The sequence below is a fragment of the Niveispirillum fermenti genome (genome assembly GCF_052474395.1).
In genome coordinates this window covers 1385344-1441810 of sequence record NZ_CP156681.1, presented here as the reverse complement: position 1 = coordinate 1441810, position 56467 = coordinate 1385344, and the positions used below count along the sequence as shown (strand labels likewise).

Sequence of the window (56467 nt, the reverse complement as noted above, 5' to 3'; positions counted from 1 at the left end):
TCATCGACGCGGCGCTGAGCCCGATCACCGCCCCGAGGCCGATGATGACCGGCACGGCAATGGAAAAGGCAATCTTGCGGCTGATGGACCAGTTGCCGAAAAGCGTGCCACGCCCCCCGGCCGCCCCCTTGGCGGGAGCCCCGGCCCCGGCCGGTCGCATAGTCCGATTGATGTTGCTCATCTGGCTGAACCTCTCCTGTCCTTAACTCCGCAAGCATAACCAGATACTTCGTCCGGGCTACCGCATGGGCGAAAACCAATTCATTCCCATTGTGCATTGCGGAACCCGGCGAAAGACCTCTCAAAACTTACCGCTTCCAGGCAAACGTCCGTTTGTATTGCATTTTATTAAAACGCCCACCCGGCCCGTCCGGTGGGGATTGCCCCTTGCCCAGCCGGCATACTTTCGCATAGGTATAACCGAGCTTGTAACGAAATTGTAGGCGTATCTACGACCGAAGTCGCAAGCGATCAGAAGCTGATCCGACCGAACGGGGGCGTCAACCCTTTCAACTGGGGAATGCCCGCGGATGGTTAAGGGAATGTTTATAGAATAGTGAGAAGTAAGCCCGGGGAGGGGCGCCGGCGGATTGTCATCGTCCGCTGCAAAAGCCAAAAACGAAGTCGGAAACTTGCTTGCAATCAGGCGGCAACGAAAAGATAGGGGCTTAGATGATGAACAAACTCATGGTGCCTGTGTCGGCTGTGGCGCTCCTGGTCCTGGCGGGAGCCGCGCAGGCGGAATGCGTGCTGAACGACCCGCCGGTGCTGCCGGACGGCGCCACGGCGCAGGAAGCGGAGATGGTCGCGGCACAGCAGGCCGTGAAGGCCTATGTCGCGGAAACGCAGGAATTCCTTTCCTGCCTGGAATTCGAAGGCCGTGGCCGGTCGGGTGGCGACTGGACACGCCGCTACAACGACGCTTCCAGCCGGATGGAGCGCCTCGCCGCTGAATTCAACAAGCAACTGCGCGCCTTCAAATCGAAGTGATCGGGACATCAGGGCCGGACGTCGACCGACGTCCCGCCTCGCCTCAAGGTGGCGGAGATGCGGCGGCCTCCCCCTCCAGGGGTGCCAGGGGTTCCACCGTGACCTTCGGAACGGCAGGCGGCTTGACGATGGGGGGCATGTCGATCTTGCCGTTCAGGTCCCTTGCCCGGCGGACGCTGAGCCCGTTCACCGACCGGAACTCCGCCGGCGGGGTGATGAGGGCCTTTGACACCAGGTTGGGCAGGGCCAATTCGTCCCAGTCCGCCGCAGCCGGCCCCAGCCGCAGGATCACCAGTTCCCGCCCCCTGGACACATAAAGCCGGGCCCCGTCCTCCCCCGACCAGAAGATCGTGTCACCATCGGTGAAGGGTTTCCTGGCACCGTTGCCATTCTTCGCCTCGAACGGCCAGGCCATCCGGGTGCGCAGCCCGTCATGGCGCGAATGGGGGATGGGCCGTTGCATCTGGTCCAGCCAGGGGGCCGGCACCAGGGCCGTATTCCCCGCCATCCCGCCTTCCAGCAACAGCAGGCCGGGGCGCAGCCAGTCCCGCGCCGTGGCCCGCACGCAGCATTGCAGATAGGCCGCCCCGTCCCCCGAACCTGCCGCCAGCAGGCCCGGCCGTGCCCCAAGGGGCCGCCACAGCCGCTCCGACAGATAATCGGCCACGGGCACGCCGGCCGCGCGGGCCAGCACGATGCCCAGCACCTGCATTTCCACGCCGTGCGGTTCGAACCGGCTTCCCGGTTCCGCCACCAGGCGGGCCGACAGGGTCCAGGCGATGGCATCGGGGCCCGGCGGCGCCTCCGGCGCGTCCAGGCCGCTGGTGCCTTCCAGCAACTGGCGCAGGGTCACGCGGCCGCGGTCGTCACCGGCCCATTCCGGCAGCCAGGCGGCGATGCCGGTTTCCAGCCCCGGCACCACGCCGTCGCGCTGGGCAAGGCCGGTCAGCAGCGTCATAAGGCCCGGCACCAGGCCCGTACCGTCCAGCATGTCGCCAGCCTGGACGCCGGGGGCATAGATCTCAAGCTGCAGGGCGCCGGCGTGCCAGACCAGCAATGCCTTGCTGTTGCTGGCCGTCGCAAAATCGCGGATGGATTTCAGCCCGTCGGCGGAAAAGGCCTGATCGGGATCCCCCATGGGCAGGACAGTGCCCGAGCCGGAGGGCAGCGGCAGGTCGACCAGGGGCCCGACCGCTTTCTCCGGCAGCAGGATGCCGGCCGGATCATCCGTCCCCGGCCCCGTGTCCCGAGCGCCCAGCCACAGGACGGCGGCCAGGGCCGTGGTGGCGAACAGGGCGGCGGCGATCAGGTAGGGGCGGCGCATGGGGCCTCCGTCGGCTGTGCCCCGTCAGGAGCCGTGGCGATACAGAGGATAGTCCCGCGCCTGCACCACCTCCCAGACCCCGTCGGGCTGCCGGCAGAAGAAGCCGGTGGCGTGCTGGTACATCTCCTCCAGGATGACGACGGAATGGAACTCCCGGCACGGGCGGTTCTGTCCGTCATAACCGTCGCGCAGCACCTTCACGGAACCGCGCTTGCCCGTCAGCGGGTTGGCCCAGCCCACGGGAACATCAACGGGCTTGCCGCCCAATTCACGCAGCGCGCCCTGGAAGCCGGCAAGATCGCTGTCCTCCATCACGATGCTGGTCGGCTTGGGCGGCGGGGCCGGCGCCTCCACCACGGGCGCCGGGGGGGCCGGCGGCGGCTTCGTCTGACATCCGGCCAGTATCAGCATCAGGCAAATCGTTCCCAGGTGCCGCTTCATGTTCCAACCCGCTGTAGGATCCGTCCTCGAGATGGCTCTCTAGTGCCAAACCCCGGGGGACCTAGGCAAGGGCGAACCCGCGCCCCGCTGATCATTTGGCCCGGCAAAATGGCGGAAGCGTGGCGGCGGGCGGGCCGGCACATGGCGTTCCCGGCCAGTGCCGGCTTGGGACGGGATGCCATACCGGCCGGTGACGGCCGGTGACGGGATGCCATACCGGCCGGTGACGGCCGGTGACGGGATGCAATGCGCCCCCGTCATTTGCATTCCGGGCCGGGATCGCCCATAACCGGGACCAGATCGGAACCTTCCAGCGAAGCATCATCCCATGGGATTCAATTGCGGTATCGTCGGCCTGCCCAATGTCGGCAAGTCCACCCTGTTCAACGCGCTGACCAGCACGGCGGCGGCCGAGGCCGCGAACTATCCCTTCTGCACCATCGAGCCGAATGTCGGCCGGGTCGGCGTGCCCGATCCGCGGCTGGACAAGCTGGCGGAGATCGCCAAGTCGCAGAAGATCATCCCCACCCAGCTTGAGTTCGTGGACATTGCCGGCCTGGTGCGTGGAGCGTCCAAGGGCGAGGGGCTGGGCAACCAGTTTCTGGCCAATATCCGCGAGGTCGATGCCATCGTCCATGTGCTGCGCTGCTTCGAGGATGGGGACATCACCCATGTCGAAGGCTCCATCGACCCCGTCCGGGACGCCGAGACGGTGGAGACGGAGCTCATGCTGGCCGACATGGAAAGCCTGGAGAAGCGCCTGCCGCCGCTCCAGAAGAAGGCCAAGGGCGGGGACAAGGAGGCCAAGGCCCTGTCCGACCTGATGGAGCGCGTGCTGGCCGTCCTGCGCGACGGCAAGCCCGCCCGCACCGTCGAGGTGGCCAACGAGGAGCGCGACGCCTTCAAGCAGATGGCGCTGCTGACCGGCAAGCCCGTCCTTTATGTCTGCAACGTGGAGGAAGAGAAGGCCGGCACGGGCAATGCGCTTTCCGAGCGGGTGGCCGCGATGGCCGCCGGCCAGGGCGCGGGCAGCGTCGTCATCTCCGCCGCGATCGAAGCCGAACTGTCCCAGCTTTCGGCCGAAGACAAGCTGGATTACCTCCAGTCCCTGGGTCTGGAGGAGCCGGGACTGAACCGGCTGATCCGCGCCGGCTATTCCCTGCTGGGCCTGCTGACCTTCTTCACGGTCGGCCCGAAGGAGGCACGCGCCTGGACCGTGCGCAAGGGCGCCAAGGCACCGGAAGCCGCCGGCGTCATCCATACCGATTTCGAGCGCGGCTTCATCAAGGCCGAGACCATCGACTACAACAGCTATGTCACGCTGGGGGGCGAGGTCGGGTGCAAGGAAGCCGGCAAGATGCGCATGGAAGGCAAGGAATATCTCGTGCAGGACGGCGACATCTTCCATTTCCGCTTCAACGTCTGATCTCCCTCCTTCCGGCCTTCCCTTGCGCATGGAGGGTTATACGTATCTGCATTGATCAAGACCCTGTGGTCCTGATCAATGCGGCCCTCATGCATCGGGCGCCGCCATCCGGCCACTTGGCTCACGCTGGCTCACGCGCATGGGCGCGCGGGCGCTCAGCGCGCCAACCGGGGCGCCAACCGGGTTGCGATGAGCTCCACTCACCGCAACTGGGTATTACCTCTCCAGAGTCAGCCCGGAAAGGCGGCATTCACATGCGAATGCCGCCTGTCGCCGTTCGGGTTGTGTCAAGAAGGCCGCAATCACCGGAATAATGCGCGCGCGGGCCCTGCTTCCCTAACGTCACCCCCTTTCACTGTCCGTGGGCTTTGGATACCGTTGGTGCGTGCAGAAACGGGCGCACATGAACGCAGCCCGGACTGTGGGAGGAATGATTTGATGACCAACCGTCTTCTCGGCGGCACCGCTGTGGCCGCCATCCTGTCCCTGTCCGCCTTTGCCGGCGCCACGACCGTTGCCCAGGCGCAACTGGCCGATGTCAATTCCATGATCGTCTTCGGCGACAGCCTGAGCGACACGGACAACCTGAAGAACCTGGACCCTGCCAGCCGGCCGGGCGCGCCTTATGTGAACGGCCGGTTCTCCAACGGTCCCGTCTGGGCCGAGACGCTTTCCGCCACGCGGGGCTGGACCCTGGACGGCCGTGCCTATGGCGGTGCGCGGGCCACCCGCAACACCCCCATCGACCTGACGGCGCAGGTGAGCGCCTATCTGGCCGGCGGGCGCACCATTTCCGCCAACAGCATGGTTGGCATCTGGATCGGCGGCAATGACTACATCGCCGTGCTGACCCAGCCGCAATCGAACCCGACCGCCGCCGCGCAGGCCGCCATCGCCGCCACGGCGGGCGCCATCACGACGCAGGCCGGCCGCCTCTACAGCGCCGGCGCGCGTCAGTTCGTGCTGGTCAACCTGCCGCCGCTGGGCTCCATCCCGCTGACCAGCGGCCTGTCGGCCAGCGACAAGGCCGCCGCCAATACGGTGGCCGACCTGCATGCCGAAGCCATCCGCGCCGCCGCCGGGGCCCTGCGCCAGCAGGGGGCCACGGTGACCGTGGTCGATGCCAAGGCCCTGTTCCAGGACATGCTGGCCAACCCGTCCACCTATGGCTTCAACAATATCACCGTTCCCTGCTATGCCCCGCTGGGGCCGGGGGGCTCGCTGGTGCCCACGGGTGCCTGCGCCACGGCGGCGGGGGCCGCGGGCTCCGTCTTCTTCGACGCGCTGCACCCGACCACGGCCGCCCATAATGTGGTGGCACAGTTCGCAGACGGCACCCTGTCCAGTGCGTTCGAGGCACCGGCCGCCCTGGCCACCAGCACGGAAGCCGCCCAGCGCCTGATGGATCTGGCCAATGACGGGCTGTCGGCCCGAATGGCCGGTGCCCGCACGGGTCAGGCCTCCGTCAATGTCGTCGGCGCGCAGGCCGGACAGGATGGCCGGTTCGGCCTTTTCAGCTTCGGCAGCTATCTGACCGGTGACCGCAAGCCCGTGCGCGGCCAGCTCGGCTATGATTATGACGGCTTCAATGCCGGCCTGGGCATCGACTATCAGGTCGACCAGCATGTCATCGCCGGCGTGGCCGTCAGCTATGGCAAGATCAACCTGGATACGGACGGCAATTATTCCAGCCTGGACGCCAAGGCCGTCAACCTGACCACCTATGTCACGGCCGCCATGGACGCGATGTGGGTCGATGCGGCCCTGTCCTACAGCTTCGATGATTACAAGTCCGACCGCATCACGCGGTTCAGCCCCTATCCCACCGCCCACAGCGACTTCAAGGGCAATACCTATGCCGTATCCGGCACGGTCGGCTATACGCCCGTGGCCGGCAGCTTCGCCATGGGTCCCGTTGTCGGCCTGCGCTACGCCAAGACTCGGGTGGAAGGGTTCAGCGAGACCGGCGGCGGCCCGCTGGCCCTGCGCTGGGATGATTTCGATGCCGAGAGCCTGGTGGGCAGCATCGGCGGCCAGATCAGCGGCGTGGGCACCAGCTTCATCCCGCAGGTCCGGCTGGCTTACGAATATGAAATGAAGGGCGACACGCGGGCCATCACGGGCCACTTCGCCAATGGTGAACTGGTCGGCACCGATCCGGGTGCCGGCAAGCGCGGGCATCTGGCCATCGGGGCCGGACTGGTCCATGAGACGGCGGACAATGTCGCGGTCTCGCTGGGCTATGTCGGGCGCTTCGCGGCCGGTGGCGACCGCAGGGACCATGCGCTGTCGGCGCATCTCAAGATCGGCTTCTGAGGGACAGGCGACAGGCTCAGATAGCCAGGGGCCGCGGCGGGCAACCGTCGCGGCCCTTTTTTCATGGCCGGTTCCCGCCCTGCCGTTTCCTTCCCTGCGGTGCTGATCACGGTTCGGGAAGGGTGGGGGCTCGGGGAGGGTGGGCAACGGACAAAGCTCAAAAAAAACCCTGGCGACGGCAGTGCCGGATCGCCAGGGCCAATCCCCCCAACCCGATAACCGTCGGCACCCCACCTGCCGACGATCCGGGACCAGGATCGAGGATCAGTGCGCCGCGTAGGTCCGCTTGGACGCGCGACGCACCTCCGCCTCATATAGTTTCGGGAAAATCTTGTAGAGCAGCGCCGCCACGGCCGGCAGCAGCACGATGGCGCCGATCATGTTGGCCAGGAAGATGAAGGTCAGCAGCACGCCCATATCGGCCTGGAACTTCAGGTCGGAGAAAATCCAGGTCGCCGTGGCCACGGCCAGCGTCAGGCCCGTGAACAGCACCGAACTGCCGGTCTCCTGCAAGGTGCGGTAATAGGCCTCCGCGAAATTCAGCCCGTGCTTCAGATAGCTTTGCAGGCGATTGAAGATATAGAGCCCGTAATCCACGCCGATGCCAACGCCCAGCGCTGCCGCCGGCAGGGTGGAAATCTTCAGCCCGATACCAAGCCATGTCATCATCGCGTTGCACAGGATCGACACGACGATCAGCGGCAGCACCGCAGCCAGCGAGCCGACGACCGACCGGAAAGTGATCAGGCAGAACGTGATGACAGTGACATAGACCAGCAGCAGCATCGGCTTTTCCGCCGACATCACGGCCTGGTTGGTGGCGGCCATCACGCCGACATTGCCGGTGGCCAGGTTGAACGCCACCGTCTCCGACGGGTTGTCCTTCTTGTACTGTTCGACGGCATCAACGATGCGCTGGATGGTGCCGGCCATGTGATCCTTGGTGAAGATCATGACGGGCATGACGGAACAGTTGGAATTCAGCAGCCCGGTGGATGTCTCGATGGGCGTCACGGACCGCACCAGCACCTGGGAATTGCGGGGCAGCACGCGCCAATTCAGGTTGCCCTCGTTCCAGCCCGCATTCACCACCTTCATGGCCGTGGCCATGGACATGGCGGACTGCACCCCCTCCACATTGGAGATGGCCCAGGTGAAATCGTCGATCTGCTTGATGATGTCGTAATCGATGCAACCATCATCCTTGGTTTCCGCGATGACCTGGATGACGTCCACACCGATGGCGAATCGATCGACGATCAGTTGCGCATCCTGATTGTAACGGCTGTCGGGCCAAAGTTCGGGCACGCCCGCCTCGGTATCGCCCACCGTCATATGCCGCTGTTCCCAAGCGGAGAAGCCGAAAATGGCCAGGCCGATCAGCACCATGATCGAAGCGCCCTTGGGCCGCGCGAAGGCGGCGAGCCAGCCCCAGACACGGTCGAACCGGTCCACCTGCCCCGCCACACGCGACTGATACTTCGTCCCCAGCGGCAGATAGGACAGAACCACGGGCAGCACCCACAGATGGGTGATGATGATGATGATCATGCCCACCGACGCCGCGACGGCCAGTTCCTGGATCATGCGGATCTGGATGATCGCGATGGTCAGGAAGGCCAGGGCATCGGTGAACAGGGCCGAGGCGCCGGGCACCAGAAGCCGTTCGAAGCTGGTCCGCGCCGCCGTATAGGCGTCCGCCCCCTTGCCCATTTCCTGCGAGATGGTGCCGACATTCTGCACGCCGTGCGAAATGGCGATGGCGAACACCAGGAAGGGAACCAGGATGGACAGAGGGTCGATGCCATATCCCAATATGACCAGCAGCCCGAACTGCCAGATCACGGTGCAGAGCGAGATGCCCAGCATGGCAAAGGTCAGCATCCAGCTTTTGCCATAGCCGTAAACCAGAACGGCCGTGATGACGAAGGCGATGCCGAAGAACATCACCACGCTCGCGGCGCCATCTGCGATGTCGCCCATGGCCTTGGCAAAGCCGATGATATGGACCTGGATCCGGTCATCCTCGTACTTCTGGCGGATATCCTCCAGTTGCTTGGCGACCGCCATGTAATCCAGCTTCTCGCCTGTGCGCGGGTCGGTTTCCACCAACTGCACACTGACCAGGGCCGCCGTGAAATCCTCCGCCACCAGACGCCCGACCTGTCCCGATTTCAGGACATTCTCACGCACGATGGGCAGCCATTCCGGCGTCGGCTGGAACTCGGCGGGAATGACGTTGCCGCCCGCGAACCCGTCCTCCACGATCTCGATGAAACGGACATTGGGCGTGAAGATGCTGGTCACGCTGGCCCGGTCAACGCCGGGAACGAAAAACACCTCGTCCGTGACCTGTTTCAGCCGGGCCATGAATTCCGGCGTGTAGATATCCCCTTCCTTCACCGACAGGGCCACCAGCACGCGGTTGGCGCCCCCGAATTCCTTCATGTGCTTGGTGAAGGTCTGCATATAGGGATGATCGAGCGGCAGGGTCTTCTCGAACCCGGCATCGACGCGCAGCTTGGCGCCCTGCCAGCCCATGAAGGCGGTCAGGATCGCGAACACGACCAGTACCAGAAGCCGGTACCGGAAGGTCCATTTTTCAAGCCGGAACAGGAAGGACGGGGATTGGGACATATCGCTTCGCCTTGGGCATCAAGGGATCGGGTCGGGCGGGATCAGGGATTGGCCGTGAGCGGGCCCGCTTCCCCAAGCAGGATGACCTGGCCACCGGCGGCCTGAATGACATCCGCCAGACCGACACGGTCGGGGCGCTGGATGCCGGAGAAGGTGCGGCCGCCATCCTTGCTGGTCAGCACAGTGCCCTGGGCGCCCACCAGCACGACCGAACCATCGGCCAGCACGGCGCCACCCATCAGGCCCGCCGTGGTGCCGCTGTCGATGGCGGTCCAGGTCTGGCCGGCATCATCGGTGCGCAGGATGTTGCCCTGCAGGCCGTAAACGAGAAAGCTCTGCGGTCCCAACGCCAGCGCATCGAAGAAGGAACCATCATAGGGTGCCGCCAGCGGGGTCCAGGTGGCGCCGGCATCCGTGCTGACCAGCGTCGTTCCCGCCTCCCCTGCAATCAGCCGGCTTTCGGGGGTCGGCGCGACGATGGCATTGAAATGGAAATCACTGTCGCTGATCATCCGGCTTTCCCAGGTGGCACCGCCATCGGCCGTCTCCAGGTACAGGCCATAGGCACCGACGGCGATCCCGTGCCGGCCATCGGCACTGAACAGCACATCCATCAGCGGCTGCTCCAGCTCGGGCTCGGCATACTGGACCTGCCAGGTCTCGCCAGCATCGGCGGTGTGCAGGATGACGGCATCGTGCCCGACGGCCCAGCCCTGCCGATCGTCGGCAAAGGCAACACCGGTCAGGGCGGCATTGGCCGGCACCGCGACCTGTCGCCATGACGCACCATTGTCATCGGACAGCAGGATGTGCCCGCGCTCGCCCACGGCAACCAGCCGGTCCCCCGCCCTGGCAGCCCCCAGGATCAGCGAATGCACCGCCAGCGGCGCCATGACGGCCGGCCGCAGGGCCGGTATCCTGGCCTCCTGCGCGGCGGCGGGCAGGAGGCCGGCAGCCAGCAGGCAAAGGCCGCCGGCCAGAAGCCGGGTGACAAGGGGGACACACACCATTTCGCTCACCGAACCTTGCTGGACAGGGTTACCCATGGATGCTCACAGAAGCATCGAAAGGATTCCAGACTTAAAAACCGGAAATTGCCGGCGCCCAACGCTTCATGACCGTGACGATGACGGCGCGTTGCAGCAGGCCGTCGGGCGACGGCTAAAATCAAAGAGACGGCAAAGGGCCGACCGGTTTCACGACCGGCCGGCCCCCTATCCGAGCCTTGATCAGCGCACGCCGGCCCGGCGCAGGCTGTCGGGCGAGAAGTCGGCGTCCGTCAGGCTGGCATCGAACTTGTACGGCGGCTCCTGATTGTCCAGGCCGATCAGCGTGTAGCGGCCGGACTGCAGGTCATAGAGCGTGTCCAGCGTCGACCAGAAGACATTCGCGGAATAATACTGGACCGGGTGGGTTTCACCCACGCGCCACATCTCGCCACGGGCATCCAGATGGTCGGCAACCAGGATCTGCCAGCTATCCTCGTCGATATAGAAGCGGCGCTTGGCATAGATGTGGCTGGTGCCCTGCCGCAGGGTCGCTTCCACCACCCAGACGCGGTGCAACTCGTACCGGGCCAGGTCCTGGTTGATATGGCCGGGCTTGATGATGTCGTCATACCGGGTGTCGGCCGAATGCAGCTTGTAGGAATTGTACGGTACGTACATTTCCTGACGGCCGACCAGCTTCCATTCATACCGGTCCGGCGCACCGGAATAGACGTCGAAATTGTCGGTGGTGCGCAAACCGTCCGACGCCGTGCCGGGATTGTCATAGGCAACGTTGGGCGCGCGGCGCACCCGACGCTGGCCGGGATTATAGGTCCAGGCCGACCGCGGCTCCTTCACCTGGTTGATGGTCTCATGCACCAGCAGGATTTCGCCGGCCAGACGGGCCGGGCTGACCACCTCCTGCAGGAAATAGAGCGAAGTGTTGTTCCGGGTGCCGCCGGGCGCCTGGTATAGATACTTCACCTTCTCTTCCAGCATGATCAGCGTGTAGCTGCCATTGACCTGGGGATTGGCCTGGCCCACGCGGCGCACCGTCGCCGCCTCGCCGCGATAACGCAGCAGGTGGTTCCAGACGGCTTCCACGCCTTCCTTCGGCACGGGGAAGGGAACGCCTTCCTTGGCACCTTCCACGCCGTTGCCGCCATCGGCCAGCTTGGCCCGGCTGGCATTGGCGATGGTCTCGTCATAGATGCGCTGGGGCAGGGCTGCCGTGCGGCGCGTCTGATAGACGTTCATCTTGTAGTCGGGATAGCGCTTCAGAAGGGCCTTCAGACCTTCCGGCAGCTTATCCTCATACTGCGCCATGTTGGCACCGGTGATGGTGAACAGCACCTTGTCCTGCGGGAACGGATCGACCTCGATCGTTCCCTGCTTCCAGTTGGCGGGCGGCGTGGTCAGACCGCCGGTCCATTCGGGGATGGAGCCATCGGCGTTGCCGGCCTTGATGGCCCCCATCGGGGTCAGGGTCTTGCCCAGATCGGCGGCGCTCTGCGCCAGGGCGGGAAGGCTGAAGGCCAGGGCGACGACGCCACCCAGCAGTACGGATTTCATGCGGAACATGCGTTTCCTCCTCGATCGCTCAGGTCAGTGGCTTGGCGTCAGAACGAGTATTTGACGCTGGCCGCGACAAAGTCGCGATCGTTGATCAGGTTGAATTTCCCCGCCCCGAAGAAGTTGGAATAGGAAAGGTCGACGGTGATCGTCTCGCGCACCACGGCGCGCAGGCCCACGCTGATGGCCTTGCGATCCTCCACGAAATTGCCCAGCGGCGTCGGCGTCGTGCCGTTCACGTCATGCTGCCAGGAGATGCTGGGGAACAGGTTGATGCCCGGCATGGCGTTCAGATAGTCGAAGCGAACAGCCGCGCGGTAGCCCCACGAGAAGGCATCGGCGAAACCGTCGGTCGCCAGATCGGCCATGCCGCCGCGGCCCACGAAGGCCGGGTTGCCGCCAACGACCGTGCCGGGCCCTTCCAGGCGCAGCTCGCTCTTCTTGGGCATGTCGGAAATCCAGGTGCCCCCCACCTCGGCCACCAGCACCCACTGGTCGGCGCCGAAGGCGCGCTCGAACGCCTTTGTGGCCGTCATCTGGGCCTGGGTCACATCGAACAGTTCCCAGCCCTTGATATGCTGGCCAAAGAACCGGTTGGCCAGATCGGCCGTGATCTGGGCGGCGTTGGTCCCCTGGATACCGCCCATCTTCTGGACGATCTGGTTGGTGTTGAACAGGGCCGCGGCCTGAACCGCCCCGGTATTGGCACCCACGACCCCACCCGCCGTGGCGCCTGCCGTCTCGAACGCGGCGCGCGTGCCACCCGGCGAACCCGGAGAGGCGGCGATGCCGGCGCTGATGGCGCCCGCCACAGCCGGGCTGGCCGCCTGGATCTGTTCGAAGGTCAGACCCGTGAAAGGCGCCAGGGCCGGATTGCTCGCCACGGCGGTGGCCACCGCGGCGTTGAAGGCGGCACTGCCCTGGGCCCGCCCGGTGGCGGCACCGGTCGCCTGCCCCTGGGAGATGGCGCCCAGGATGGACGGCGCGGCCAGCGTGGCCTGCAGCAACTCCACGTCATCGAGCTGCAGCGGCTGGTCCTTGCGGAAGCTGACCTCGCCCTGCAGGGAGATGCCGAACGGGATGGTGGTGTTGAAGCTGGCGCCGAACAGCTTGATATCCTCCGGATATTCGGCACGGTAGCCGGATGCCCGGGTGAAGTTCGACGGATCGGCCTGGAAGGACTGGAAGGAGCCGACCACGGCACTCAGCACGGGCAGGCGCGAATGGTAGTTGATGTGGTAGAAGCCGAACTCGGTATTGTTCAGTTCCTCGGAGAAGATGCGCAGCGCCACGCCATACTGGCCGCTGTCACTGGGTCGGTCATCCTTCAGACGCGGCACGACGGTGCCGAACGGGGTCAGCGACTGCACGCCGCGCCACGGGTTCAACAGCGGATTCGGGTAAAGGTCGACCGGAAACACGTTGCCACCGGCAATCGCACCCTGGTTGGGGCTGTCGGTGAACAGGTAATTGCCGAAGCCGATGAAGATGTTCCGGCCGCCCGGTGAAGCCGCATCATTGGTGGAGAAGAAGGAGCCCGCGGCCTCCGGCTCGGTCTTGTCCCACTTGAACTGATAGAACGCCTCCAGCGAGACATTCTGGTTAAACGAGAAGTTGATATCCGCCAGGGGCACCGGCAGGAAGCCTTCGCGCAGTTCCGACCCCGGCACGCGCAGGGCCGAGACATCGATCGGGTTGACCGTGTTGATGCCGTTCTGGATGAAGGTGCTTTCACCCCAGCTCAGCACCTGGTTGCCCAGACGGATATCGATGCTGCTGCCGCTGTCGCCCACGGCGAAATTGCCATAGACGAAGGCATCCAGCAGGCGGACGTCGCGGCCCACACGCTCAACGGTGTCCGACGACAGATCGAAACGCCCGGTTCGCCCGGCGGCGCTGCTGGACTTCTTGGCGTTGATCACATCGTAGAAATAGGTGCCGCGGACGAAGGCACCGAGATTGCCATAGCTCAGCTTCAGTTCGTGCGTGGCGCGGGCCGCCAGCGAAACCAGGCCCTTGTCATAGTTCAGGTTGCCGTTGTCGCCATTGATCGAATGGGCGCGACCGCCATTGGCCACGCCGATCAGGTCGGGGTCGGCCCCCTGCACGCGGAACAGCGCGCCCATGGTCAGCGTCGTATCGAAGCTGCCGCGCAGATCGCCACGGTTGAAGCTGACCGCCTGGGCGGTGCCAACCATCATTATCGGGGCCAGGATGGCCGCGGCACTGACACCGGACAGAATCCGGCGATCCAAGCGCACCTGCGGCGTCGATTTCCGTGCCATGCGTTTCCTCCTCGCATCCCATTCTTATCATTCCCCGGCGTGGGGCCGGTGGCCGACCCCATCCAAGGGCCGGGGGAATTACGCGCTTTTCTGTCGTAAAGGTGGCTATGTAGGCACGTCAAGGCTTCTATGCGCGATCACCTGGGGCGCGCGTCGTTTGGCGCCCGCTTTGGCAAAAAAGACACAATTTTTGTCCAGTTTCCAATGGTTTGGACAAAATTGGGGCAGGCCGGTGAAACGCTTGTTTCGTAGGCAGCCCTCACGCCATACGGGAAATTTTGCACTTGCGAGAGACGAAAATGCCTCTCAACCCCTTGTGACGCCTACGTCACCCGACCGGCTCCAGCACACCATTGGGTTGTAGAAAACGCGCCTCCAGGTCGCCCGGCGGCAGAGGACGGGAGAAGAAGTAGCCCTGCATCTCGTCGCAATGATGCAGGCGCAGGAATTCGAGCTGCTCCTGCGTCTCAATTCCCTCCGCCACGACCTTCAGGCCCAGTTGCCGGCCCATGGCGATGATCGTGGCGGCGATGGCGCCCGTATCGGCGTTGATCGGCGCCTCGCTGACGAAGGAGCGGTCCACCTTCAGCGTCGTGATGGGCAGCCGGCGCAGATAGGAGAGCGAGGAATAGCCCGTTCCGAAATCATCGATGGCGATTCGGATGCCACGATTGCGGATCTCGTTCAGCGTATCGGCGATATAGGCCAGGTTGGACATCATGGCCGTCTCGGTGATCTCGATCTCCAGCAGCTCGGGCGGCACGCCATATTCCTGGCACAGCGCGAAGACGCGCTCGGCGAACATGGGCGTGGCGATCTGGCGGACGGAGACATTCACGGCCACAGGCACAGGCGCGAATCCGCGCGCCTGCCAGTCATGGATCTGTGCCAGGGCGGCCCGCATGACCCATTCCCCAAGCGGAACGATCAGACCCGTTTCTTCCGCTACCGGAATGAACTTGGTGGGCGGGATCATGCCGATCTCCGGATGCTGCCAGCGGATCAGGGCCTCCACACCCACGGCATGCATGCTGCCCATGGCGATCTTGGGCTGGTAATGCAGGAAGAACTGGCCCTGCTCCAGCGCCTCGCGCAGGGAATGTTCCAGGGAAAGGCGGGCCACCGCCGCCTCGTTCATCTCCGGCGTGAAGAAACGATAGCCGTTGCCCCCGGCCGCCTTGGCATTGTGCATGGCCGTGTCGGCGTCGCGCATCAGGGCATGGAAATCCTGCCCGTCGCCGGGGAACAGCGCGATGCCGATGGAGGTGGTGACGAAAAGCTGCTGCCCATCGATCCCGAAGGGACGCGACAGGCTGACCAGGATGGTTTCCGCCACGCGGGCCGCCATCTGCGGGTCGGGCAGGTCCTCCGCCACGATCAGGAATTCGTCGGCGCCCAGGCGGCCCACCGTGTCGGCCGCCCGCACACAGCTTCCCAGCCGCTGGGCCAGCGCCCGCAGCAGCTTGTCGCCGGCCTGGTGGCCCAGGCTGTCATTGACCAGCTTGAACCGGTCCACGTCCAGCAGCAGCACGGCAACCGCCGTGCCCTTGCGCCCGGCATGGGCCAGTGCATGCTGCAGGCGGTCCTGCACCAGCGTGCGGTTGGGCAGGCCCGTCAGCGGATCATGGGTGCTGACATACATGAGCTGTTCTTCGAACCGCTTGCGGTCCGACACGTCGGTCATGGTGCCCGTGAAGCGTAGCGGCCGCCCGCCCTCATCCCGGATGGCCTGGCCCCTGGCCTCGATCCAGACCCAGGACCCGTCACGGTGGCGCAGACGGTAGAGCGACAGGTAATCACCCACCTCCCCGTTCAGGTAGCGCTCGATCTGGTTCTGCGCCATGTCCTTGTCGTCGGGATGCAGCAGCCCGTCGAACAGCTTGTTGGCATACATCGCGTCGACCGCGTCATAGCCCAGCATCTCGATGAATTCAGGCGACCACCAGTAGGTGCCCTTCGTATAGGAATTGTCGAACACGCCCGAGCGCGTGGCCCGCACGGCCAGCTTCAGCCGCTCCTCGCTCTCGCGCAGGGCCTGCTCGGCGCGCTTGCGCTGGGTGATGTCCTGCACGACGCAGATGGCCGTGCGCCGGTCGCCCGTGCGCATCTGGCTGACACCGAAGGCCATGGCGAACACCTCGCCATTGCGGCGGCGGCCCTGGATCTCGGCCCGGTTGTCGGGACGCTGCTCCTCCTCCGACCGGCGCAGGCAGGCCATCAGGGCCACGGCCACCCGGGTCCAGTCCCGTTCCTCGATCAGCGTCACGAAGGGCTGGCCCGTCGCCTCTCCGTCGGCATAGCCGAACAGCACCTGGGCGGCGGCATTCATTGTCTCGATCCGCAGATCCTCATCCAGCGTGATGATGCCGTCGGCGACATTGTCCATGATGCCGGACAGGCGCGTTTCACGCTCGCGCAGCGCCTGCTCGGCGCGCACACGCTCCACCAGCGACCGGTCGAACTGGATCAGCACCTCGTTGGTGGTCTTGGCCAGCAGACCCAGTTCATCATCCTCGTGCCGCCGCGGCACGGACAGGAGCTTATCGGCGGGACGCTGCGGATTGATTTCGGCAATGGCCGATGACATGCGCAGAAAGGGCTTGGTGAGGGTGGAATAGAACATCACCACCAGGATCAGGGCCAGCGCCACGGTCCAGATGATGCCGGTGGACAACACGACCCCCGACCGGCGGAAGAATTCCTGGGCAATCAGGAACCGGTCGATGGAGACGCGCAGCTCGCCCACATTCTGGTTGTGCCGCTCGATCACCAGCGGGATGGAATAGGTCTTTTCCACGGGCAACAGCATCTCGGCCAGCCATTTGAGCTGTCCTTCGGCCTGCGGGCGTTCGCGGGCGGCAAGCTGGTTGCCGAAATCCTCCAGTATCACGGCGCGGTAGATGGGCTTGTATTCGAACAGGCCCGTCACGACACGGTCGGCCAGCGCCTGATCGAATGAGTAGGCCGACTCCGCCGCCGCCTCGCGCATGATGGACAGGACCTGACGGACAAGCTGGTCGGACTGACGTTCCATGTCCAGCAGGTCGATGGTGATCTGGGCGGTGGACAGGACCATGCCCAGAACCAGTGTGACCAGTGCCGTGTTGCGCGCCTGCTTGAAGGACAGCCGCTTGCGCAAGGGCACGCGCGCCACGGCGGAAGCCGGCTCGCCCCCGCTCTCCGGCGGGATGTCAGCCTCGGCCTGCTCGGGCGATAACGTCGCTTTCATCCACACCTGCGCCCCTTGTCCGCCGCCGCCCTTCGGCATCCCGCCCCGGAAAACGCCCATCAACGCCTTCCGCCCCGGTCGCACCCGCCCAAAGCGACTTATCCGAACGATAGTCTGCCTTTTCGTCGGTGGATATGACAATCCCTTAAAACCGGGTGAAAGTGCGGGCATATGGCTTAAACTGGCCATGCAGACAGGGAGGTTGAGGCACCTTGGCAACAGGCTGGCGGGAAAATTGGCGGGAGCGCGGGGCCGATCTGGCCGACGGGTTCGGCCAGATGGCGGCGCGGCTGGCAGGCAGCACCCTGCGCCTGGGCGTCACGGGTCTGCGCCGGTCCGGCAAGACCGTCTTCCTGACCTCCCTTCTGGACAATCTTTTGCTGCAGGGCCGGCTGCCGTTCCTGGATGCCGTGGCGCAGGGGCGCTTCATCGGCGCCCGGCTGCTGCCGCAATCCCCCGACAGCAGGATACCGCGGTTCGATTATGAGGGTCACCGCGCGGCGCTGACGGGGCCGGAGCCCGCCTGGCCTTCCCCGACCAGCGCGCTTTCGGAAATCCGCATCGCGCTGCGATACCGCCCCGACGGGCTGGTCAGGCGGCGGCTGTCCGGCGTGGCCACCCTGAACCTGGAGATTCTGGACTATCCCGGCGAATGGCTGCTGGACCTGCCGATGCTGGGCCAGGATTTCGCGGTCTGGTCGGCCATGACGCTGGATTTATGCCGGACGCAGCCCCGCCGGGGGCTGGCCGGCCCGTGGCTGGCGGCCCTTGAGGCAACCGACCCGGCCGGCCCGGGCGACGAATCGGCGGCACGGCATCTGGCCGGGCTCTACACGGATTTCCTGCTGGCCGCGCGCACGCATGATGTCGGCCTTTCGCTGCTACAACCCGGCCGCTTCCTGGAGCCGGGCGACATGGCGGGGGCCCCCGTCCTGACCTTCTGCCCCCTGCCCGGTGCCGCGCCCCATGCCGCCGGCAGCCTGGGTGCGCTGATGGCGGCCCGGTTCGAGGGGTACAAGGAAAAGGTGGTGCGCCGGTTCTTCCGCGACCATTTCGCCCGCATCGACCGCCAGATCGTGCTGGTCGACCTTCTGTCCGCGCTGAATGCCGGGGCCCCTGGCATTGCCGACCTTCAACGGTCGCTGACGACGACGCTGGAAAGTTTCCGCCATGGCCGCACGGGCTGGCTGGACTGGCTGGGCGGCGCGCGGGTGGACAAGGTGCTGTTCGCCGCCACCAAGGCCGATCACGTGGCCGCCCCGCAGCATGAGGCGCTGGCCGGCCTGCTGGACGAGTTGCTGGCCGAACGGCGGCGGCAGATGCAGTTCGACGGCGCCGCCATGGGCACGCTGGCCCTGGCATCGGTCAAATGCACCGACAGCGTCATTACCCGCCATCAGGGCCGTGACCTGGCCTGCGTGCAGGGCATCCTGCGCGGGCGGAAGGACGAAACCGTGATCTTCCCCGGCGAATTGCCCGCCAGCCTGCTGGGTATCGGCGACGATGTCGCCGACCGGTTCGGCTTCGCGGAATTCCGGCCCCGTCCCGGACTTGGGCGCGACGGGCGCGGCCTGCCCAACATCCGCCTGGACCAGGCGCTGCAATTCCTGATCGGGGACCGGCTGGCATGACCGACACGCGCGAACGCATCTGGATCCCGCCCATGGAGTTCGACCCCGCCGAGGCCAAGCCCCTGAGCCCGGCGGAGGAACAGGCATTGACCGCCACCGGGCCGCAGCCCGTGCCGGCCCCGCGGCGCGGCCGGGGACTGGTCAAGGCCCTGTTCCTGTCGCTGGCCGCCCTGTTCGCCGCGGCCATCGGTTTCGACACCGCCGACCTGATCACCCGGGCCTTCGCCCTGTCGCCCGTGCTGGGCTGGGGCCTGTCGGGGCTGGCCGGCATCGCGCTGGGCGCCCTGGGCCTGATGACGGGACGGGAGATCAGGGCCTATCGCCGGCTGGCCAGGGTGGACGGCCTGCGAAGCCGCGCCCTCGCCGCCACCACAGGGGCAGAGATGCGCAAGGTGATGGAGGAGATCTGCGCCCTTTATGCCAGTCGTGACAGCCTGTCCGCCGCGACCAACCGCCTGTCATCCAGCGTCACGGACGCCCATGATGGGCGGGAGGTGCTGGCCCTGACCGACCGTATCCTGCTGGCGCCGCTGGACAAGGCCGCCAACCGGCTGGTTATGCAGGCGGCACGCGACACCATGGTGGCCACCACTTTGTCGCCATCCGCCCTGCTGGACACCGCCCTTGTCCTGTGGCGCAACATGAAGCTGGTGCGGGAAATCGCGGGGCTCTACGCCGCGCGGCCGGGCCTGTTCGGATCGGCACGGCTGGTGCGCCAGATGGCCACGCATATCGGCACGGCCGGGTTGGCGGAAGCCTCCGACGGGCTGGTGGTCGAGGCACTGGGCGGCGGGCTGGCCGGCATCCTGTCGGCGAAGCTGGGCCAGGGCGTGCTGAACGGGGTGCTGACGGCCCGTATCGGGCTGGCGGCCATGGAACTCTGCCGGCCGCTGCCCTGGCTGCCGGGGGGCAAGCCCTCGCTGGCCGCCATCGCCCGGGAACTGTCCCTGGCCAGACCACCGGCGGGCCCACCCCCGGCCTGACGGGTCAAGTGGCGCGTCAGGCGGCGGCGCTCTGCGGTTTGACGCCACCGGCCCGCAGGAAATCCAGGCAGGCGTTGCGACGGACGCGATAGGCACCGGGCGTCATGCCGACGGCCCGGCCGAATATGCCCGTCAGATGCGCCTGGGAGGAGAAACCAGCCGCCGCCGCGATTTCCGCCAGCGGCATCTCCGTTTCCAGCAACAGGCGCTTGGCCGCGTTCACACGGCGCGACAGCACATAGCGGTGCGGCGCCTCCCCCGCCGCAGCCTTGAAACGGCGGGCGAAATGGCTGGGGCTGAGCCCCACCACGGCGGCCAGCGTGGCCAGCGACAGATCGTCATCCAGGTTCTGTTCGATGAACAGCACGACACGGCGATGCAGCAGGGGCGGCAAGGCGTTGCCGGCCACGTCCAGACCCGCATCCAGCGGCCGGGCCAGAACCGCTTCCACCGGTTCCGTCTCGGTGGCGACGCAGGCGGCGATCTGCTGGGCGTGATGGTCGGACATCTGCACGGGCATGGCGCTTCCCCTGTCAGGCCCGCCGGGAAGGCGGATCCCTACAACATGGATCGCCACGATCCGGCACCGGATCGGCCACCCCCGAACCTGCGGGATAGAGGGGCCGATGGAGATAGGGGTTGCGTGGCGTGATGGAATGGAGCGGCCGGCAAAAGGCGCATGACCCTTGCCGGCCTTGAGGTCATGATTAACCCGTCAGGCCTCCACCATCTGTGCGCACCATCACTCCGGCCCGGAAAATGCCGGGAAACGGCCATTGATATCGATAACCCGACCGGACCGGCCCCCGCGGGCCTTCAGGTATCAACCCGCGAAGCGGTTCAGGTTGTCGCGCAGCGCCTGGATATTGTCGCGCAGACGGATCACCTCTTCCGTGCTCATGCCGATGGCATCGGTCAACTGGTTGAAGAAATCGGCCGTCTGGTCCTTCAATGCCCGGCCGCTGCCGGTCAGGCGGATCAGCACCTGGCGTTCGTCGGCGGGGTTGCGCTCCCGCGTGACGTGACCCGCCGCCTCCAGCCGCTTCAGCAGCGGGGTCAGCGTGCTGCTTTCCAGGAAAAGCTGCTCACCGATCCGGCCCACGGTCTGGCCATCCTGCTCCCACAGCAGGACCATGACGAGATATTGCGGATAGGTCAGGCCGATACGGTCCAGCAACGGCTTGTACACCCGCGTGAAGGCATGGCTGGTGGAATAGAGCGAGAAGCAGATGAAGTCGCCCAGCTTCAGGGATGGCGGCGTGGACATGGGTCGCACCTGTCGATCATGCGGGTGAACGGACCCCGGCATTATATATCGCGCACGATTGAATCGCAGAGGGAAATGACGCATGGCCGCCATGGCCCGACCGGCGTCCGACCCGATCGCCCCCTACTCCCCCGCCATCTCCACCAGGGGCAGGCGGGGCACCTGCTCCAGCGGCAGCAGTTCGGGCAGGTCGTCACCACCGGCCGTGGCCTTCAGGTCCTTGAAGCGCCGCGCGGTGACCATGACACGGCTTTCCAGGGACGCGACGGCGGCATTATAGCTGTTCACCGCGCCGCCCAGCCCCTTGCCCACGCGGGCCATGTGATCGGCCATGGTGCCCAGCCTTTCATGCAGTTCCCGGCCCAACTGGCTGATCACCTGGGCATTGCGGGCCAGCGCCTCCTGCCGCCAGCCGTATGAGACGGCGCGCAGCAGCGCGATCAGCGTCGTGGGCGTGGCGGGGATGACAGACTGGTCGATCCCCGCCTCGATCAGGCCGGGGTCCTGTTCCAGCGCGGCGGAGAAGAAATTCTCCCCCGGCAGGAACAGGACCACGAATTCCGGTGCGGGGTCGAACTGTGCCCAGTACCGTTTTTCGCCCAGCGCCTTCATATGGTCGCGGATATGCCGGGCATGGCGGCCCATATGCACGGCGCGCCCGTCGTCATCGGGGGCGTGGGTGGCATCCAGGAAAGCCTCCAGCGGGGCCTTGGCATCCACCACGATGCTTTTGCCGCCCGGCAGGCGCACGATCAGATCCGGACGCAGGCGGTTGCCGTCAGCAGTGCTGACACTGGCCTGCTCATGGAAATCGCAATGATCCAGCATGCCCGCCATCTCCACCACGCGGCGAAGCTGTATCTCCCCCCAGCGGCCGCGCGTGGACGGGCTGCGCAGCGCCTTGACCAGGTTGCCCGTCTCCGCCCGCAGCATGCCCTGCCCTTCCATCAGGTGGGCGATCTGGGTCTTCAGTTCGGTATAGGCGCCGATGCGCGCCTGTTCGATGCCGTTCACGGCCTCCCCGAACCGGACCAGATGGTCGCGGATGGGGGTGACCAGCGCGTCGATGGCTGCGCCGCGTTTTTCCAGGTCCCCCTTCGCGGTCTCCCCGAACCTGTCGAACTGAGCCTGGGCCAGGGTCAGGAAGTCGCGGTTGTTGGCCGACAGCGCCTCCGCCGACAGTGCCTTGAAGGCGTCGGCCAGACGGGTCTGGGCCTGATCCAGCAGGGACAGCTTGTCGGCATGGGCGCGCCGTTCGTGATCCAGGGCGGTCCGCGCTTCGGCCAGGGCGGCCTGCAATTCCGCCTGCTCCTCCCGCGCGACGGCGAGAACCTCCTCCAGCCGGGGCACGCGGGCCGCCTGCGCCTCTGCCGCGGCCCGGCGGGTGGCTTCCCCCTGGGCCTGCCGGCGCAGATCGGCCAGCAGCCCGTCGCGCTGGGCCAGTTCGCCCCGCAATTCCCCGATATGGTGGCGGTCCCGCTCCCGCTCCGCCAGCAGGGCCAGGCGTTCAGCCCGCAGACCCGCGCCTGCCTGCCGCAGCCACAGGCCCACGATCAGCGCGGCAAGGGCGCCACCGGCAAGCAGGGACAGGGGATCAAGCGGCAGGGCGGCCAAGGCGGCATTCCGTTCCGGTTCGTTGCCGGACCGATCCTAACGGCATCGCGACGCAAGAACAAGTCATGAACGCGACGATGCGCGGATGACCCGCCGCTGATCCCGCGCGACCCGCGCTGATGCCGCCCGCCGCACCGGTGGCGGCTTACGACCTTGGTAGATGCGGCGGAAATGCACAGTGGCCCATCGCTCCCGAAACTTCATTTCGCAACTGCACTCGGTTAGGATCGCGCCGATTTTCATTCCTACCGTTGCCAAGAAGGCCGTGCCATGGACATCAGCAAGATCCCCGTCGGCAAGAACCCGCCCTGGGACATCAACGTCGTCATCGAGATCCCGCAGGGCGGCCAGCCCGTGAAGTACGAGCTGGATAAGGACAGCGGCGCGCTGTACGTCGACCGGTTCCTGCACACCGCCATGTTCTATCCGGCCAATTACGGCTTCGTGCCGCACACGCTGGCGCTGGATGGCGACCCGATGGATGTGATGGTCGTGGGCACCACCCCCGTGGTTCCCGGCGTCGTGCTGCGCTCCCGCCCCATCGGCGTGCTGATCATGGAAGATGATGCGGGCATGGACGAGAAGATCCTGGCCGTGCCGGTGGACAAGCTGCACCCGTTTTACAGCAACATCACCAGCTATCGTCAGCTTCCCCAGATCCTGGTCGAGCAGATCGCCCACTTCTTCGAGCATTACAAGGATCTGGAGCATGGCAAGTGGGTCCGGATCGTCCGCTGGGACGAAGCCGACGTCGCGGCCAAGCTGATCCAGGAAAGCTTCGACCGCGCGCAGAAGGAAGGCTGATCCCGGCAGGGGAGCGGCGGCATCTTGAAAAACGCCCTCCCCTGAAGCGATGGCGCATCACCATCGGATCGGTGCGCAAAGGCCGGGCGATCTGCCCGGCCTTTTCCTTTTATGGATGCAAAGCATGCATTCGTTCCGGGCTGTCCTGTTTCCCATTGCCTCCATACCGGCAACAATGCCTCATGAAGGCGGGACAGAAGATCAGGGGGAATGACATGAGCCTGGAACGAAGCCGTTCGGATGACAGCAACCTGCGCCTGGTGGTTGTCATCGCCTATATTCTCTATGTGATAGGATTCGCCCTGATCGGGCTGATCATGGCCTATGTGAAGCGTCCGGATTCGCATCACACCCCTTGGCATTCGCACTTCACCTTCATCATCCGTACTTTCTGGATCGGCTTGTTCCTTGCGGTCGTCGGGGCGGTCACGACGCTGATCGGCATCGGTTATCTGATTCTGCTTGCCGTAACCATATGGGCGCTGGTGCGCTGCGTCGTCGGCCTGCTGCGCGCCATCGACGGCAAACCCATCAACAATCCCGGCACCTGGATGGTCTGATACCAACCGCGACGGGCGATTGACCCATGTCATCGCCCGTCCATGGTCGTTGTTTATGGTGGCGGCCGTTCCTGGCATCCTGTCGGGGACGGCTTGTTTTTTTTCCGACCGGAAGGAACGCCCATGACCATCCGCAACCTGAACAGCCTGTTCAAGCCCGCGTCCGTCGCCCTGGTCGGGGCCAGCCGGCGGGACCGTTCGGTCGGCAAGGTCATCGCGCGCAACCTGTTCAATGCCGGGTTCGACGGGCCGATCATGCCGGTCAACCCGCGGGAGAAATCGATCGAGGGGGTTCTGGCCTATCCCACGGTGGCCGACCTGCCCGTCACGCCGGAACTGGCCGTCATCGCCACGCCGCCCGCCACCGTCCCCGGCCTGATCGCCGAACTGGGCGCGCGCGGCACCAGGGCCGCCGTGGTCATCACGGCCGGCTTCGCAGAGATGGGTGAGGAAGGGCGGCGCCTGCAGCAGGCCGTGCTGGACGCCGCCCGGCCGCACCTGCTGCGCGTCATCGGACCCAACTGCCTGGGCATCATGGTGCCGGGCCGGGGGGTGAATGCCAGCTTCTGCCATGTGCCGCCCCTGAAGGGCGATATCGCCCTGGTGGCCCAGTCCGGCGCCGTCGTCACCAGCATCGTGGACTGGGCCACGCCACGCGGCATCGGTTTTTCCCACCTGGTTTCGCTCGGTTCCATGTCGGACGTGGATTTCGGGGACATGCTGGATTATCTGGCGCAGGATGCCAGCGTGCGGGCCATCCTGCTGTATGTCGAAGCCATCACGCACGCCCGGAAATTCATGTCCGCCGCCCGCGCGGCGGCCCGCGCCAAGCCGGTGATCGTCATCAAGGCCGGCCGCAGCGAGGAGGGGTCGCGCGCCGCCAGTTCGCACACGGGCGCGCTGGCCGGGGCCGATGCCGTCTATGACGCGGCCTTCCGTCGGGCCGGCATGCTGCGCGTGGGTGAACTGGATGAATTGTTCGCCGCGGTGGAGACGCTGGCCACCAGCGTGCAGATCGGCGGCGACCGGCTGGCCATCGTCACCAATGGCGGCGGCGTCGGGGTGCTGGCCACCGACACGCTGATCGCCGGCGGCGGGCGGCTGGCGCCCCTGTCGCCGGAGACGGTGGAGGCGCTGTCCCGCGTCCTGCCGCCGACCTGGAGCCATGGCAACCCCGTGGACATCATCGGCGATGCCGACGGCCGGCGCTATGCCGATGCGCTGAAGATCGTCATGGCCGACCGCAACATCGACGCCGTGCTGGTGCTGAATTGTCCGACGGCCGTGGCCGACGGGCGCGATGCGGCGCAGGCCGTGGCCGACATCGTGCGCGACCAGAACAACCGGGCCGGCGGCGGGCGCAAGGTGCCCGTGCTGGCAAGCTGGCTGGGCGAACAACAGGCGGCCCCGTCGCGCAAGCTTCTGGATCTGGCCCGCATCCCGCACTATCAGACGCCCAACCAGGCAGTGCGCGCCTTCCTGCATCTGGTGCAGTACCGGCGCAACCAGGACCTGCTGATGGAAACCCCCGCCAGCGTGCCGGAACAGTTCGATGTGGATATGGGCGCGGTGCGCCCCATCATCGACAAGGCGCTGGGCGACGGGCGCGGCTGGCTGTCGGAGTTCGAGGCGAAGGAGGTGCTGCGCGCCTATGGCATCCCCTGCGTCCAGACCGTGACGGCCGCCACCCCGGCAGAGGCGGAACGGGCAGCGAAGCGGCTGGGCGGACGCATCGCGCTGAAGATCCTGTCACCCGACATCACGCACAAGTCCGACCAGGGCGGGGTGTCGCTGAACCTGCTGCCGACCCAGGTCTGGGCCGCGGCGGAAGCCATGCTGGAGCGCATCCGCACCGCCAACCCCACCGCCCGCATCGAAGGGTTCACCGTGCAGGAGATGGCGCACCGGCCCGGCGCCCAGGAACTGATCCTGGGCATGGTGGACGATGTGCTGTTCGGCCCCGTCATCCTGTTCGGGGCGGGCGGCGTCGCGGTGGAGGTGCTGGACGACAAGGCCCTGGCCCTGCCGCCGCTGAACCTGAACCTGGCCCGCGAGGCCATGGCCCGCACGCGCGTCCACAAGCTGCTGCAGGGCTATCGCCACATGGCGCGGGCCGACCTGGACGGCGTGGCCCTGGCCATGAACAAGGTCAGCCAACTGATCATCGACTTTCCCGAGATCGCGGAGCTGGACATCAATCCCCTGTTCGCGGACGAGGCGGGGGTGCTGGCCCTGGATGCCCGCATCAAGGTGAAGCCCGCCACCGACCAGACACGCCGCCGTCTGGCCATCCGCGCCTATCCCAAGGGGCTGGAACATACGATCACGCTGCGGTCGGGCCGGGAATTCCTGGTGCGCCCCATCCGGCCGGAGGACGAGCCCGCCATCCACGACATGGTCGCCGCCACCAGCGTGGAGGATATGCGCCTGCGCTTCTTCGCCCCCATGCGGCGCCTGTCGCACCAGATGGGCGCGCGCCTGACCCAGATCGACTATGACCGGGAGATGGCACTGGTCGCCATCCCGCTGGACGTCATGGACGCGGCCAAGCCCGGCCCCATCTATGGCGTGGTGCGCATCACGGCCGACCCCAACAACGAACGGGCCGAATATGCCGTGCTGGTGCGGTCGGACATGAAGGGCAAGGGGCTGGGGTCGCGGCTGATGCGCGAGATCCTGGCCTATGCCGAAAGCCGCGGCATCCAGGAAGTGTTCGGCGAGGTGCTGCGCGAGAATGCCGGCATGCTGGGCCTGTGCCGTGAGCTGGGCTTCACCAGCCACGACAATCCCGACGATCACGGTATCGTGGAGGTCAGCTACCGTTTCGCGACGAAGACGGGGACCTGACCCCCACAGGGTATTAGCCGAAAAGGGGGGTGCCATGGTGCTATCCCGCCACGCGGCGGGATGGTATCAGGGGCATGATCCGGTTCACCCAGCAGGTCCCCTACCCCCGATGAATGCCAAGTCCTTCCTTGTCACCGGCGGCGCCGGCTATGTCGGCAGCCACGCGGTCGATGCCCTGCTGCGGGCCGGCCACCATGTCACCGTCATCGATGACCTGAGCCAGGGACACCGGGGGGCCGTCCCGGCGGTGGCCGAACTGCTGGTGGGCGATGCCGGGGACCGCGCGCTGCTGGCACGCGTGCTGGCGGCCCGGCCGTTCCACGCCGTCATGCATTTCGCGGCCCGGTCGCTGGTCGGCGAGAGCATGCAGAAGCCGCATCTCTATCTGCGCGACAATGTGCAGACGGCCCACAACCTGATCGAGGAGACCGTGGCGGCCGGTGTGCGCCGCTTCGTCCTGTCCTCCACCGCCAATATCTTCGCGTCCCCACCCGATGGCGCCGCATTGGGGGAAGAGGCGCCGATCGCGCCCGGCAGCCCCTATGGCGAGGGCAAGCACATGGTGGAGCGACTGCTGCACTGGGCCGACCGCTGCCATGGGCTGCGATCGGCGGCGCTGCGCTATTTCAACGCCGCCGGCGCCCATCCCGACGGGCATATCGGGGAAGACCACCACCCGGAGACCCATCTGATCCCCATCGTGCTGGAGGTGGCGCTGGGCAAGCGCAGCCATCTGGACATCTATGGCGATGATTATCCCACCCCGGACGGCACCTGCATCCGCGACTATGTGCATGTGTGCGACATCGCCGACGCGCATCTGCGGGTGCTGGATGTGCTGGACGACAGGTCCGTCCGCTACAATGTCGGGTCGGGCAGCGGCTACAGCGTGCGGCAGGTGGTGGAAGCGGCGGAAAAGGTGATCGGCCGCCCAATTCCCGTGCGCATGGCCCCGCGGCGGCCGGGTGATCCGGCCGTGCTGGTGGCCGACGGCAACCGGCTGCGGGCGGAAACGGGCTGGTCCCCCGCCCTGCCGGGGCTGGAGGACATCATCGCCACGGCCTGGGCCTGGCGGTCGCGCCACCCGGACGGCTTTGGCGGCTGACCACCCATGCCGCGGCCGAACGGTCCTTGCCATCGGCGGGCAGGCACGGATAACAGTACCGCCGCGGGGGCCGCGCTGTCTTGAAAGGGAATGAGATGGATTTCGACGGTTTCGACCTGATTGTCGTGGGAAGCGGCTTCTTCGGCACGACCATCGCCGAGCGCGCTGCCCGCGAACTCGGCCTGAAGGTCGCCGTGCTGGACAAGCGCACGCATTTCGGCGGCAATTCCTGGTCGGAGGTGAATGCCGAGACCGGGATCGAGGTTCATCCCTACGGCACCCACATCTTCCACACCAATTCCGAAGAGGTCTGGACCTATCTGAACCGCTTCACGGAATTCACCGATTACCGGCACCGCGTCTTCACGGTGCATGGCGGCCGGGTGTTTTCCATGCCGATCAACCTCGGCACCATCTGTTCCTTCTTCGGCCGCCACTTCACACCGGACGAAGCCCGCGCCCTGGTCGACCGGGAAATGGGGGCCGAAGGCATCGGAGAGCCCGCGAACCTGGAGGAGAAGGCCGTCAAGTCCATCGGCCGCCCGCTTTATGAGGCGTTCATCCGCGGCTATACGATGAAGCAGTGGCAGACCGACCCCAAGCTGCTGCCGGCCGCCATTATCGGCCGCCTGCCTGTGCGCTTCACCTTCGAGGACCGCTATTTCTCCGACCGGTTCGAGGGCATGCCGCGCCAGGGCTATGGCGCCATCTTCCGCAACATGCTGTCCAACCCGAATATCCGCCTGTTCCTGGGCACCGATTATTTCGACGTGCGGGACAAGGTGCCGGCCGGGGCGCTGGTCGTCTATACCGGCGCCATCGACCGCTATTACGACTACCGGTTCGGGGAACTGGGCTGGCGCACCGTCGACCTGGAATGGGAGGTCGCGCGCACGCCGGACTTCCAGGGCACCTCGGTCATGAACTATGCCGATACCGATGTGCCCTTCACGCGCATCCACGAATTCCGGCACCTGCATCCGGAACGGCCGTTCGATGGTGACAAGACCATCATCGCGCGGGAATTCTCCCGTTTCGCGCGCAATGGCGACGAGCCCTATTATCCCATCGCCACGCCGCAGGACCGCGACCTTTACGACCGCTATGTCGGCCTGACCGCGGCCGAGCCGGACGTGATCTTCGGCGGGCGGCTGGGCACCTATCGTTACATGGATATGCATCAAGCCATCGGTGCGGCGCTGAAATGCTTCGACCAGCAGGTCGCCCCCCGCTTTTCGGCCGGCAAGCCGCTTTCCGCCTGACCCGGTTCCCAGCAAAGACAAGGCCCGCACCCCATGACCGCCGCTTCGCCGTTGCGCGTGAACATCGTCCTGCCCCCGCTGCACAGCGAGCGGTTTTCCGGCGGGACGCTCTGCATCCTGGAACATGCGCACCAGTTGCACCGGCGGGGCCACACGGTCACCGTCGTGCCGACCCGGCCGTCGCAGTACCCCGCCTGGTTCGGCAAGGAGTTCGGCACGCTGCTGCACTGGCCGCAGACCAGCGCGGCGTCGGCGCTGAAATCGCTGGCCTGCACAACAGTGAAATGGGGCCTGAACCGGACCGAAGGGGGCAAGGAAGCCATCCGCCAGGATTTCGTGGGCCTGGTCCGGTCCCTGCCCCAGCTCTGGACGCCCGAGTTCGAACAGGCGGTGCAGCACCATATGCTGCGCCGCCTGATCCCCGACGCCGACATCACCATCGCCACGCAATACAGCACGGCCCTGCCCGTCTATCTGTTCGGCCGTGGCAAGCTGGGCTATTTCCTCCAGCATCACGAAGTCATCTTCGCCAACGACACGCCCGACCCCGAACAGACCTTCAAGATCGCCGACATGTCCTATCGGCTGGGCATGCGGATGATGGCCAATTCGCCCTGGCTGCGCGAACGGGTGCGGACCACGACGGCGGGGGCGCCCGACGTGCTGCTGTCGCCCAATGCCATCGACCCGTCCATCTTCAACGGCCAGCCCAAGCCGCTGGCCGGGCCCGGCGACCGGCATGTCACGCTGATCAGCTATGGCGGGCGCCATGTCGAATGGAAGGGGTTCCGCGAGATGGCGGAGGCCACGGCCATCGCCCGGCGCGAACTGCCCGACTATAAGATCGACTGGCATGTCTATGGCGGGGCCAGCCTGCCGCCCGACAATGCCATCGCGCCTTACAAGGACCTGGGCTTCCTGCAGCCCCGCGCCCTGGCCGATGCCTATCGCGCCGCCGATATCCTGCTGTCGGCCTCCTGGTATGAAAGCTTCCCCCTGTTCCCGGCGGAAGCCATGGCCTGCGGCCTACCCGTGGTGACAACTCAGCCCGGAACCGAGCAATATGCCATCCCCGATGTGACGGCCGAGGTGGTGGAGGCGCGGTCGCCCCGGTCGGTGGCCGACGGGCTGATCCGCCTGATCCGCGACCCCGCCCATCGCCAGCGCATCGCGACGGCCGGCTGGGAAATGTCGAAGGGCCTGACCTGGGATGCGGCGGGCGACGCCATGGAAGCCAATATACGCGCCATCGTGGCGGGTGACGGCGCGCCCGAATGATCGACGGCCGCATTCTTCGCAACATTTCCTACATGGGCATGGCCAATGTTGCGAATATCCTGATTCCGCTGCTTGTCCTGCCCTTCCTGACCCGCGCGCTGGAACCGGCCGCTTTCGGCCATTACGCCTGGGCCGTATCCACCGGCACGCTGCTGGGCCTGATCTGCGATTTCGGCTTCAACTGGACCGGCGTGCGGGAAGTGGCGATCCATCGCGACGACCGCCGCGCCACGGCCGCCATCGTCCTGGAATGCTATACGATCCGGGCCCTGATGATGGCCGGGGCGACGATGCTGATCCTGCTGGCCTGGCTTTTCCTGCCGCACGGGGGCGGGGTGACGGCCATGCTGCCCTATGTGCCGCTGGTGGCCGCCGCCAACCTGCTGACCCCGGCCTGGATGTTCCAGGGGCTGGAACGGTTCGGCACCTTCGTGTTTTCCGCCCTGCTGGGCCGGGTGCTGAGCGTGCTGGCCGTCGTGCTGCTGGTCAGGCATCCCGACGACCTGCACCTGGCTGTCCTGCTGACGGCATCGGGGGGGCTGCTGCCTGGCCTGGTGTCCATGCGCTTCATCGCCGGGCATTTCGCAGGCGTCCTGCGCCGGCCGACCAGCGCCCAGGTCGTGGCCCGGTTCCGGGCCTGCTGGCAGGTCTTCACCACCGACCTGGTGATCCAGCTTTATACCGCGGCGCAGACCTTCCTGGTCGGCCTGTTCGGCGGGCCGGCCGTGACGGCGCAGTTCAACATCGCCGACCGCTGCCTGAACGCCGGCAAGATGTTCCTGTCGGCCATCACCCAGGCGGCGATGCCGCGGGTGGCCCATCTGGCACGCAATGACCGTCGGGCCGGCCTGCGCCTGATCGGCCGCATCATGCTGCTGTGCGGGGCAGTCGGGTCTGTCGGCAGCCTGATCATGCTGTTCGGCGCGGACTGGCTGGTCGCCCTGGTCTTCGGCCCCGCCTATGCCGAGGCGGCGCTGGTGCTGCGCATCCTGTCGCCCGTGCCCATCCTGATCGGCATCGGATCCTGCTTCTCCTCCCTCTACATGTTCAATTTCGGAGAGGGGCATTTGTGGGGCCGCATGCTGAAGGCGGCGGCGGGGATCAGCCTCGCCCTGTTCCTGGGTCTGGTCCTGCTGGCGGGCGTCCAGGCCCATATCGCCGCGGCCCTGGCCATCCTGGCCGCGGAAAGCTTTGTCTTCTGCGTTTCCGGCTATCGCTTCGCGCTGGCGCTGCGCCGCGGCTGACACCCCCCGTGCCCCCCTGCCATCCGGACAGGCCCCCCGGTCGCCGCAAAGGCACTGGACGTGTGGGGTGACGACTGAAATATTATCCTATAGTGCATAATTAATCCCGATCAGGGAAAAACGAAAGAGCGGGAAATGGCATCCAAACGAATGGCCATGCTGGCGCTGGCCGTGCGCTTGACCTTCTGCGCGGTCCTGGCGGCCCCGGGCGCGCGGGCCGGTGAGGATGATGCGGCCCTGCGCCCCGACCAGGCCGCCGTCGTCGATATCTTCCGGACATAGGTCGAGACCGATACAAGCCATGTCACGGGCAGTTGCACCCTGGCGGCCGAACGCATGCTGGACCGGCTGCGCCGGGCGGGGCATGGGCCGTCGCGGCGCCAAGGCCGGAGGCACCGCCGGTGACGATGGCGGCGATGTCGTTACCCAGTTCCATTTGCTGATCCTTCCTCCCCAGACGGCCCCCGATCCGGGCCGCCATTCGTCGTTCAGTTGCGGTCGGCGATCACGCCGGCCTGTTTCAGGGCGTCCAGTTCCGGGCCGTCCAGACCCAGCCAGTCGGCCAGCGCGTCGCGCGTGTGTTCGCCCAGGCGCGGCGGCGGCCGGTCGAAACGGGCCGGCGTGGCCGACAGCCTGGACGGATAGGCCACGGACGGCACATCCACCCCGTCGGCGCGCTGGAAATGGTGGACAGTACCGCGGGCCTGCACGAACGGGTCCTGGAACACCTGTCCGATATCGTTGACCGGCCCGGCCGGCACGCCCCGGGCGGGGAACTGTGCCATCAGGTCGGCGACCTTGTGCCGGGCGATGATCTCCTGCAGCATCGGTTCCAGTGCCGCGCGGTTCACGACACGCCGGGCATTGGTGTCGAAGCGCGGATCGATGGCCAGTTCCGGCACGCCCAGCACGGCGCACAGCGCCGCATACTGGCCGTTATTGCCCACAGCCACCACGATGGGACCGTCGGCGGCATCGAACACGCGATAGGGCACGACGGTCGGATGCGCGTTGCCCAGCCGGCCGGGCGCCTTGCCCCCCACCAGATAGGACAGCGCCTGGTTTGCCAGCATGGTGATCTGCGTATCCAGCAGGGAACAATCGATATGCTGCCCCTCGCCCGTCCGCTCGGCATGGCGCAGCGCCATCATGATGGAAACGGCGGCATACAGGCCCGTCGACACGTCGGCCAGGGCCACGCCCGGCTTGATGGGCGGGCCGTCCTTCTCACCCGTGATGCTCATCATGCCGCCCATGGCCTGGGCCACGAAATCATAGCCCGGCCGGTCGGCATAGGGACCCGTCTGCCCGAACCCCGTGATGGAGCAATAGACCAGCCGCGGGTTGATCGCCGACAGGCTGGCATAGTCCAGCCCGTACTTGCCCAAGCCGCCGACCTTGAAATTCTCCACCAGGATGTCGGCCCCGGCCGCGAGCCGCCGGATCAGCGCCTGCCCCTCCGCCGTGGCGAGGTTGACAGCCAGCGACCGCTTGTTGCGGTTGCAGGACAGGTAATAGGCGCTTTCCCCCGCCCCGTCCCAGCCCGGCTCCGCCGGCAGGTCGGGCGGCCCCCAGGACCGTGTGTCGTCGCCGACCCCCGGCGCCTCCACCTTGATCACGTCGGCCCCGAAATCGGCCAGGATCTGGGTACACCAGGGACCGGCCAGCACGCGGGACAGGTCCAGTACCTTCACCCCCGCCAGTGCCGCCGCGGATCGGCCGTTCTCGGTCATTCTCTACCCTCGTCCAAGCATGTTCCGTTCCCCCCACCATACCCCCATCCCACCGGTGATCGGCAACGGCCGGCGGGATGGGGGCATGGTGGGGGCGGCATCGTCACGCGCGCTCGAAGACGGCCGCCAGCCCCTGGCCGCCGCCGATGCACAGGGTCTCCAGTCCGAAGCGCCCGCCGCGGCGCTGCAGCTCGCGCGTCAGGTTGGCCAGGATGCGGCCGCCCGTGGCGCCGATCGGATGGCAGCCTGCAGATGGTCGCCGCCGACATTGTCGAAATAGACGTCGATGCCATCCGGCGCCTCGCGCGCCAGGGCCTTGGTCAGGCTGGGCTCGGCCTTGCAGTCGATCACGCCGTCCAGTTTCAGCGTATCGCGCAGGAACGCCGCCTTGCGGGCACTGCCGGCAGCACCGATCACGCGGTTGCCCTTCAGCCGGGCGATCTGGCAGACGACGGAGCCGACCCCGCCGGACACGAATACCGTGTCACCATCGCGCATCTGGGCGATATGCAGCAGCCCGGTATAGGCCTTCAGCCCCGTCATGCCGGCAAAGCCCGGATAGGCCTGTTCGGGCAGGATCGAGCAATCCCGCTTCTTCAGGGCAGATGCCGCCATCCGTGCCGCGCAACCCGCCCGAGGGACGGTCATATGGCGCCAAACCACGGACCCTTATCGCTTGCCTTCGACCTTAATGCAGGCCGTGGTCATTTGCACGTCAAAAATTGCATCATAGGTTACTATGTTGAGGGCATCGCACCTGTGTTAACAGCGCATGCAACCCGGCCCGCGCAGGTGCGCAAGCCAGCCGGAGCGCGCTGTACGGCGGTTGCCATGCACGCCGCAGCCCTCAGACAAACTTTTACAGACGTGCAATGTTGTCATATAGATGAAGCGGCCCCCGCAGGGGGACCAAGGCAGCGGTGAACCAGCTTGAGGAGTGTGAGCCCCGTGTCGCGGATCGAACCGGAGAAGGCCCTGGTCTATTCCAGCCCCGCCATCCATGCCCGCCGCCGCCGCATCCTGGAGGAGACGCGCAAGCTGATCGCCGAGCGCGGGCTGGCCGGCTTCAGCATGGACGAGATCTGCAAACGCGCCGATGTGTCCAAGCGCACCCTCTACAATGCGTTCCAGACCAAGGAACGCATGATCGCCATGGCGATCCACGAGTATTTCGAGCGCTACATCTCCCGCCTGCCCTATTCCAGCCCGGCCGGCACCCTGCAGCGCAATGTGGAGCGCATAGTCTTCGTGGTCCAGCGCAACCGGCAGATCCGCAATTACATCAGCGCGATCATGTCGATCTATTTCAGCCTGGATGCCGACAGCGACATCTGGAACACCATGCATTCCGTGGCCGTCACCCCGAACCTGCAATGGATCGAGGCGCTGAAGGCCAGGCGACAGCTTCAGCCCTGGATCGACGCCCAGCGCTTGGCCGACGATGTCGTGCGGTTCGAATACACCATCATCTATGATTGGTGCCGCGGCCATATCGCCGATGATATCGTGATCCCGCACCTGCTGACCACATGCCTGACATTGATGTCGGGCGCCACGCGGGGCACGGCACGGCGGGAGATCGAAGCCGTGCTGGCCGATATCCAGGAAGGCCGCCTGCCCCTGTCCATCGAACCCGCCACGCCCGGCCTTCCGCCCGCCGATCCGGGGGAGCGGGAGGCCTTCGCCGCGAGGCGCGCCGCGGCGCATGCAGCCGGCCAGGACTGATCCGTCACGCCTTCTCCCTCTTCGGCCACAGGGTTCCGTTCCATGCAGTTCGACATGCGCAGCCTGCCGCCGGCAGCACGTTACAAGATCATGAACTCCACCGTCACGCCACGCCCCATCGCCTGGATCACCACCCTGTCGCGCGATGGCGTGCGCAACGCCGCCCCCTACAGCTTCTTCAACGCCGTGGGCGACGATCCGCCGCTGCTGGTGCTGGGGCTGCTGAAGCACCCCGTCACGGGGCTGATGAAGGACACGGCCCGCAACATCATGGAGACGGGGGAATATGTCGTGAACCTGGTCTGCGAGGCCGATGCAGAACGCATGAACCAGTGCAGCATCGACGCGCCGGCAGCGGTGGACGAGATCGACTATGCGGGCGTGGACACGGTCGCGTCCGAGCTGGTCAAGCCCCCGCGCATCGCCACCAGCCCCGTCAGCTTTGAATGCCGCAAGCATTCCGCCATCGATATCGGCCGGCAGACTATCGTGCTGGGCGAAATCCTGATGGCGCATATCCATGATCGGTTCGTGCTGGACGCGCAGAAGCAGTATCTCGACACGCCGGCCATGAAACTGATCGGCCGCACCCATGGCAGCGGCTGGTACGTGCGCAACAGCGACCAGTTCAAGCTGGACCGGCCCGTCTACGATCCATCCCGCCGGGACTGATCCCGGACGGGACGGCGCAAGGCCAAGAACGGATGCCGCCCGGCAAGGTGCGGTCCACCAGGAGGAAGCCCCGGCGCGGCGACAGGTCCGCCCCGGGGGTGACAGGGATCAGAACCGGGCGCGCACGCCGAAGGTGTAGGCGCGGCCGACCGTGTCATAGAGCGAGATGATGGTCGGCAGGTTCAGACCCGGAATGGTGCCGGGGATCAGCGGCGGATCGCGGTCGAGCAGGTTGTTCACGGTCAGGAACAGCTCCGTCTCCGCCCCCCCATCGCCTGGGTGCGATAGGTGACGGTGACGTCGGATGCGATGTTCCAGGACATCCTGAAGCTGGACGCAGCGACCCAGGCCCGCCAGAGCTATCCGGACGGGCTGGCCTTCGATGAACAGGATAATCTGTGGATCACCCTGCCATTTGCCAACAAGCTGGTGCTGCTGACGCCTGCCGGGCGGCTGGTGGAAATGCTGCATGATCCGGCCGGGACCGTGATGTCCCGCCCGACCAACCTGGCCTGGGGCGGGGCGGCGGGATCTGCACATCGTTTCCCGCGGAACGGGCAGCATCCTGCGCGTCCGTGCTGCCATGGCCGGACTGGCCCTGGCGCATCAGGCAGGGTGACACGGTACCAGGGCGCATGTTCCCATTGCGACAGGATCGCGGCCCGGTACACTGGGGCCGCCGGACGCTGTCCGGTTTCCATGCGACAAGGAAACGATCCATGCGCCCATACCTTCTTCTTTCCGCCGGCCTTCTGGCATTGCCGCTGCTGACGGCCGCACCGGCCATGGCGCAGGTGACCGCCCCCACCGTATCGATCACGGATATCGGGTCGCTGCCCCAGCCGCTGCCCCTGCCCTATGACGAGCAGGCGGACGCCGATGCCGACGTGACCCGGGCGTTCGAGCGGGCAAAAGCCAGCGGCAAGCGCGTGATGCTGAATTTCGGCGGGGACTGGTGCCCCGATTGCCGCATCCTGGCCGGCATCATGGAACTGCCGGAGGTCAAGGGCTTTCTGGATACCCATTACGAGCTGGTGAAGATCGACGTCGGCCGTTTCTCCCGCAACCTGCACATCCCGCCCCGCTATGGGGTGGAGAAGCTGCGGGGCGTGCCCAGCGTCCTGATCGTCACGGCGGAGGGGGATCTGGTGAACGCCACCGACAGCGCGGAACTGGCCAAGGCCCGCAGCATGACCCCGCAATCCATCGCCGACTGGCTGGCCCGCTACGCGGCCCCCGCCGGCCGGGGGTGATGCCCCGTGGCACGTCGCCAAGCCCACGGGGATGCGGGCGCTGGCGATCGGTCCCGGTGAGCGGTGGCGATCACCGGGAAACGGTATGAGGCCCGTTGCACACGGATGACCGGCACGTCTGACCGGCGGCGTATCGGCATTCTCCCGATGCGCCCTGTTGCCAGGCGCCCGGATGCGGAGTATGGCCAAGGGCATGAACGATACAGACACGATGTTCCTGTTCGACCGGCCGCTGGTGCGTCGGCACCGCGACCGCGCCGCCGCCGAGATCGGGCGGTTCGACTTCCTGCTGCGGGAGGTGGCCGGCCGGCTGGCCGAACGGCTCGACATGATCAAGCGCACGTTTCCGCGCGTGCTGAACCTGGGCTGCCATGGGGGCGAGGTTGAAGCCGCGTTCGGCGGGTGCAACGGCATCCGCCAGATGGTCCATGCCGACCTGTCGCCGGCCATGGCACGGATGGCAGCCGCCGGCACCGGCAGCCCGGCCGTGGCCGCCGACGAGGAGGCCCTGCCCTTCGCGCCCGGCAGTTTCGACATGGTGGTGTCGAACCTGTCGCTGCATTGGGTGAACGACCTGCCCGGTGCCATGATCCAGGCCCGCCGCGCCCTTCGCCCGGATGGGCTGTTCATCGCCGCCATGCTGGGGGGTGACAGCCTGTTCGAACTGCGCCGTGCCCTGATGGAGGCCGAGATGGAGGTGACGGGCGGCATGTCGGCCCGGATCAGCCCCATGGCCGGCCTGCGCGATGCCGCCGGCCTGTTGCAGCGGGCCGGCTTCGCCCTGCCCGTGGCCGATATGGACACGCTGACCGTAGCCTACCCCGATCCGTTCCGCCTGATGCGCGACCTACGCGGCATGGGGGAAACCAATGCGGGACTGTCCCGGTTGAAGCGGCCGACCCGGCGCGCGGTGATCATCCGCGCCGCCGAACGCTACATGGAGCTGTTCAGGGAAGCCGATGGCACCGTGCCCGCGACGTTCGAGATCGTATTCCTGGCCGGCTGGTCACCCGATGCCTCGGTGCAACAACAGCCGGCGAAGCGCGGCAGCGCCAGCCACCGTCTGGCCGACGCCCTGAACAGCATCGAGCAGACGGTGGAGATGAAGCCCCGCCATTGATGCCCCGCCATTGATGCCCCGCCATTGATGCCCAGCCGGCGACGACGGCCTTCGGCCTGACGCGGCGCCCGGCGGGGAGCCGGATCAGGGGATGCCGGATCAGGGGATAATGGTGACCGGTTCCCCATTGGCCGGGTCGGCCCGGGTGACATCGACCTGCCCATTGACAGGAATGGTCAGCGCATAGGTGCTGCCCCCGGTCAGATAGGCGAAGCAGGCCAGCCGCAGATCGGTGGTGCCATCCGCCTGGGGCTGGCGGCTCAGGGGACAGGACTGGCCGCCGATCGCGATATCGCCAGGGCCGGCTGCCAGCCCAGCCGGCAGGGTGACATCAATGCGATGGACGCCTTCCTGCCCGACGGTGAAGGCGCAGTGACCGGGGCGGGTGGCCGGACAAGAGCCGTCGCCCCCATGGGCCAGGGACGCCAGGGCGGGCGCCGCAACGGACAGGAACAGGGCGCCAGCGGCGACCAGCCGGTGGCCCCGGCCGCGTGCCATGATCGGCATGAAAAACCTCGTTATTCTTTTTCCGAAATGCGCCCCTTACGGCAGCAATAGGCGTTCCCAGGCAAAATATCAACCATTGAGGCGTAGAGTATGTGTCTTACCCCTTTCGGGCGGCGGGCACGCCACGGGGGTGCGGGCGAAAGGAAAGGGGTGACGGAACCGGTAGGGCATGTTTAAAGGGCAGTGGCTTGAACAGCATCGGGGCGGCCAGTCCATGTCCAACGAAGAAGATATCGTCGAACGTCTGCGCCGCCGCGCCGCCCGCGCCCGCGACCGCTATCCGGAGGAATTGGTCGACCCGGCCACCCTCGTCGGCGGCCTGATCCGGGATTACGAGGCCGCCGCGGACGAGATTCAGCGCATGCGGGACGCCTTGCGCGACCTTTCCCGCCAGGCCCTGAGAGCCATGCTGGGCTGACCCTCCCCCTCCAGACGATATGGCCATTTTCCTTCAGTAAGCATTTGCACCCGGGAAAATGATGCGCTATGTTCCGCGCCGCTTGGGGGGTGGTCAGACACTTACCAGCCGGCATGGACCCGTAGCTCAGCTGGATAGAGCGCTGCCCTCCGAAGGCAGAGGCCGATGGTTCGAATCCATTCGGGTCCGCCACTTTTCTTCAATGAAATCAATAGATTGACAATGATGGCGGGGCGTTGATCCCTCAATCATCGCTCAACTCATCGCTCAGTTACGTCCGGGAACATCTGCACCCCGGGCTGACCGCCATGGCGGGAATGATGCAGAATCTCCGCCATTTTCATTTCCGTCCCCGGCCGCCTTTGCCCAAAAGGTCTCGAACCCTGTCATGCCGCCCATCGTGATGGGCGTACACGCGTTCCGCCGTTTCCATGGTCACATCGACCCAGCCGCAAGCATCGAAGAGGGAAACGCCTGACTGGGCCAAATAGGAGATGCAGGTGTGGCGAAGGGTGTGGGGTGTGACCACATCGGGATTGAGGCCTGCTGCCTTTGCTGCCGATGCGAATGATCTCTTCAGGTCTTTGACATGACGGTTATGGGGACCATACTCGAAAACGTGAGTTTTCGTCCGTCGGCGTGTGTAGTGCAGGAACCGAAGCAGCCGATCCGGAACCTCCAGCCTGCCCCTTTTCTTGGCCGTTTCAGCACGGCCAACGGGCCGGAAATCGATCACGCCCTTGTCAAGATCGACCCAGCCGCCCTGAAGGTTCGGTGCCCATTGCAGGGAGAGGATCGCCTCCTTGCGCCGCCCCGTATAAAAAGCGACGAGGATGAACAGGGACAAATGTCGGCCTGACCGCCGGTCCTTTCGGGCTGCACGGATCAGCCTGGCGACCTCCTGGCGTGACAAGTACGTTTCCCTAGGCATGGAGGCAGGCGGTAGCCAGACCGCAGGAACCGATAGCAGATGCCCCTCGCGATGGCAGTATCCCAGAGCCGCGGCGAGGGTCGCGAGTTCACGTCGTACCGTTGCTGGTGATACCGGCACCGTCCGGTAGCGCGGCGGGTCGGTATCTGGAATACGCTCCCGCTTCTTCCGACTGACGAGGTACTGGCGGCAAAGTTCGCCCTTGATGTCGGAAACAAGGACATCTGCCCAGAATGGGGTCATGGATTGGATAGCCCAGCCAATCCGTTGCGGGGCGGCTGTTGTATTCGCATGCTGGTCCATATAGATGGACAGGACCTGACCGCATGTCATGACCTCTGCGCGCCGGTTCGCCACGTCCGGTTTTGAATTCTCGGCTGCGATGGCAACGGCCTGCTGCTCAAGGATGAATTCGGCCAAAGCTCTTTCAGCCCCAACCCTGTCCTCCACCGGGCAACCGGTGGAGATGTCCCGCTTCCCCCTGGCGGGATCCTGGTATCGGATATACCAGCGGTAAGTTGCCGATCCTTTCGTGCACAGAGGCACCAGTCGCGGCCCCATGGTGGCTTGGCGGGGTTTCTTCATGGCCATCTTGTTTCATCTTTGACCGAAGGCCCTTTATCCTCGCTTCGTTTGGGCTGCCGCAGCTTGCCGCGAAATGCCGTCACGGCACCAACTCCTTCGCGATGGGCATGGCCGCGACAAGTTCTTCCAGTTCGGGACCCGACATGCTGCCACGCTCGACCAGGATGGAGGCCACCCTGTCGATAACAGGCAGGCGCGGTCGAAGTAGTGCCAACGCCCGTTCATATTCCTCCGCCAGCATACGGCCGACCTGTTCTGCCAAGGTGGGGTGCGCCGACAAGAACGAGTGGGTGTTTTCGGGGATGGCGTTGCCCAGCCAAAGCAGTCGGTCACCGAATCCATGGCCCGCCAACATGGCGGCTGCCAGGGTGGTGGCGCGCGCAAGATCGCTGTGCGCGGGACCGCCGGACCCGAAACCTGGGGCTCCCAGGCGGACCTCTTCCGCCGCGCGACCCGCCAGCAGGATGCGGATATGGGCATGGGCATCGGCCTCGGTGTCGAACTGGCCCAGTTCGAACCGAACGCCGGCATGTTCGCCCTGAACCTTGACGATCTGGATCTTGCCCGGCAGCTCGACCGCGGCGGCGATTGCATGACCAGCCTCATGCACCGCGACCCTGAAATGCAGATCGGGGGAAACGGTTTCAGGACGAGGGATATGAGCCAGCAGGTCGTCAGGGGTCATCGGCCGCCCGGCGCGACGGGGCTCACGCTTGGCGTCACGAGCCCAAAGCTCGGCTTCAGCACCGGATGCCGTCATGCCTGACACAAAGGGCAGAAGGTCAACACCGGGGAGATGATCGGGACCGAGATGCTGTCGCAGGATTCCGGCCAGCGCTTGGTCATCAGGCAAGGATACCATGATCACCCTGTCGAGCCGACCGGGCCTGATCAACGCCGGGTCGACCGACAGGCTGTTGGCTGCCGCCAGCAGCACAACCCCTTCCCGCGCGAGGGTGCCGTCGGTCGCCTCAAGAAGGGCATTGACGACTTGGTGACTATAGTCCCTCTGATTGCTCCGCAGGGATTGCCGGTCCTGGAAGGCGTCAATCTCATCGATGAACAGGATGGAGGGGGCTTGCGCTCGTGCATGTTCAAACGTGCTACGCATTGCCGCCAGCATCAAGCCAAGGTGCCCGGCCGCCTGCCATTCGCTATGCGATCCGGTTACAAGCGGCAGCCCGGCTGTTCCCGCCAAGATACGCGCGAACGACGTCTTGCCCGTGCCAGTAGGGCCGACCAACAGGCACCCCCTGTCAACTTCCTTCCAGGGCAAGCGTCCGGCCAGGTACTCCTTGAGATCTTGGACCAGGTTAAGGCCCCACGCCTTCGCGTCATCCATTCCGTAAAGATCGACCAGCTTGGGACCGTGAACCGGTCCGGGATTGTCGGCGGCTCCAACTCCTGAGAGGATGGGGCTACGATGAGCAAGACAACGAACAAATTTTCGGCTGAGGTCCGCGAGCGGGCTGTTCGGCTGGTGCTGGACCACGAGAAGGATCATCCGTCGCGATGGGCGGCAGTTTCATCCGTGGCATCCAAGATCGGGTGTTCGGCGCACACGCTGAATGAATGGGTCAAGAGAGCCGAGGTAGAAAGCGGCAGCCGTGCTGGCATTCCGCTGGATGTGCTGGAGAAGTTGAAGGCGCAGGAGCGGGAGATCCGTGAGCTGCGCCAGGCGAATGAGATCCTGCGCAAGGCATCGGCATATTTCGCGATGGCGGAGCTCGACCGCCGACAGAAATGATGCTGGGCTTCATCGATGCCCACCGCCAGGAATACGGGGTCGAGCCGATTTGCGAGGTTTTGCCAATCGCCCCGTCAACTGTGCGTCGGCATGCGGCCCGCGCCGCTGATCGGGCCAAACTGCCGGCGCGGGCACAGCGCGATATCGGCTTGAAGGCCGCTATCCGCCGGGTGTTCGAAGAGAATTTCCAGGTCTATGGGGTGCGCAAGGTGTGGCGGCAGTTGCAGCGCGAGGGCATCCAGGTGGCGCGCTGCACGGTCGCGCGGCTGATGCGGGAGATGGGCCTGCGCGGTGCCATCCGTGGAAAGCCGGTGAAAACCACCATTGCCGACAAGGCCTTACCCTGTCCGCTGGATCGGGTGAACCGGCAATTCCGGGCGGACAGGCCCGATCAACTGTGGCTTTCTGATTTCACGTATGTGTCCACCTGGAGCGGGTTCGTCTATGTGGCTTTCATCATCGACGCCTTTGCCCGGCGGATCGTCGGCTGGCGAGTGTCCCGGACGGCCGACGCCGGTTTTGTCCTGGATGCCCTGGAGCAGGCCCTGCACCAGCGCCGACCGAAGGGGAAATCCGGACTGGTTCACCATTCGGACCGGGGCAGCCAATATTTGTCCATCCGATACACCGAGCGGCTGGGGCTGGCCGGCATCGAACCGTCGGTCGGCAGCGTCGGCGATTCATACGACAATGCCTTGGCCGAAACCGTCAACGGCCTCTACAAGGCGGAGGTCATTCACAGGCGAGGACCGTGGAAATCCTTTGAAGCCGTGGAATACGCAACCCTCGAATGGGTCGACTGGTTCAACAACCGACGCCTGCTCGAGCCTATCGGAAATATCCCGCCCGCAGAGGCCGAACAACGCTATCATGACGCCGTGAGCATTCAGCAAATGGCAGCATGACTCACGAACTTTTGCCGCCGACAATCCCGGCGCGGTTCACAGACGCCTCGCTGCGGGCTCGTAATCTCGCGCCCAACGACCCGCCAGCCTGCTTGGACTTCTTAGAGAATTGTAAAATATAATACGCACAAATCCGAACATTTTAGTAAAAATAGGCTTGATATTTTAAATATAAAAGATATTGACCAAATCTGATTATGATAAAAATTGAATTACATCACATATTATCTGAATGTTATGGCTGACGTTACCATTTCATGTTCGCGAAGAGAACTTGTCGTCTACTGATTTGGCCTGCTCGACTAAGATCGAGCCGTCCATAAACGCCTCCATAGCGGCCATACGGGGCAGCAGCTGTTGCGTAGATGGTGAATTGACTACGCATATATTACCGGATAAATTGTCATACCATCGGTTTAGGCGAGCCCCCGCATCCACCGATAAGCCGTTGATCCTCAAAAGGGATCAACGGCTTTTGTCGTTTCTGCCCCAACCTGCCACAAACCCCGCAAGTAATACCAACCCGCCGAGGAAATGACTCTCGTTGAGATCGAAGGGATTCCCTTTATCACTCGGCTGTGATTCCCTGGTAGCGCATTTTTAGCGTTGCGGGGGGTAGCCATGTCTGCAGCCATCAAGATTACCCGAGCGGGCTCGGACGCGGCGACGCTGCGTCGTGAGGCAGTAGGGAGCCGGGATGCGAACGTGGCCCGGCGTCTTTTGGCGCTGGCGCTTATTGCGGAGGGCAAGACGCGGGAGGAAGCGGCTGCGGCTGCCGGCATGGATCGCCAGACGTTACGGGATTGGGTGCATCGCTATAACGCGGAGGGGATAGCCGGCCTGGTGGATCGTCGATCAAAGGGTCGGCCTGGGATTTTGTCCGCAGAACAACTGGAAGAGCTTGCCAGTTGGGTGCGCCAGGGCCCCGATCCGGAGAAGGATGGCATCGTTCGCTGGCGTTTGAGCGATCTGGCGATACGGATTTCTGATCGCTTTCACGTGGCAATCGCCGAAGGAGGTGTGGGCAAGATCCTGCATCGGCTGGGCTTCAGCCACATCTCAGCCCGGCCGCGTCACCCGGCCCAGGACACGCAAGCCCTTGAGATGCATAAAAAAACTTCGCCGCGCTGGTCGCCGCGGTAATCCCAGACCACGCAAGCGGCAAGCCTCTGGAATTATGGTGGCAGGATGAGGCCCGCGTCGGGCAACAGGGAACGCTAACCTACGCCTGGGCCGACAAGGGCAGCCGGCCCCGCCAGTTGAAGGACACCCGCTATACCTGGGCCTATATCTTCGGTGCTGTCTGCCCCGCACGCGATGTCGGTGCAGCCCTCGTCATGCCCCGCGCCAACGCAGAGGCCATGAATAAGCATCTGGCCGAAATCGCCTCCCAAATCCAGCCAGGAAGCCATGCCGTTCTCATTCTCGACGGCGCCGGGTGGCACCAGACAGGCGGAAGACTGAAGGTCCCCGATACCATCAGCATCCTTCATCTGCCACCCTATTGCCCCGAACTCAATCCCGTCGAAAAAAGAGCTGGTCCCCGGTGAGCGGACAGTTTTTGTTCGGCGTTAAGCTTGGTCCTGATCAGTTCACGCCGCCAAACACGTTCTGTCCGCCCTTTGCCTGTATGCCTCGTCGGGTGTTTGTCCCCCGAGCGCGGAATGCGGGCGCCGGTTATTGTAGTAATCGATCCAGCGTCCGATCCCGTCCCTGGCCTCGCTGCCGGTCTCGAAAGCGTGGAGATAGACGCATTCGTATTTCGGTGACCGCCAGAGCCGTTCGATGAACACACCGCCAGAGCCGTTCGATGAACACATTGTCCATCCAGCGGCCTCTTCCATCCATGGAAACCTTGATACCGGCATCGGTCAAGATGCTGGTGAATCTCGGGCTGGTGAATTGGCCGCCCTGGTCGGTGTTGAAGATTTCCGGCTTGCCGTGGTTTGCCATGGCGTCCTGCAGGGCCTCCAGGCAGAAATCGATGTCCATGCTGTTGGATAGCTTCCAGGCCAGCACCCTACGCGATGCCCAGTCCATTACGGCGATCAGGTACAGGAAGCCCCGCCGCATGGGAATGTAGGTGATGTCCGTACACCAGACATGGTCCGGCCGGTCAATGGTCAGATCCCGCAGCAGATAGGGCCAGATCTTGTGCTCGGGATGGGGAACGCTGGTCTTTGGCCGTTGGTAGATGGCTGCCAACCCCATCCGGCCCATCAGCCGGCGCACCCGTTTGCGGTTGACGACATGACCCTGGCGCCGCAGATGGTGGGTCATCTGTCGGCTCCCGTACCAGAGCGTCTCCAGGAACTGGGCATCAATCACTCGCATCAGCGCTAGGTTCTCAGCACTCTCGCCCCGTACCGGCCCGTAATAATGCGACCGGCTGATCGACAGCAGCGCGCATTGCCGGACAACCGACAAGCCGGGATGTGACCGATCCACCATCTCCCGCCTCCGACCGGCGCTCATCGACCGGAGGCCTTGCGCAAAAAATCCCGCTCCACCACCAACTGACCGATCTTGGCGTGCAGCCGGTCGATCTCGGCGGCATCAACAACTGGACTGGCCTCGGCCTTCCCGGAAAACGACGCCGCCATCCCCTCGATCGCCTGTTTGCGCCAAGCGTTGATCATCGTCTGGTGAACACCGTGCTTCGACACAAGCTGCGCCATCGTCAACTCGCCCCGGATCGCCTCCAGCGCCACCTTCGCCTTGAAATCCGCTGAATATCGCTTCCTCTGTCCCGCCATGTCGCTCGTCCTTCAATAAGGCCGAACCAAGCTTAGCAAACTGTCCGCTCACAGGGGACCAGCTCTCAGAAGACCGGTCCCGCCAGGATGCCGCCGACGGCCAGCAGTACGATGGCTGGGACCTGGAAGCGCCAGGCCAGCCATTGCGCCCCGATCCCCAGCGCCATCACCAGGGCCGCCATTCCAACCAGGTCCTGCATGTCTCACCCCATCAAGATTTCAGCGCGCGGATGTTCGACCCTGACTTTCTTTTCCGTCAGCAGCGCAAAGCCCAAGGCCAACGGACCCAGCCGGCCAAGATACATGGCCAGGATCAGCACCAGATGCCCCGCCGCGCCGGCCATGGCAGTGGCGCCGCCTGTCAGGCCGACGGTGGCATAGGCGCTGAGAATTTCAAAACCCGCCGATACCAAACCAAGACCGGGCACGGCCAGCAGCAGCGCAAAGGTCAGCATGGCCGTCGCGAACAGGCTGATCAAGGCCACGCTTAGCGCCTGCTGGACCGCCTGGGGTGGCACCGAGCGCCGGGGCCGACGCTCACCGTCTGGCGGCGGCGGATATGCGCGACGGTAACCGCAAAGAGGACGACCGCCGTCGATACCTTGATGCCCCCGGCGGTGGAGGCGGGGCCGCCGCCAATGAACATCAGCAGCAGGGCGACCAGCAGCGCAGGCGCGGTCAGGGCCGTCAGGTCGAACGTGTTGAGCCCGGCCGTCCGTGTCGATACGGCTAGGTGTCTATCGTCGAAACAAGTGGGACATCTGGGTGGTTTGTGAGCGGAGGTTCTGGCTCGTTGCGCGCTGATGTTGAGTGGCCCGGCTTCCGGATGAGCCGTGACGCCGGGCCTGGATTGTTCGGTTTTTCTTCAGGCTGCGGTAGCTGCCAGATGGCCATCGGGACGGACCAGCAGGCGGCTTAGGCCTGCGTACCTGTCGCCGGTGATCCCCGTTGCCTCCACCTGGCGGGCGGTTTCCACCTCCATGGCGCCTGACGCACCGGGCATCCGGATATCCAGCCAACTTCCCTTCTGGAGCAGCGAATAGAGCGTGACGACCGTCCCGTCCACCAACTGCAACTCGGAATCCGGTAGCCGTTCGCCGCTGAGCGGCGAAGTGTCCGCCACCGGCCAGATAGGGGCGGGATAGGCGATGTCGAAGGCGCAGATCTGGTCGGACAGTAGGCGGTTGACCTGCGGCAGCTTCAGAAGATCGTTGAGAACCTGGCGCAGGGCCAGATCGCGGCCTTTGAAGGCCACCATTACCGCCGTCTGGGCCAGCGTATTGTCCAGCAGCGCCTGGCCCACCGGCTGGCGTTCGGTATGATAGCTGTCCAGCAGGCTGTCGGGTGCGTCGCCCTTGATCACCATGGCCAGCTTCCAGCCCAGGTTGAAGGCGTCCTGCACGCCGACATTCAGGCCCTGGCCACCGGCAGGCAGGTGGATATGGCAGGCATCGCCTGCCAACAGCACGCGGTCCTGACGGTAGCTGGCGGCCAGGCGTGTTTCGTCCCCGAAGCGCGACAGCCAGAAGGGATCGCGCATGCCGAAATCGGTACCGGCGATTTTCAGCGCGGCCTGCCGCACCTCCTCCTCGGTCACGGGTTCCGACAGGGGCACGGCCAGCCGGTCGCCATCGACAACGGCGAAACGGTGATGCTTACCGTCGCCCAGGGGCACGACCAGGAACCGGCCCCTGTCATTGGCGAAGGAATTGGCCTTGGGCGGGTCGTCCAGCACCATGTCGGCCAGGAACATGGTGGAGGTGACCTCGGTACCGTTGAACGGGATGCCCGACAGGGTGCGGATCGTGCTGCGCGCGCCGTCGGCCCCGATCAGGAACAGGGCATGGCCGGTGAAGGTGCCGTCCGATCCCTCGGCCGTGACGGTGACACCATGGGCATCCTGGGTGAAACCGGTGACGCGACAGCCACGGCGCAGGTCCACGCCCAGTTCCAGGGCGCGCTCCTCCAGCAATTCCTCGGTCACCGTCTGCGGAATGAACAGGGTGTAGGGGCAATCCGTGTCCAGGGTGGTGAAGTCCAGCCTTGTATCCAGCACGCCGTAATGGCCCGTGGGCAGGGGGATGCCGCGCTTCAGCGCCCGATCCAGCAGTCCGCGCATCGAAAATATTTCCAGCGTGCGGGGGTGCAGCGTCAGGGCGCGCGACTGCGCCACCCGTTCCGTCCGCCGTTCCAGCACCGTCACTTTGATGCCGGCCAGTGCCAGTTCGCAGGCGGCCATCAGGCCGGTCGGGCCCCCGCCGGTGATGATGACCTGGGTCGAGAAATTCATGATTGGCTCCATTAATCTAACGTTGTTAGGCGAGACCTTACACTGTTAGAGAGAGATGATGTCAACGGGGAAATGCGATGCGTCTTGATCGGGAACAGATTGTCGCTGCGGCACTCAGGCTGCTGGACGAGGTGGGGGTGGACGGCCTGACCATGCGGGTGTTGGCCGATGCGCTGAAAATTCAGGCCCCGTCGCTCTACTGGCATTTCAAGAACAAGCAGAGCCTGCTGGAGGCGATGGCCGATGCACTGATCGCCCCGGTCGCGCGTGCTGTGCCGCCGGGAAGCTGGGCGGAGCAGGTGTCGTTCATCGCCTGGGAATTGCGCGCGGCACTGCGGTCCCGGCGCGACGGGGCGCGGGTCTTCGCCGGCACCTTCTCCATCAATGACAATGTCATCCGCACCGCCGACCATCTGATCGGTGTGCTGATGGCGGCCGGCCTTCCCCGGCAGAAGGCCGCCTGGGGGGCACTGACCGTCACCTATTTCGTGCTGGGCTTCACCATCGAGGAACAGGGCGCGTATGAGCCGGGTGGCAGTGAGGGGGTGGCCCTGGCCGCCCGGCGTGAGGAATTCACGCGCTTCATCGGCGACCGCTACCCCCATGTCGCCGCCTGCATCCCCGATATCTTCGACGGCGACCAGGATGCCAGGTTCCGTCTGGGACTGGAGATGCAGGTGGCGGGGCTGAAGGTGCTCAGTAGCGCCAGTTGACCTCCAGCCCATAGGTGCGCGGCGCCCCGGCGAAGGCGATGGCATAGCCCAGGCTGTCCAGCAACGAAGCGCCATTCTGGATATAGGCGCGGTCGGTCAGGTTCTTGCCATAGGCCGCCACCTCCAGCCGGTCATCCTGGAAGCGCAGCGCTGCGCGCGCATTCAGCAGGCCATAGCCGCCCTGGGCGATGGCGCGCGTATTCTGCGGGTCGTGCCAGGTGCGGGACTTGGCGCTGTAATTGACATCCAGATGGGCCGAGGCGGTCTCGGATACCGGTCCTTCCCAGGCCAGGCCGACCAGTCCGCTATATTTGGGAGTATAGACAAACTTGCGGTCCGACACGTCGCCCAGCACCGCGTCCTGATATTCATCATAGGCGGCATCGGTCAGCGCACCGCTGCCATACAGGGTGAAGCCAGCCCCAGGCTGCCAGCGCGCCTCCAGTTCCAGACCCTGCACATGCGCCTTGCCGGCATTGGCGGTGGGCTGGAAGATCGTGCCGTTCTGGATGGCGAAGACCTGCAGCTGGATATCCTTGTAGTCGGTATAGAAGGCGGCGAGGTTGAGGGTCAGGCGCCGGTCGAGCCATTGGGTCTTCACCCCGGCCTCATAGGCCCAGACCTTTTCCGGGTTGTAGGGCTGGAGCGTGCCGATCGTGTCGGGGTCATAGTTGAAGCCGCCGCTCTTGAACCCCTTGGACAGGCTGGCATAGGTGAAGAATTCCGGCGTCCATTCGTAATCCAGCCCGATCTTGGGCGACAGATCGTCGAAGGTGCGGGCATTGTCAGAAGGGCCAAAGGTGGTGGCACCCGTGGCGATGGAGCGGTTCCAGACGAAGATCGACTTGCGCTCCGACGTGTAGCGCAGGCCAACTGACCCGGACAGTTTCTCGGTCAGGTCGTAGCTGGCATTCAGGAAGGCGGCATAGCTCTTGGTGGTGACGTCAAGCTGCTGGTTGCGGGTCTGGTCCAGGCCCAGCGGCACGAAGGCCGGCACCAGATTGGCGACCGTCAGCAGGCCCACATCCTCCTGATAATAGAACACGCCGCCTTGCCAGTTCAGCCGTCCTTCCAGAGCCTCTCCCGATAGCTGGAATTCCTGGCTGACCTGCCACTGGTCCATGCGGTCGGCGAAATTGCCGATGGAAAGCGGTGAGGCATCGGCCTCCGACATGCGGTCGCGCTTGATCTCGCGATAGGCGGTGATGGATTTGACGTTCAGCTCATCGTCACCGTAGGAGGCGCGCAGGAAGGCGCCCCACACATCCTCGTTGGGGGTGAAGGGGGCCAGCACCGCCTCCTGCCCGGCATCGAAGGCACCGTTCCAGATATCGCCCTGCACGCTCTTGGCATAGGTGCCGATATCGCCGATCAGTGCCTGGATGACAGGGGTGATCTCGGTTTCCGAGGTGGCGCTGACGAAGCCGTAATAGGGGGCCGACCGGTCGCGCGATCCGTCCAGGGAGAACAGGATGTCGATATCTTCCGAGGGGTTGTAGCGCAGCATGGTCCGGCCCGACAGAACGTCCTGGTCGTTGGCGCGCGTGCCGGTCAAATTGTTGCGCATGAAGCCGTCATTGCGGCTGCGATCCACGGAAAGGCGCCAGAACAAGGCATCCTCGACCAGCGGCAGGCTGACCGATGCCTTGGCCGCCAGGCTGTCGTAATTGCCATAGGACAGGCTGGCGGCATATTCGGCATCGGGGCCGGGCAGCTTGGAATTGATCTTCAGCGCACCGCCGATGGTGTTCTTGCCATAGAGCGTGCCTTGCGGCCCGCGCAACACCTCGACCGAGGCGACATCGCTGATATTGACCAGCCCACCCTGCAGGCGGCCCAGATAGACATCATCGACATACTGCGCCACGCCGGGATCGGCCGTGGGGCTTTCATCCGCCTGGCCGACGCCGCGGATGAAGATGAAGCCGATGCTGGAACTGTTGCGGCCTGTGGCGATCTGCAGGTTGGGCGCCAGCCGACCGACATCGGCGACATTGGATACGGCCTGTTCCCGTAGGGACTCCTCACTCAATGCCGTCACAGCGACCGGTGTGGTCTGCAGCGGCTCCAGCCGCCGGCGGGCGGATACGATGATTTCCTCGATCATCGGTCCGTCGCCGGCGGGGGCCGTCTCCGCGTGAACATTCTGTGCCATCGTCAGGGCGAGCAGCCCCGCACCGGCGCGCAGCAGCGCCGGCCTTGTCCATTTCCCGATCATGAAACCCTCGCTGTTCACGGCCGCAGGGCGGCCCTTTTGTTTATTGGGCATATTGTTGCCCTAACAACATTAGGGACAACTCGATGCGGCTTGTCAACGGCCAAGGTGGAAAGAAAATGCCCGGCCGCCTTGCGGGCGGGCCGGGCAAGGACATGCATCGCGAACAGATGGATCAGGGAGCTTTGGTGTGGTCGGCCATGCGGTCGTGCACCGGTGCCAGGATCGGCCCCCAGGGGACGAGATCGCCTGTTACGCGGATACGCCCCTGTGCCTGCTGTTCTGCCCGCAATGCCGCCAGTTCCGGCCCGGCATGCAGGCTGGCAGCGCGCCAGGCATCCATCCAGTCGCAGATGATCTCGGTCGCCACCTGCTCCCCCGGGGCGGTGCCATAGCGGATGCGGGCACCTCCATCCGCCACATCCAGCCGCAGGCACGGCTCGCCCATCGCCGGCCAGGGGGCGTCGGGTGGCAGATTGTGGAACCGCTCGATCAGGGACAGATGCAATGCGGACCCGCCGGGATGGGCATTCAGGGCCGTCTGTAGGGCCGCCTCCGCCAGGGCCAGCCAGGCGGGGCTCATGAAGATCAGGCGGGTCATGTCCGCTCCTTCAGCCGGGCCACGGCCTCGATTTCCACCAGGGCGCCATCGATGACCAGGCCGGCAATGGTTGTGGATCGGGCGGGTGCCCAATCGCCGAACCAGCCGGCATAGGCCTTGTTGAAGCCGGCGAAATCAGATCTGGCGGTCAACCAGACGGTGGTCTTCACGATATCGGCCGGCCCCAACCCGTGTTTGGCCAGGATGGCGGCCAGATTGTCCAGGCACTGGCTGGTCTGCGCCTCGATGCCGGCGGGCAGGGCGCCATTGCCGTCGAAGGCCAGTGCGCCTGACAGGAACAGCAGGGACCCTGCCGCAACGGCGGGGGAAAGATGCGGTTTCATGGATGGCTTCCTTAAAGGTCGAGCACCAGCGTGCCGCCGGAACAGCCGGACACGCAGGGCATGAGATGGTCGGCGCGTTCGGCCGGCTTCATGATCAGATCGCGATGGACGGGCGCCCCGGCCAGCCACCGGGTCTTGCAGACGGCACAGACCCCCGCCTCGCAGGAGGAGGGCACCTCCACCCCGGCGCCTCTCAGCGCCTCCAGCATGGTCTGGTCGGGTTGCACGGGAATGATCTGACCGGATCGGGACAGTTCCAGCGTATAGGCTGTGCCGCCGGCGGTGCGGTGCTTGCCGCCAAACTGTTCGATATGCACCGTCTCCGGATCGCGATCCTTGGTCGCCTCCAGGACGGCGGCGACAAGGCCGCCAGGGCCGCAGCAATAGACATGCTCCCCCGCCACGGGCCGTGCCAGCAAGCCGGTCACATCCAGCGGGTTGGCCGGCACGGTGCGGTCATGATGGAACCGGACCACGCCGCGCGCCGCCAGGGGCGCCAGATACCGGTGGAAGGCTGTCTCCTCCGGCGTGCGCGCGCAATAATGCAGCTCGAAATTCGCACCCTGCCGGTTCAGGGTGTGCAGCATGGACAGGAAGGGCGTGATGCCGATGCCACCGGCAATCAGCACATGGTGCTTTGCATCCGGGTCCAGCGGGAAATGGTTGCGGGGCAGGGAGACTGGCAGCACCGATCCCACCCGCAACTGCGCCTGCAGGGCCAGCGACCCGCCGCGTCCCTGCGGTTCGGCCTGCACGGCGATATGATAGCGGTTGCGGATGGCCGGATTACCGCACAGCGAATATTGCCGGACCATGCCGTTTTCCAGCCGCACATCGATATGGGCGCCGGGCGTGAAGGGTGGCAGTTCCCAATCATCGGGATCGGCCAGTTCGTAATGGATGACGCGGTCCGTCTCCCGTTCCATCGACCGGACCACGGTGGTGACATGGTGGTGAAGCTTCAGGATGCTCACGGCGGGGCCACCTCGTCACCCAAGCGGATCGGGCCGCCCGTGATGATCTTCGCGTGCAGGCCGCTGCGGTTGAGCATCAGGTTGAAGATTTCCAGCCCGGTGATCTGCTCGATATGCCGGCAGGGGGTGGCCAGGCGCGTGCCTTCCAGCAGGGTGCCGCCGATGCGGAAGCGTGCCCCCACCAGATGGTTCAGCGGCACGCCGCGCGTGGTGATGTTGCGCCGGTGGTCGGCTTCGCTCAGCGCCACCTTATGGTCGCGGGCCAGTGCCTCCAGCGTCTCCACTTCGAACAAGGTGACCTGCCGGCCCTCTTCCGGCCGGTCGGAATAGAAGCCGTTGCCGGTGGCGTAGCGGTCGCCCTCCACGCCGATGCCGGCCAGCAGGACCAACTGGTCCTGGCCGCGCATGGGCAGGAAGGAACGCGGTGCCAGATGCAGGGCGTGAACGGTGCCGGACCACATGGGGCGGCCTCCTCTCTCTGTCTGGAATATTGGACAACAAGTTGTCCAAAAGACATTATACAGGGTGAAATCTTTGTCCAGTGGAATCGCCCTGCTCAGTGTTATGGACAAATGGTTGTTTATCCGGCAGGAAGAATGTCGCCCCGGATGCAGTGACGGGGGCTGACGGGAGAGGGAATGACACGCGCCGTTAAGAAGCGTGCCGCCGCGGCGGCGCCGGTCGATGCCAACATCATCGCCAGTTCCATCCACGCCACGCGCCGCCGCAAGGGCATGACACTGGCCGAACTGGCCGAACGCACGGACATGGACAAGGGCTACCTGTCGCGGGTGGAGCATGGGCAGAAATCACCGTCGGTCGGCACGTTGTTGAAGATCGCGGAAGCGCTGGGCGTGCCGGTGGGCCACCTGTTCGGGGAGAATACCGACGACAACGCCGTCACTGTCATCCGCAGCACCGACCATGTCGATATCGCCGATGACAGCGCGGAAGGGCCGGGTGCCCTGCTGCCGGCCAGCGGCAAGCGCCGCCTCAGCGTTTTCATGATCGAGCCGGGCAGCGACCGCCTGTCCCAGCAGGCCGACCATCCGGGGGACGAGTTCCTTTACGTGCTGGAAGGCAGCCTGGAGATCATCTTCCCGGACCGGGTGGTGCAACTGGATACGGGCGACGCCATCCATTTCGACGGGCATTTGCGCCATCAGTTGCGGCGGATGGGCGAAGGGCCGGTGCGTGCTCTCGTGGCGGTGGCGCAGGACCTTGCCCTGCGCGGCGGGGACGACGAATAAGGGTCAATCCGGTAGCGAGACGACCGCATCCACCTCCACCAGCCATTCCGGCAGGCCCAGGGCCTGGACACCCAGCAGCATGCTGGCCGTGACGGGCCAGGCATCGCCGAAGATGTCGCGCCCGGCCCCGAAGATGGGGGCGATCAGGCCGGGATGGTGGCCAACGACATTGATCGTCATCTTGACGATCCGTTCCGGCCTCACCGAAAGCGCATCCAGGGCCGCGGCGATATTGGCGAAACATTGCCTTGCCTGTGCCGCGTGGCTGTCGCCCCCCACCAGATTGCCATCCACGTCCAATGCCACCTGTCCCGCGATGAAGGCCAGCCGGCCGGCTGGCGCGATGGCGATCTGGGCGTAAAGCCCCATGACGGGCGGGGCCAGCGTGGCGGGGTTCAGCTTCTGGGTCATTGATCCTCTCCGGGGCGCAGCAGGCGGGTCATGGCATCGGCGACAAGGTCGGGATGGGTGGTGATGCCCATATGGCCGACCGCCAGCTCGGCCACCGACCAGCCCGCTCGGGCGGCCTGCGCCGCCAGGGGGGCGGTCGGCGGGAAATCCACGAAGCGCAGATAATGGCGGCGGCAGGTGAGACCGTCCGCCCCATACCGTGCCGGCTCCGCATGGGTCAGCAGCGGCATGGGACGCAGGTTGGTCACGGCCGGGTCCGCAGGATCAAGGCCCAGGAAGTCCGGCGGCGGTGGTGGCACCATCCCGTCCGTTGCCATGGCGGTGAAGGCGGCCCGCAATTCCGGCATCTGGTCGAACAGTGACAGCCCTGCCGCCGCGATGGGGCCATCCATGACGATCAGGTCGGTGACCCGCTCCGGACGGCTGCCCGCCACTTCCGCCGCCACCAGTCCACCGTAGGAATGGCCGGCCAGAATGACGGGGCCGGGTTCGGTGAAATCCAGCACGGACAGGATGTCGGCGACATGGGCGGACAGTCCGGTTTCGGCCCCGCCCAGATGCTGACGCTCGCCCAGGCCCGTCAGGGTTGGCGCGGCGACCCGCCAGCCGTGCGTACGCAGTGGCCCGGCCAGTGGCCGCCAGCACCAGCCACCCAGCCAGGAACCATGGATCAGCAGGATAAGCGGAGCGGGCATGGAACCATCCTGAGGCAACTGGTTGTCAGCAGCGTCACGCGGGGTGACAGGCCACAAGCGTCTATCTGGAGCCATTCTTAACGCAGAACACATTTGTGCTCAACAAACTTGTTGCACAAAAGACAACTTGTTGCCCAAATGAGTGGGGGGCGGGAAAGCCGTTCCGACAAGAAAAGGGAGCTTCAAACATGTCTTGGATGAATGAACGGTGCAGGCCCTCACGGCTGGCGCTGACGCTGATGCTCGCCCTGTCGGCGGGCGGTGCGGCCCATGCCCAATCGGGCGAGGTGCTGGAAGAGATCATTGTCACGGCGGAAAAGCGTTCCGGCGTGGCCGACCGTATCGGCATGTCCATCGCCGCCTTTGGGGGAGAGGCGCTGGAGACGATGCGGGTGACGGACACCAAGGATCTGGTGCAGATGGTGCCCGGCTTCACCGCGGCGGATTCTGTGGCCGGTACGCCGATCTATACGCTGCGCGGCATTGGCTTCAACACGCCCAACCTGTCCGCGACCTCGCCCGTGGGTGTCTATCTGAACGACACGGCCCTGGCCTATCCGTTCATGACGCAGCAGATGGCTTTCGATCTGGCGCGGGTCGAGGTGCTGAAGGGGCCGCAGGGCACGCTCTATGGACGCAACACCACGGGTGGCCTGATCAAATATGTCACCGCCAATCCGGGCGACAGCTATGAGGGGGCGCTGACTGCCGGGTACGGCAATTACCAGAGCTTCACGATGCAGGGCCATGTCTCTGCCCCGCTATCGGAGACCCTGGGCTTGCGCCTGGCCTTTACGGCGGAGAACAGTGACAAGGGC

52 protein-coding genes, 1 tRNA gene, 2 pseudogenes and 1 other annotated feature (2 of these 56 running past the window's edge) are annotated in these 56467 nt (G+C 65.4%); of the genes and pseudogenes, 25 read left to right on the top strand and 30 right to left on the bottom strand.

The features are described 5' to 3' along the window. Window positions 1-181: the beginning of a methyl-accepting chemotaxis protein gene (locus ABC728_RS18120; RefSeq protein ID WP_416620595.1), read on the bottom strand. It extends 1538 nt beyond the left edge of the window; only the first 181 of its 1719 coding nucleotides appear in the window; the start codon lies at window positions 179-181; the stop codon falls past the left edge of the window. A 491-nt stretch (window positions 182-672) separates the two neighbouring features. On the opposite strand from ABC728_RS18120, the gene ABC728_RS18115 reads away from it, so the two are divergent. Further along, the gene (locus ABC728_RS18115) at window positions 673-990 is read left to right on the top strand and encodes a hypothetical protein (RefSeq protein ID WP_416620596.1); all 318 of its coding nucleotides are present in this window, start codon (window positions 673-675) and stop codon (window positions 988-990) included. 43 nt (window positions 991-1033) lie between these two features. Here the strand turns inward: ABC728_RS18115 and ABC728_RS18110 are convergent, their stop codons facing one another. Further along, window positions 1034-2314: a serine hydrolase domain-containing protein gene (locus ABC728_RS18110; RefSeq protein WP_445376637.1), complete on the bottom strand. Its 1281-nt coding sequence runs from the start codon at window positions 2312-2314 to the stop codon at window positions 1034-1036. 24 nt (window positions 2315-2338) lie between these two features. After that, window positions 2339-2725: an RT0821/Lpp0805 family surface protein gene (locus ABC728_RS18105; protein ID WP_416620598.1), complete on the bottom strand. Its 387-nt coding sequence runs from the start codon at window positions 2723-2725 to the stop codon at window positions 2339-2341. Between the two features lie 358 nt (window positions 2726-3083). Between ABC728_RS18105 and ychF the strand changes: the two genes are divergently transcribed. Then, window positions 3084-4181: a redox-regulated ATPase YchF gene (ychF, locus tag ABC728_RS18100; RefSeq protein WP_416620599.1), complete on the top strand. Its 1098-nt coding sequence runs from the start codon at window positions 3084-3086 to the stop codon at window positions 4179-4181. Between the two features lie 438 nt (window positions 4182-4619). Then, window positions 4620-6497 (top strand): autotransporter domain-containing protein, encoded by a 1878-nt coding sequence (locus ABC728_RS18095; RefSeq protein ID WP_416620600.1) that lies wholly within the window; start codon window positions 4620-4622, stop codon window positions 6495-6497. 264 nt (window positions 6498-6761) lie between these two features. Here the strand turns inward: ABC728_RS18095 and ABC728_RS18090 are convergent, their stop codons facing one another. The 5 genes from ABC728_RS18090 to ABC728_RS18070 all read right to left on the bottom strand — a co-directional run bounded on the left by ABC728_RS18090 (window position 6762) and on the right by ABC728_RS18070 (window position 17209). After that, entirely contained in the window at window positions 6762-9134 is a 2373-nt protein-coding gene (locus ABC728_RS18090) for an efflux RND transporter permease subunit (protein WP_416620601.1), read from the bottom strand. A 41-nt stretch (window positions 9135-9175) separates the two neighbouring features. Continuing rightward, window positions 9176-10144 carry a WD40/YVTN/BNR-like repeat-containing protein gene (locus tag ABC728_RS18085; RefSeq protein ID WP_416620629.1) on the bottom strand — a complete coding sequence of 323 codons (969 nt, stop codon included), beginning with the start codon at window positions 10142-10144 and terminating at the stop codon, window positions 9176-9178. 219 nt (window positions 10145-10363) lie between these two features. Then, the gene (locus ABC728_RS18080) at window positions 10364-11704 is read right to left on the bottom strand and encodes a DUF1329 domain-containing protein (RefSeq protein ID WP_416620602.1); all 1341 of its coding nucleotides are present in this window, start codon (window positions 11702-11704) and stop codon (window positions 10364-10366) included. Window positions 11705-11742: 38 nt separating this feature from the next. Continuing rightward, window positions 11743-13980 (bottom strand): DUF1302 domain-containing protein, encoded by a 2238-nt coding sequence (locus ABC728_RS18075; protein ID WP_416620603.1) that lies wholly within the window; start codon window positions 13978-13980, stop codon window positions 11743-11745. Between the two features lie 328 nt (window positions 13981-14308). Further along, the gene (locus ABC728_RS18070; RefSeq protein WP_416620604.1) at window positions 14309-17209 is read right to left on the bottom strand and encodes an EAL domain-containing protein; all 2901 of its coding nucleotides are present in this window, start codon (window positions 17207-17209) and stop codon (window positions 14309-14311) included. A 212-nt stretch (window positions 17210-17421) separates the two neighbouring features. Between ABC728_RS18070 and ABC728_RS18065 the strand changes: the two genes are divergently transcribed. Then, window positions 17422-18840 carry a YcjX family GTP-binding protein gene (locus ABC728_RS18065; protein ID WP_416620605.1) on the top strand — a complete coding sequence of 473 codons (1419 nt, stop codon included), beginning with the start codon at window positions 17422-17424 and terminating at the stop codon, window positions 18838-18840. Beyond that, complete coding sequence (locus tag ABC728_RS18060) at window positions 18837-19823, top strand: YcjF family protein (protein WP_416620606.1); 987 nt, start codon at window positions 18837-18839, stop codon at window positions 19821-19823. The genes ABC728_RS18065 and ABC728_RS18060 overlap by 4 nt, the downstream gene beginning before the upstream one ends. 16 nt (window positions 19824-19839) lie before the next feature. Here the strand turns inward: ABC728_RS18060 and ABC728_RS18055 are convergent, their stop codons facing one another. The 3 genes from ABC728_RS18055 to ABC728_RS18045 form a co-directional block, all read right to left on the bottom strand. Beyond that, window positions 19840-20343: a helix-turn-helix domain-containing protein gene (locus ABC728_RS18055; protein WP_416620607.1), complete on the bottom strand. Its 504-nt coding sequence runs from the start codon at window positions 20341-20343 to the stop codon at window positions 19840-19842. Between the two features lie 303 nt (window positions 20344-20646). Further along, window positions 20647-21090 (bottom strand): MarR family winged helix-turn-helix transcriptional regulator, encoded by a 444-nt coding sequence (locus ABC728_RS18050; RefSeq protein ID WP_416620608.1) that lies wholly within the window; start codon window positions 21088-21090, stop codon window positions 20647-20649. A gap of 123 nt (window positions 21091-21213) precedes the next feature. Beyond that, window positions 21214-22704 (bottom strand): DNA recombination protein RmuC, encoded by a 1491-nt coding sequence (locus tag ABC728_RS18045; RefSeq protein ID WP_416620609.1) that lies wholly within the window; start codon window positions 22702-22704, stop codon window positions 21214-21216. Between the two features lie 270 nt (window positions 22705-22974). Here ABC728_RS18045 and ppa point away from each other — a divergent pair, with 270 nt between their 5' ends. From ppa to ABC728_RS18005, 8 genes are all read left to right on the top strand, one after another. Continuing rightward, window positions 22975-23508, top strand: coding sequence for an inorganic diphosphatase (ppa, locus tag ABC728_RS18040; protein ID WP_416620610.1), 534 nt, complete (start codon window positions 22975-22977; stop codon window positions 23506-23508). Window positions 23509-23723: 215 nt separating this feature from the next. Next, on the top strand, window positions 23724-24068 hold the full coding sequence (locus ABC728_RS18035) for a DUF4870 family protein (RefSeq protein ID WP_416620611.1): 345 nt from the start codon (window positions 23724-23726) through the stop codon (window positions 24066-24068). Between the two features lie 123 nt (window positions 24069-24191). Beyond that, window positions 24192-26915: a bifunctional acetate--CoA ligase family protein/GNAT family N-acetyltransferase gene (locus tag ABC728_RS18030; protein WP_416620612.1), complete on the top strand. Its 2724-nt coding sequence runs from the start codon at window positions 24192-24194 to the stop codon at window positions 26913-26915. A 109-nt stretch (window positions 26916-27024) separates the two neighbouring features. Further along, window positions 27025-28020, top strand: coding sequence for a UDP-glucose 4-epimerase GalE (gene galE / locus ABC728_RS18025; protein WP_416620613.1), 996 nt, complete (start codon window positions 27025-27027; stop codon window positions 28018-28020). A 95-nt stretch (window positions 28021-28115) separates the two neighbouring features. Further along, complete coding sequence (gene glf / locus ABC728_RS18020) at window positions 28116-29282, top strand: UDP-galactopyranose mutase (protein ID WP_416620614.1); 1167 nt, start codon at window positions 28116-28118, stop codon at window positions 29280-29282. A gap of 33 nt (window positions 29283-29315) precedes the next feature. Then, window positions 29316-30560 carry a glycosyltransferase family 4 protein gene (locus ABC728_RS18015; protein WP_416620615.1) on the top strand — a complete coding sequence of 415 codons (1245 nt, stop codon included), beginning with the start codon at window positions 29316-29318 and terminating at the stop codon, window positions 30558-30560. Next, the gene (locus ABC728_RS18010; RefSeq protein WP_416620616.1) at window positions 30557-31804 is read left to right on the top strand and encodes an oligosaccharide flippase family protein; all 1248 of its coding nucleotides are present in this window, start codon (window positions 30557-30559) and stop codon (window positions 31802-31804) included. The genes ABC728_RS18015 and ABC728_RS18010 overlap by 4 nt, the downstream gene beginning before the upstream one ends. Before the next feature lie 135 nt (window positions 31805-31939). Further along, window positions 31940-32086, top strand: coding sequence for a hypothetical protein (locus ABC728_RS18005; protein WP_416620617.1), 147 nt, complete (start codon window positions 31940-31942; stop codon window positions 32084-32086). A 206-nt stretch (window positions 32087-32292) separates the two neighbouring features. On the opposite strand, the gene ABC728_RS18000 is transcribed toward ABC728_RS18005, so the two are convergent. From ABC728_RS18000 to ABC728_RS17990, 3 genes are all read right to left on the bottom strand, one after another. Next, complete coding sequence (locus tag ABC728_RS18000; RefSeq protein ID WP_416620618.1) at window positions 32293-33537, bottom strand: CaiB/BaiF CoA transferase family protein; 1245 nt, start codon at window positions 33535-33537, stop codon at window positions 32293-32295. Window positions 33538-33640: 103 nt separating this feature from the next. Then, entirely contained in the window at window positions 33641-33727 is an 87-nt protein-coding gene (locus ABC728_RS17995) for a hypothetical protein (RefSeq protein WP_445376656.1), read from the bottom strand. An 8-nt stretch (window positions 33728-33735) separates the two neighbouring features. Continuing rightward, a complete protein-coding gene (locus tag ABC728_RS17990; protein WP_416620619.1) occupies window positions 33736-34152 on the bottom strand; it encodes a zinc-binding dehydrogenase in 417 nt (138 codons plus the stop codon). 333 nt (window positions 34153-34485) lie between these two features. Between ABC728_RS17990 and ABC728_RS17985 the strand changes: the two genes are divergently transcribed. Next, window positions 34486-35262, top strand: a complete 777-nt coding sequence (locus ABC728_RS17985; protein ID WP_416620620.1) for a TetR/AcrR family transcriptional regulator — start codon at window positions 34486-34488, stop codon at window positions 35260-35262. Window positions 35263-35304: 42 nt separating this feature from the next. Beyond that, complete coding sequence (locus ABC728_RS17980) at window positions 35305-35934, top strand: flavin reductase family protein (RefSeq protein ID WP_416620621.1); 630 nt, start codon at window positions 35305-35307, stop codon at window positions 35932-35934. 108 nt (window positions 35935-36042) lie between these two features. On the opposite strand, the gene ABC728_RS17975 is transcribed toward ABC728_RS17980, so the two are convergent. Then, entirely contained in the window at window positions 36043-36405 is a 363-nt protein-coding gene (locus ABC728_RS17975; protein ID WP_416620632.1) for a hypothetical protein, read from the bottom strand. On the opposite strand from ABC728_RS17975, the gene ABC728_RS17970 reads away from it, so the two are divergent. The 3 genes from ABC728_RS17970 to ABC728_RS17960 all read left to right on the top strand — a co-directional run bounded on the left by ABC728_RS17970 (window position 36307) and on the right by ABC728_RS17960 (window position 38307). Further along, window positions 36307-36705, top strand: a complete 399-nt coding sequence (locus ABC728_RS17970) for a hypothetical protein (protein WP_445376655.1) — start codon at window positions 36307-36309, stop codon at window positions 36703-36705. The two genes, ABC728_RS17975 and ABC728_RS17970, sit on opposite strands and share 99 nt — an antisense overlap. Beyond that, the gene (locus ABC728_RS17965; RefSeq protein WP_416620622.1) at window positions 36654-37187 is read left to right on the top strand and encodes a thioredoxin family protein; all 534 of its coding nucleotides are present in this window, start codon (window positions 36654-36656) and stop codon (window positions 37185-37187) included. Before ABC728_RS17970 ends, ABC728_RS17965 begins: the two co-directional genes overlap by 52 nt. 181 nt (window positions 37188-37368) lie before the next feature. After that, the gene (locus ABC728_RS17960) at window positions 37369-38307 is read left to right on the top strand and encodes a methyltransferase domain-containing protein (RefSeq protein WP_445376636.1); all 939 of its coding nucleotides are present in this window, start codon (window positions 37369-37371) and stop codon (window positions 38305-38307) included. Window positions 38308-38406: 99 nt separating this feature from the next. Here the strand turns inward: ABC728_RS17960 and ABC728_RS17955 are convergent, their stop codons facing one another. Then, entirely contained in the window at window positions 38407-38814 is a 408-nt protein-coding gene (locus tag ABC728_RS17955; RefSeq protein WP_416620624.1) for a hypothetical protein, read from the bottom strand. Between the two features lie 214 nt (window positions 38815-39028). Between ABC728_RS17955 and ABC728_RS17950 the strand changes: the two genes are divergently transcribed. Together ABC728_RS17950 and ABC728_RS17945 are read left to right on the top strand one after the other, a co-directional pair. Beyond that, window positions 39029-39232: a hypothetical protein gene (locus ABC728_RS17950; RefSeq protein WP_445376635.1), complete on the top strand. Its 204-nt coding sequence runs from the start codon at window positions 39029-39031 to the stop codon at window positions 39230-39232. A gap of 115 nt (window positions 39233-39347) precedes the next feature. Beyond that, window positions 39348-39424: transfer RNA gene (locus ABC728_RS17945), tRNA-Arg, on the top strand. A 148-nt stretch (window positions 39425-39572) separates the two neighbouring features. Here ABC728_RS17945 and ABC728_RS17940 read toward each other — a convergent pair. Together ABC728_RS17940 and ABC728_RS17935 are read right to left on the bottom strand one after the other, a co-directional pair. Then, complete coding sequence (locus ABC728_RS17940; RefSeq protein ID WP_416620626.1) at window positions 39573-40754, bottom strand: tyrosine-type recombinase/integrase; 1182 nt, start codon at window positions 40752-40754, stop codon at window positions 39573-39575. A gap of 73 nt (window positions 40755-40827) precedes the next feature. Further along, window positions 40828-42090: an AAA family ATPase gene (locus ABC728_RS17935; protein WP_445376634.1), complete on the bottom strand. Its 1263-nt coding sequence runs from the start codon at window positions 42088-42090 to the stop codon at window positions 40828-40830. 81 nt (window positions 42091-42171) lie between these two features. Between ABC728_RS17935 and ABC728_RS17930 the strand changes: the two genes are divergently transcribed. Further along, window positions 42172-43400, top strand: a protein-coding gene (locus ABC728_RS17930) for an IS3 family transposase (RefSeq protein WP_445376347.1) whose coding sequence is annotated in 2 segments (ribosomal slippage) — window positions 42172-42466 and window positions 42466-43400 — 1230 coding nt in all. Because the reading frame shifts where the segments join, the coding sequence is not laid out codon by codon here. Beyond that, window positions 42453-42569, top strand: a sequence feature (AL1L pseudoknot). Its footprint overlaps the gene before it by 117 nt. 621 nt (window positions 43401-44021) lie before the next feature. Then, window positions 44022-44929: pseudogene (locus ABC728_RS17925) on the top strand (IS630 family transposase); the annotation flags it as partial. 63 nt (window positions 44930-44992) lie between these two features. On the opposite strand, the pseudogene ABC728_RS17920 reads toward ABC728_RS17925, so the two are convergent. From ABC728_RS17920 to ABC728_RS17900, 5 genes and pseudogenes are all read right to left on the bottom strand, one after another. After that, a pseudogene (locus ABC728_RS17920) lies at window positions 44993-46156 on the bottom strand (IS3 family transposase). Between the two features lie 65 nt (window positions 46157-46221). Then, window positions 46222-46356, bottom strand: a complete 135-nt coding sequence (locus tag ABC728_RS17915; RefSeq protein ID WP_416622232.1) for a hypothetical protein — start codon at window positions 46354-46356, stop codon at window positions 46222-46224. Between the two features lie 3 nt (window positions 46357-46359). Then, window positions 46360-46641, bottom strand: coding sequence for a hypothetical protein (locus ABC728_RS17910; protein ID WP_445376633.1), 282 nt, complete (start codon window positions 46639-46641; stop codon window positions 46360-46362). A 2-nt stretch (window positions 46642-46643) separates the two neighbouring features. Beyond that, window positions 46644-46838 carry a hypothetical protein gene (locus ABC728_RS17905; RefSeq protein ID WP_445376654.1) on the bottom strand — a complete coding sequence of 65 codons (195 nt, stop codon included), beginning with the start codon at window positions 46836-46838 and terminating at the stop codon, window positions 46644-46646. A gap of 183 nt (window positions 46839-47021) precedes the next feature. Next, window positions 47022-48446, bottom strand: a complete 1425-nt coding sequence (locus tag ABC728_RS17900) for an FAD-dependent monooxygenase (RefSeq protein WP_416622234.1) — start codon at window positions 48444-48446, stop codon at window positions 47022-47024. 77 nt (window positions 48447-48523) lie between these two features. Here ABC728_RS17900 and ABC728_RS17895 point away from each other — a divergent pair, with 77 nt between their 5' ends. Then, window positions 48524-49159 (top strand): TetR/AcrR family transcriptional regulator C-terminal domain-containing protein, encoded by a 636-nt coding sequence (locus ABC728_RS17895; protein ID WP_416622235.1) that lies wholly within the window; start codon window positions 48524-48526, stop codon window positions 49157-49159. Here the strand turns inward: ABC728_RS17895 and ABC728_RS17890 are convergent. The 5 genes from ABC728_RS17890 to ABC728_RS17870 all read right to left on the bottom strand — a co-directional run bounded on the left by ABC728_RS17890 (window position 49143) and on the right by ABC728_RS17870 (window position 53754). Then, window positions 49143-51428 carry a TonB-dependent receptor gene (locus ABC728_RS17890; RefSeq protein ID WP_416622236.1) on the bottom strand — a complete coding sequence of 762 codons (2286 nt, stop codon included), beginning with the start codon at window positions 51426-51428 and terminating at the stop codon, window positions 49143-49145. The two genes, ABC728_RS17895 and ABC728_RS17890, sit on opposite strands and share 17 nt — an antisense overlap. Before the next feature lie 121 nt (window positions 51429-51549). After that, window positions 51550-51975 (bottom strand): hypothetical protein, encoded by a 426-nt coding sequence (locus ABC728_RS17885; protein WP_416622237.1) that lies wholly within the window; start codon window positions 51973-51975, stop codon window positions 51550-51552. Then, complete coding sequence (locus tag ABC728_RS17880) at window positions 51972-52319, bottom strand: RidA family protein (RefSeq protein ID WP_416622238.1); 348 nt, start codon at window positions 52317-52319, stop codon at window positions 51972-51974. Before ABC728_RS17880 ends, ABC728_RS17885 begins: the two co-directional genes overlap by 4 nt. An 11-nt stretch (window positions 52320-52330) precedes the next feature. Next, window positions 52331-53293, bottom strand: a complete 963-nt coding sequence (locus tag ABC728_RS17875; RefSeq protein WP_416622239.1) for a PDR/VanB family oxidoreductase — start codon at window positions 53291-53293, stop codon at window positions 52331-52333. Next, on the bottom strand, window positions 53290-53754 hold the full coding sequence (locus tag ABC728_RS17870) for an MOSC domain-containing protein (protein ID WP_416622240.1): 465 nt from the start codon (window positions 53752-53754) through the stop codon (window positions 53290-53292). Before ABC728_RS17870 ends, ABC728_RS17875 begins: the two co-directional genes overlap by 4 nt. A 177-nt stretch (window positions 53755-53931) precedes the next feature. Here ABC728_RS17870 and ABC728_RS17865 point away from each other — a divergent pair, with 177 nt between their 5' ends. Continuing rightward, complete coding sequence (locus ABC728_RS17865) at window positions 53932-54543, top strand: helix-turn-helix domain-containing protein (protein ID WP_416622241.1); 612 nt, start codon at window positions 53932-53934, stop codon at window positions 54541-54543. A 3-nt stretch (window positions 54544-54546) separates the two neighbouring features. On the opposite strand, the gene ABC728_RS17860 is transcribed toward ABC728_RS17865, so the two are convergent. Together ABC728_RS17860 and ABC728_RS17855 are read right to left on the bottom strand one after the other, a co-directional pair. Further along, window positions 54547-54954, bottom strand: a complete 408-nt coding sequence (locus ABC728_RS17860; RefSeq protein WP_416622242.1) for a RidA family protein — start codon at window positions 54952-54954, stop codon at window positions 54547-54549. Further along, window positions 54951-55649, bottom strand: a complete 699-nt coding sequence (locus tag ABC728_RS17855; RefSeq protein WP_416622243.1) for an alpha/beta fold hydrolase — start codon at window positions 55647-55649, stop codon at window positions 54951-54953. The genes ABC728_RS17860 and ABC728_RS17855 overlap by 4 nt, the downstream gene beginning before the upstream one ends. A gap of 188 nt (window positions 55650-55837) precedes the next feature. Between ABC728_RS17855 and ABC728_RS17850 the strand changes: the two genes are divergently transcribed. Continuing rightward, a protein-coding gene (locus ABC728_RS17850) for a TonB-dependent receptor (RefSeq protein WP_416622244.1) crosses the window boundary here: on the top strand, window positions 55838-56467 show its 5' portion. The gene runs 1761 nt beyond the window's last position; 630 of the gene's 2391 nt are visible here — the first part of the coding sequence; the start codon lies at window positions 55838-55840; its stop codon lies off the right edge, out of view.

What these genes read in the sequence shown, in the direction of transcription:
- ABC728_RS18115 (WP_416620596.1), top strand. Translation starts at nt 673, where the DNA reads ATGATGAACAAACTCATGGTGCCTGTGTCGGCTGTGGCGCTCCTGGTC.
- ABC728_RS18110 (WP_445376637.1), bottom strand. Translation starts at nt 2,314, where the DNA reads ATGCGCCGCCCCTACCTGATCGCCGCCGCCCTGTTCGCCACCACGGCC.
- ABC728_RS18105 (WP_416620598.1), bottom strand. Translation starts at nt 2,725, where the DNA reads ATGCTGATACTGGCCGGATGTCAGACGAAGCCGCCGCCGGCCCCCCCG.
- ychF (WP_416620599.1), top strand. Translation starts at nt 3,084, where the DNA reads ATGGGATTCAATTGCGGTATCGTCGGCCTGCCCAATGTCGGCAAGTCC.
- ABC728_RS18095 (WP_416620600.1), top strand. Translation starts at nt 4,620, where the DNA reads ATGACCAACCGTCTTCTCGGCGGCACCGCTGTGGCCGCCATCCTGTCC.
- ABC728_RS18090 (WP_416620601.1), bottom strand. Translation starts at nt 9,134, where the DNA reads ATGTCCCAATCCCCGTCCTTCCTGTTCCGGCTTGAAAAATGGACCTTC.
- ABC728_RS18085 (WP_416620629.1), bottom strand. Translation starts at nt 10,144, where the DNA reads ATGGTGTGTGTCCCCCTTGTCACCCGGCTTCTGGCCGGCGGCCTTTGC.
- ABC728_RS18080 (WP_416620602.1), bottom strand. Translation starts at nt 11,704, where the DNA reads ATGTTCCGCATGAAATCCGTACTGCTGGGTGGCGTCGTCGCCCTGGCC.
- ABC728_RS18075 (WP_416620603.1), bottom strand. Translation starts at nt 13,980, where the DNA reads ATGGCACGGAAATCGACGCCGCAGGTGCGCTTGGATCGCCGGATTCTG.
- ABC728_RS18070 (WP_416620604.1), bottom strand. Translation starts at nt 17,209, where the DNA reads ATGAAAGCGACGTTATCGCCCGAGCAGGCCGAGGCTGACATCCCGCCG.
- ABC728_RS18060 (WP_416620606.1), top strand. Translation starts at nt 18,837, where the DNA reads ATGACCGACACGCGCGAACGCATCTGGATCCCGCCCATGGAGTTCGAC.
- ABC728_RS18055 (WP_416620607.1), bottom strand. Translation starts at nt 20,343, where the DNA reads ATGCCCGTGCAGATGTCCGACCATCACGCCCAGCAGATCGCCGCCTGC.
- ABC728_RS18050 (WP_416620608.1), bottom strand. Translation starts at nt 21,090, where the DNA reads ATGTCCACGCCGCCATCCCTGAAGCTGGGCGACTTCATCTGCTTCTCG.
- ppa (WP_416620610.1), top strand. Translation starts at nt 22,975, where the DNA reads ATGGACATCAGCAAGATCCCCGTCGGCAAGAACCCGCCCTGGGACATC.
- ABC728_RS18035 (WP_416620611.1), top strand. Translation starts at nt 23,724, where the DNA reads ATGAGCCTGGAACGAAGCCGTTCGGATGACAGCAACCTGCGCCTGGTG.
- ABC728_RS18030 (WP_416620612.1), top strand. Translation starts at nt 24,192, where the DNA reads ATGACCATCCGCAACCTGAACAGCCTGTTCAAGCCCGCGTCCGTCGCC.
- galE (WP_416620613.1), top strand. Translation starts at nt 27,025, where the DNA reads ATGAATGCCAAGTCCTTCCTTGTCACCGGCGGCGCCGGCTATGTCGGC.
- glf (WP_416620614.1), top strand. Translation starts at nt 28,116, where the DNA reads ATGGATTTCGACGGTTTCGACCTGATTGTCGTGGGAAGCGGCTTCTTC.
- ABC728_RS18015 (WP_416620615.1), top strand. Translation starts at nt 29,316, where the DNA reads ATGACCGCCGCTTCGCCGTTGCGCGTGAACATCGTCCTGCCCCCGCTG.
- ABC728_RS18010 (WP_416620616.1), top strand. Translation starts at nt 30,557, where the DNA reads ATGATCGACGGCCGCATTCTTCGCAACATTTCCTACATGGGCATGGCC.
- ABC728_RS18005 (WP_416620617.1), top strand. Translation starts at nt 31,940, where the DNA reads ATGGCATCCAAACGAATGGCCATGCTGGCGCTGGCCGTGCGCTTGACC.
- ABC728_RS18000 (WP_416620618.1), bottom strand. Translation starts at nt 33,537, where the DNA reads ATGACCGAGAACGGCCGATCCGCGGCGGCACTGGCGGGGGTGAAGGTA.
- ABC728_RS17990 (WP_416620619.1), bottom strand. Translation starts at nt 34,152, where the DNA reads ATGGCGGCATCTGCCCTGAAGAAGCGGGATTGCTCGATCCTGCCCGAA.
- ABC728_RS17980 (WP_416620621.1), top strand. Translation starts at nt 35,305, where the DNA reads ATGCAGTTCGACATGCGCAGCCTGCCGCCGGCAGCACGTTACAAGATC.
- ABC728_RS17975 (WP_416620632.1), bottom strand. Translation starts at nt 36,405, where the DNA reads ATGCAGCATTTCCACCAGCCGCCCGGCAGGCGTCAGCAGCACCAGCTT.
- ABC728_RS17965 (WP_416620622.1), top strand. Translation starts at nt 36,654, where the DNA reads ATGCGCCCATACCTTCTTCTTTCCGCCGGCCTTCTGGCATTGCCGCTG.
- ABC728_RS17960 (WP_445376636.1), top strand. Translation starts at nt 37,369, where the DNA reads ATGGCCAAGGGCATGAACGATACAGACACGATGTTCCTGTTCGACCGG.
- ABC728_RS17955 (WP_416620624.1), bottom strand. Translation starts at nt 38,814, where the DNA reads ATGCCGATCATGGCACGCGGCCGGGGCCACCGGCTGGTCGCCGCTGGC.
- ABC728_RS17950 (WP_445376635.1), top strand. Translation starts at nt 39,029, where the DNA reads ATGTCCAACGAAGAAGATATCGTCGAACGTCTGCGCCGCCGCGCCGCC.
- ABC728_RS17940 (WP_416620626.1), bottom strand. Translation starts at nt 40,754, where the DNA reads ATGGCCATGAAGAAACCCCGCCAAGCCACCATGGGGCCGCGACTGGTG.
- ABC728_RS17935 (WP_445376634.1), bottom strand. Translation starts at nt 42,090, where the DNA reads ATGGATGACGCGAAGGCGTGGGGCCTTAACCTGGTCCAAGATCTCAAG.
- ABC728_RS17915 (WP_416622232.1), bottom strand. Translation starts at nt 46,356, where the DNA reads ATGCAGGACCTGGTTGGAATGGCGGCCCTGGTGATGGCGCTGGGGATC.
- ABC728_RS17900 (WP_416622234.1), bottom strand. Translation starts at nt 48,446, where the DNA reads ATGAATTTCTCGACCCAGGTCATCATCACCGGCGGGGGCCCGACCGGC.
- ABC728_RS17895 (WP_416622235.1), top strand. Translation starts at nt 48,524, where the DNA reads ATGCGTCTTGATCGGGAACAGATTGTCGCTGCGGCACTCAGGCTGCTG.
- ABC728_RS17890 (WP_416622236.1), bottom strand. Translation starts at nt 51,428, where the DNA reads ATGCCCAATAAACAAAAGGGCCGCCCTGCGGCCGTGAACAGCGAGGGT.
- ABC728_RS17885 (WP_416622237.1), bottom strand. Translation starts at nt 51,975, where the DNA reads ATGACCCGCCTGATCTTCATGAGCCCCGCCTGGCTGGCCCTGGCGGAG.
- ABC728_RS17880 (WP_416622238.1), bottom strand. Translation starts at nt 52,319, where the DNA reads ATGAAACCGCATCTTTCCCCCGCCGTTGCGGCAGGGTCCCTGCTGTTC.
- ABC728_RS17870 (WP_416622240.1), bottom strand. Translation starts at nt 53,754, where the DNA reads ATGTGGTCCGGCACCGTTCACGCCCTGCATCTGGCACCGCGTTCCTTC.
- ABC728_RS17865 (WP_416622241.1), top strand. Translation starts at nt 53,932, where the DNA reads ATGACACGCGCCGTTAAGAAGCGTGCCGCCGCGGCGGCGCCGGTCGAT.
- ABC728_RS17860 (WP_416622242.1), bottom strand. Translation starts at nt 54,954, where the DNA reads ATGACCCAGAAGCTGAACCCCGCCACGCTGGCCCCGCCCGTCATGGGG.
- ABC728_RS17855 (WP_416622243.1), bottom strand. Translation starts at nt 55,649, where the DNA reads ATGCCCGCTCCGCTTATCCTGCTGATCCATGGTTCCTGGCTGGGTGGC.